The sequence below is a fragment of the Alteromonas sp. S015 genome (assembly GCF_036864485.1).
In the GTDB taxonomy this organism is placed as follows: Bacteria; Pseudomonadota; Gammaproteobacteria; order Enterobacterales; family Alteromonadaceae; genus Alteromonas.
Genome location: NZ_JAZETO010000004.1, coordinates 346,028 through 403,698, shown reverse-complemented (window position 1 = coordinate 403,698; position 57,671 = coordinate 346,028). Strand labels below are relative to the sequence as shown.

Below are 57,671 nucleotides of genomic sequence, written 5' to 3'. Positions count from 1 at the left end.
AAAGCTTTTTTTATCTATCCAACATTAATTGGCTTAGATTATTACTTTGGTCATATAGGTTGAGTAATTTGTTATCTACTGAAGTTGAGCTAATATTTCTTCCCGAACATGTATATACTAGAATATCTCACTAAGATCGAATTAATTCCTTTCTGAACCAAGGGTTTATATTTTTCTGCTAATCTATATGAAGAATGTCGTTCGCCCTATAGGTGACTTTTTCCCTTAAATATTTATCGTGTAGATAGAAAAAGAGAAGGAAATGTAATATTGGTAATAATAATTGGTTGACATTTGGTAAGGCCAAATTGTAGTATGGTTTTGTTTTCTGCTGCTTGTTTGAGCAGAGTGTGGACGAGCTTATCTATACGCCTAAGCAAAATATGGGAAAGTGAAATGGGCTAAATCCAAAAGCATACCTGATTTTTCTTTGGCATTTTAAGGCACAAAATAAAAACAGTGACTCGCTAGAGTACCCTACAAAGTAAACAGGCTTCTTAGAAATAAGAAGCCTGTTTTTTTTGATGAAAGGAAAAACTGATGAGCGTCTATCGCTATTATTGCCTTAAATGAGCAATAGAATAAAGGCCTCTGGTTTCATCTGTTTTACGTTTTATCTCTTCTAAGGCCTTGGCTTCACTAGCGTCAAAAAGCGCATTGATCAGCCGATTGAAATGTTGATGCATAGCTCGTCTAGCACCTGCTGAATCTTTACTTGCTATAGCATCATAGATAAACGTATGTTCTTGCAATCTTTGCTCTTCACCCTGTGAACAGACATCGCTATACGCAGCAATGACCTGAGGCACACTTCTTCTTAGCTCCCACAAATTTTCAACCGAGAGCATAATGGCGTTGTTACGTGTAGCTTGTGAAATAATTTGATGGAAGCGTTGATCTGCTTCATCAGCTTTCTGTGGGTTTTGCATTTCGACAAGGGTTTGTTTAAGCGCCTCTAATTCGTCATTCGAAATGGTAGCGGCGGCAAGTGCAGCAGCTTCGCCTTCAACAAGAGCGCGTGCTTGGGTAAGTTCAAACGCACTAATGGGTTTGGTTACTTGACCTTGTTTTTTTTGATGCAAAACATACACGCCAGAGCCAGTCTTTACTTCCACTCGCTCTCTCACTTCTAACGCAATTATAGCTTCGCGTATAGTCGGGCGGCTAACGTTATAAGTCTCCGCAAGTTCCCTTTCTGCGGGTAAACGGCTACCTTCAGGGTAAATTCCTTGGTCAATTAGCGCTTCAAGTTTTTCAACTATGCTCCAAAAGAGACGACGAGTCTTCATATTTACAGCCCTTGTTTGCCTGCTACTTACCTAAAAAATAAACAATTGGTAAATTAATTCTATCTGACCATTGTATATCGAAACTACTATAAAGCGCAAAGCCCCTCGTGCGCTGCCATGAAAAGCATAAAGGCGATGCTTACTTTTCCGATTGGTAATACATTGGAGGGTTATTGGTAAAATAAATTGGTTGTTTTTGGTCTATTTATTGGTTAGATTCTAAAACAGCCGCTAACAAATAAATAACAGCATAATTGCGTTTTTGCAAAAGAACATTGGCAATGTATGTGCGATTTATGTGATTTGAGCAATATCAGTAGCAATAGCGTTACCAATGGTGCTAACGAAACGGGGAATGTATGAAAGTAGTTAACGTCTTTAAGTCAGCGATGGGGATTATTACTCTCTTTATGTTTAACTCAGCGGTACATGCTGACAACTACTTAGTTGACTCCGAGCAAAGCTACCTAGAAGCACTGACCAAAGTTGCTCCTGGTGACGACGTCGTCCTTAAAAATGGTACATATCAGAATTTTGAAATTAAATTCAAAGCTCAAGGAAATGAACAAGCGCCAATTACGTTAAGAGCAGAAACCAAAGGGGGCGTTGTTCTCTCTGGTCAGTCAAACCTCTCTATTTCGGGAAATCACCTAATTGTATCTGGGCTCGTATTTAAAGGCGGCTTCTCCCCCTCAGGCTCGGTAATTAGTTATCGCACGAGCAAAGACGAACTCGCCAATAACACACGAGTTACCGAAGTCGTTATTGAAGACTATTCTAAACCCGATAAATTCGAAAATGACTATTGGGTCGCATTATATGGAAAGCACAATAGGCTAGATCATTCATACCTGGCAGGAAAACGAAACCGAGGTGTAACCGTTGCAGTGCGGTTAAATAGTGCAGGCAGCATCGAAAACTACCATCAAATAGACAATAACTATTTTGGGTACCGTCCAGAGCTAGGCTCAAATGGTGGCGAGACGTTAAGAATTGGCACCAGTCATTATTCATTAGAAAACTCGTTTACCCGTGTAGAAAATAATGTGTTTGACCGATGTAATGGCGAAGTTGAAATTATTAGCGTTAAGTCAGGTGGCAACGTTCTTAACGGCAATACCTTCATTGAATCTCGCGGTACGCTAACCCTAAGACATGGAAATGGCAATACAATCACTAATAATGTGTTTTTAGGAAATGGCGTTCCCAATACCGGTGGGGTGCGTGTAATTAATGCCGATCAAGAAGTAGCAAATAACGTGTTCAAAGGGCTTACTGGTTACCGTTTTGGTAGCGGTTTTACAGTAATGAACGGCGTGCCCAACTCACCACAAAATCGTTATCACCAAGTGAAAAACGCCAATATTCACCACAATACGTTTATTGATGTTTCTCACATTCAACTTGCTGCAGGGGCGGATGAGGAGCGTTCAGCGCCGCCAATGGACAGTATTTTTAGTAATAATCTTGTAATAGCCGATACGGTACCTACTACGTTTAGCTTTTTTGATGACATAAGCGGCATAGAGTTTACTAATAATGTGGCTAACTACAGTGTAGAAAGTCAAATTGAAAAAGGATTCACTAAGCGAAGCGATATACAAGCCTCTTCATCTCTCAATATTAAGGTAGACGGAATGCAAGTGGGTGCTGACAGCAGTGTTAAAGCGCTCAATAAATCTGACGTTGGACCAAGTTGGTATGAGAAAAAGGTGTATGAAACACCGTTTGGTTCAGGAAATGAAGTTTCTGTTGAGCCCGGCGTAAATACGCTTTTTGAAGCTGTAGCAAAAGCGCAAGATGGAGATACGCTTGTGTTAGCTGACGGCGTATACAGCGAAGAAAAAATTGTAGAAGTAGACAAAACACTTTCAGTCAAAGGAGGGGCTAATGCAAACATCGTCATTCTTCCCCAGCGTTCAGCGCTTTTTGAAATAAGTGATAATGGCTCACTGGAAATTGAAGGAGTAACCCTTTCAGGGGCGGATGCGCCAGATGCTGCCGGAAATACCTTTATTCGTACTAAGAAGTGGGGCATGTTAACTAATTACCGATTCATAATGAACAAGGTAAAAGTAACCGACTTAGACATCAATCATAGTTACCATTTTTTCTCAGCGGGCGCGCGCAGCTTCGCGACCTTGTTATCTATTACTAACAGCCAATTCGATACTATCTCCGGCCACATACTTGCGCTGAATAAAGAGAAAGATGATTTGGGTATTTATAACGTCGAAGTATTGAATCTAGAAAGTAATACTTTTAAAGATGTAGAGGGTGCGCTAGCTCTTATTTATCGCGGTGGTACTGACGAGAGCACCTTTGGGCCGAAGGTCACAATAAGTAAGAATGTGTTAACCAACGTAGGTTTAGGAAAAAGAAATAAGCGTAGAGCGAGTATTTTTCTTCACGGCGTACAAAAAACACAGATACAAAGCAATGAGTTTAACGCCACTTCGCCAGTTGAAATTGAGCACACTGTTGGGGAACCGCAAACATCACACAGCAGAAACACATTTGTTAATACGCACGACATTATTATTACTGACTTTTTAAAAGCAAAAGATGATTGTAGCTGTCTTGAATAAAGCCTGCTCATAGTTGTGTATCAAGTTTTGAAAGAACATAAGTAATTAACGTAATAAATTAAAGACTACGAGTTCGTAGGGTGGATGATATGAGAGTTGGTTTTATTGGCGAGTGCATGGCTGAGCTTAAAAAAGTGGACGGTAATTTAGAAGAAGGCTTTGCTGGTGATACCTTCAATTCTGCCGTTTATTTAACGCGGACATTTCCGCAATTAGAAAGCTATTTTATCAGTGCTGTGGGCAGCGATGCGCTTTCAAAAGAAATGCTCGACTTCGCTCAATGCGAGTCAATTAATACACGCTTTTTGTTTACCCATCCAGACAAGCACATTGGTCTTTATAAAATTTATACCGATGCAGAAGGCGAGCGCTCTTTTACGTACTGGCGAAATGATTCTGCTGCGAAGTGCTTGATGTCACTGCTTGCTGATGGCGATAAAGCGTCGATGACTGCATTAGACTTAGTGCTATTCTCAGGCATTTCACTTGCTATATTAAACAAAGAAGACCTACCTCATTTTTGGCGCTTACTGACAACGTTGAAGGAAAGCGGTACCCAAATTGTCTTTGACATGAACCATCGCCCTGCGCTTTGGAAGGGAAGAGACGATGCAATCGCACTATACGAAAAAGCATTTGAAATTGCAGATATCGCTTTGCCTGGATTAGAGGACTTTAATTTCTTGTACGGCTTCGAAACGATGGAAGAGGTTCTCAAGTTTCTAGCCCCTTTCTCATTTAAGCAACTGGTTATTAAAAATGGCAGTCGCGCTGTGACGCTGGTTGATGAAAAAGGTGAAGTTTCAGTAGTAGGTCTAACCCCCGTTGCTGATGTAGTTGATACTACATCAGCCGGCGACGCATTTAATGGCGTATTTTTGGGTGCCTACCTAACGGGAGAAAGCCCTGAAGCAAGTGTTGAAAAAGCGGCTAAATGTGCGGGTTTCGTAATCCAACACCCTGGCGCCATTGTTGATAAAGCTGCCTATGCTGCACTGGTGTCATCTATCGCTTAGAAAGTAAAATATTCAAATATCGCATAATACTACATAGAACTTCTTAGGGCAGAGTGCCCACCTAATAAAGAGACAACTCATGAAGAAAATATCAGACATTATGGGCGAACAAACCCTGCTTCCAATCATTCAAGCCGATAATGTAGATGATGGTGTGGCAATTGCCAAAGCGATGTCGGCAGCAGGTCTTACTACGGTTGAAGTCGTATTACGTTCTGAAAATTCGGCAAAGTGTATAACGGCTATAAAAGAAGCACTGCCTGACATGATCGTAAGCGCTGGAACTGTTATCGATAGAGCATCTTTAGATGCTGCTATTAACGCAGGTGCAGACTTTATCGTAACGCCTGCGGTGACAGAGCGTCTGCTTACTATGCTAGTCGATTCAGGTTTACCGGTACTTCCTGGTGTGTCTAATGTGTCAGATATTGTGCTGGCGCGGGAATACGGATATAGGGAAATGAAGCTATTTCCAGCGTCTTTATCTGGTGGGGCTGCTTTCCTGAAAGCCGTGGGCGGGCTGTTTAAGGACACAAAATTCTGTCCAACGGGCGGCGTATCGCTAGAAAATTTTGAAGACTATTTGTCTTTAGGTAACGTATTTGCCGCTGGCGGTACTTGGGTAGCGAAACCTCAGTGGGTTGCAGGTAAACAGTGGGGTTTGATTACAGAGGCGTGTTCTCAAGTATAGCGAGCGAAGCATAATCTCGACTAGCTAAATTTAAAAATACTAGATAATTAAGTGATCCTTAATAGTTGGACTATTCAATTACTGGGGTTACTTTATTTTATGCCCTTTATTGTCTATCAATTCTATAGAGATGGTGTTAATAGTTGGTGCCAGCCTTCTGTTAAACGTTATTTGAACAAAAAATGCGCTGGTGGCTTTCTGGTTTTAGTGGTAGACTCCGCGCGCAATTTGTAAGAGTAAACACCTACGTTCTTTTCTTGATGTCAAACACCAATAAGCCAAGTTGGCAATAGCGTATCTCTTTAGGTTTTCCCAGTAATCTATAACCCCCCACGGTTAGCAATAAAGCACTAACGCTTATACCTTTGAGGTATGCAGTTTCTATATAATACCTATGACAGGAGTTTGTTAATGTCATTTACCCAATTAGGGCTCGCTGAACCCTTGTTAAAAGCTATTGAAAAACGAGGATTTAGCACGCCATCACCTATCCAAGAAAAAGCAATACCAGAGGTGTTGCAAGGAAAGGATGTGCTAGCAGCTGCGCAAACGGGAACAGGGAAAACCGCGGGGTTTGGGCTTCCTATTTTACAACGGTTGATGTCGGGAAAGCCTGTGACAGGCAATAATGTTCGCGCGCTTATTCTTACGCCTACCCGAGAGCTTGCCGCTCAAGTTGAAGAAAGCATGCAAGCCTTTAGTGAGTTTTTGCCGTTAAAAACGGCTGTGGTATTTGGTGGCGTAGGCATTAACCCGCAAATGATGAAGCTTCGTAAAGGGGTAGATGTATTAATTGCAACGCCAGGACGACTACTTGACCTTTATCAGCAAAATGCAGTGAAGTTCTCTCAGCTTGAAGTATTGGTGTTAGATGAAGCCGACAGGATGCTTGATATGGGCTTCATACACGATATCAAGAAAGTGTTGAAACTGTTGCCACAAGAGCGTCAAAGCTTACTGTTCTCAGCCACATTTTCCGATGAGATTACTGCATTGGCGAAAACGATCACACGTGATCCGGTAAGTATTTCGACCGCGCCTGCGAATACCACGGTAGAAGCTGTTCAACAGCATTTGGTAACCATTGATAAATCTAAAAAGACGACTGCGCTTATTTGTCTGATTAAACAGCAGAAATGGGAGCAGGTTTTGGTGTTTAGCCGAACTAAACACGGTGCTAACCGTATTGCAGAAAAGCTGACTCGGTCAAAAATTCCAAGTGCTGCAATTCACGGTAACAAAAGCCAAGGTGCAAGAACTAAAGCCCTTGCTGACTTTAAAAGTGGTGCAATCAAAGTATTGGTTGCCACTGATATTGCAGCACGCGGCATCGACATCAGTGAATTACCTATCGTTGTAAACCTAGACTTACCCAATACGGCTGCCGATTATGTTCACCGAATTGGTCGTACAGGGCGTGCAGGCGCTAGCGGACAGGCGTGGTCATTTGTATGTGCCGAAGAGCTGCAAAACCTGAAAGATATTGAAACCCTTATTCAAAAGCTGCTTCCTCGTGAAACGTTGGAAGGTTTCGAGCCTCAGCAAGCCGTGCCTGTTACCACGCTTTCCAAGCCGAAAAAGGCTAAGAAGCCCAAAAAGCCGAAAGCATCACACGGTGACAATGGCAGCGAAGGTAAACGAAGTGGTGAGAACAAAAAATCGGGTCAACACCAAGGTACTCGTAGCAGAGATGGTAACCCGCGAACAAGCAAGTCGGATTCGCGCAACAATAGCGGTGTAAAGCCAGCAGGTCGACGACGTACCGGAAGTGACGGGAATGCCGCTAAACGACCAGCTAAGCGCAGAAGTAATCCGTCAAATAGCACCACTAATAATAGGGTTTTAAATAACGCAAAAGCGTAAATAGTTGAACTGCATTTGATAAAGCTATGTTTATTCGAAAAAGGGCCTTTGTAAAGGCCCTTTTTAATGTTCGGTAGGCGTTAACTATTTTAATTATGTTCCCAAGAAAACGGGTTGTAGTGTCGCAACGCCGGGGTAGTGTTTACGCCGTTACCATTTTCAGAATCTAGCGAAAGCTCTGCACGTTTTATAAGCGTTTTTTGTAGTTCAGTGCGAAACCCTTTGGTTTCTTTCCACAGCTCGTTAAGGCCTTCGGGAGTGTTACCTTGTAAATCTTGCGCTAGCATTGGACCAAGTTTGTCATAGGCGCTTTGCAATCTCAGTGCTTGCTCTTTGTTGTAGATCTCTTCCTCATCTGTCGCTTGCCAGTTAATGAACGGGGCTTTTTGCGCAGTTGTCATTGCGGGAAAGCGAGAGAAATACTGAATATACTCCGATAAGGAAATGCTGTCAGCGCGTCCCCAGATATCCATCGACGTTCTGTTTAACAATGCGCTGGTTTTAGGTTCAACCACCATCACTGTTGGTGTGGCGTAATAAATAGGATAGTCAAAACGCTCGGTTATATTTCTTCTGTCTTCAAGTGTCCCGACATCAACAAATACGGTTTCATAGTGAGCGCGTAAAATAAGATCCATTTCCTTTGTCGCAAATCGCTGGGCTAGGCCAGTACTGTCATGGCACCACTGAGCGCCCAGCACAACTAAAAGTAACTTGCTTTGCTCTTCAGCTCGCTGCTGCGCATCGATTACATCTTGATAAGGTGATGTAGAAGGTGTGTATGTATAAGGATCTTCATTCTGTGTACTTACACATCCATTTAGCGCGGAAAAAGCAGTGATTAAGGTAACGAAAGTTAAACATCGCTTAATAAACGAGGATTGATGAAAAAAGAAAATGTTCTGCATACAATTGTCAAAATAGTAGTTAAATCAACCACAATGTAGCATAAAAAGAGAGAAGAAAAGCGGTAATTAAACGTAGTAAACCCCCGCTTGATCAGGTTGGTTTAAACAGCAACGGGAACTAGTTTCATGTTGATATTCCCAATTCCTTCAAAAGTGACGGTGGATGTGGCACCTGCCACCGTGTCATGAACGCCGGTGATAGCGCCTGAACAAATCATGCAGCCTTTTGGAAGGGCAATGTTACGTGCAGCTGCTTGGTCAATTAGATAAGCTACTGCTGCCATCGGGCCATGTAATACATTATTGGAAGGTGCTGTGTTGATGTGTTTTTCATTAATAAAGACAGAGGTTTGAATTTTCTCAATCACTTTATCCCACGACGCTATAGGGGCACCTACTACCATGCCTTGGTTTACACCAAAATCGCTGATAATGGCTGTAGGTCCATAGCTATTTAAATCGATCACCGGGCTACTAGCTATTTCCACACCAGCATATACGGCTTTGATTAAATGCTTTAAAGATCCTTTGGTATCGATCGAACCAGGAGTAACCTCTTCTCCCAATTCAAACACCAGTTCAGCTTCGACAGCAACCATACCACCTGCGTAGACTTCTAGCTTGACGAATTCATCGTCTGCATGAGGACGGCCAATGAAATGGGTAACTTTTTTAAAAATTGGACCCATTAAGCGCTCAGCCCCCATTTGCTCACGAAGCTCAGGGATGACCATTCCTACTTTCCAGCCGGTAATTTCATCGTTCCACTGTGCAAGTGACATATCCTGAACGTGGTAGGCCGCGTCCAGTGTCGTCGGAACATCGCCCGGAAACGTTTCTAATACACTGGCATGCTTACGCGCATTAACAAGTGTATGTGATAGCGTTTTCAGGACGTCTTCTGTTAGTGGTTTATCAGGAAACATCGGAATGATTAAATCCCTAGTGCCTGTCCGCCACCAATTTGCACGGTCTCTGCGGTAATAAATGATGCATCTTCGCTTACCAAGAATGACACCACAGACGCTACTTCTTCAGGCTGACCAAGGCGACCAAGCATGATGTTGTCTTTCCAAGAAGCGAAAACCTCTGGCTTAGTTGCTTTGATTTGCGCATGAAATGGTGTATCAATTGTGCCCGGAGATACTGCATTCACGCGAATACCTGCTGGTGCTAGCTCTTTAGCAAGCGCTCGAGTTAGCGTATGTACTGCGCCCTTTGAAACACCGTAAATACCTGCGCCAGGGCCACCAGCATTCCAACCGGCGTTAGACGTGTAATTCACTATAGAACCACTGTCGGATTTCTTTAAGTATGGAATGGCAGCTCGAGATACAAAGAACGCACTATCAAGGTTCAGTGCCATAACAAAACGGTAAAATTCCGTTGTCATCTCTTCCATTGGGCTTCGACCGCCAAGACCTCCAGCATTATTGATAACAGCATCAATTTTGCCGTACTTGTCGCCAATAGTTTTTACGTTTTTATTAACCGCTTCGTCACTTGTAACGTCGAAGCCATAGTATTCTGCTTCAATGCCTAAGTCGGTTAGCTCTTTAACACGCTCTGCGCCTTTGTCGTCTTCAATGCCGTTCAAAACTACAGTGAAACCGTCTTGGCCAAGTCTTTTGGCAACTTCAAATCCGATGCCGCCTGTTGCTCCAGTTACCAGTGCTACGTTTTTCGTCATAACAAAAACTCTTTGTGTTGTATTACATTTTGTAAAGCCAATATTAGGTTAATAAATTTAATTGGTCTACCTGTTTTGTATGTTTTTTGTCATTGCTTAATAAATACTGAAGCCCGCAAATAAAAGAATTGACGCCTTTTTTTTCGTTAGTTGATGATTAGTATAGATTTAATTAGGTGGGGCGTAGGCTGAATCAAGAAGGCCTAAGGTTAAATATATAATCTTAAAGCGAATATTATGCTACTTTTGGTAAGACCAATTTGGGCGTGGTAGGAGTCCTCATTCAAGAAAACGCTCGTGTCTGAATACTCGAGCACTTTACACCACTACTTTAAGGTGGCGTCGCTAATTTTTGAGCCCGATAGGACACTATTAATTATCAGTTTTTAACGAATTAAATATAAGTAAAATATCTCGATAAAAGCGGCTTGCCCCCTTTGTTAAAAATGGTGTTAGTGTATAGTTCAAAACTAAGTGATTCCTTCCATTATTCAACACACAGAGAGAACCATGACCGTAAATGTTGACACTCAGTCTTTGATTGCATCTATGCGCGATGTAGTAGGGCAAGCCTATTTGTTAACTGATAAAGCGAAGAAGCAGCCGTATACCAAAGGGTTTCGTTTTGGGGCGGGAGAAGCGCTAGCGGTAGTGCGCCCAGGTACGCTGGTCGAAATTTGGCGTGTTTTAAAGCTGTGTGTTGAAGCTGATGTTGCTGTAATTATGCAGGCGGCAAATACAGGGTTAACCGGCGGCTCTACCCCAGATGGTAAAGATTACGACAGGCCCTTAGTTATTATCAGTACCATGCGTATTGATGGTATTCAGTTGGTTGACGATGGAAAGCAGATTGTTGGTTTAGCGGGGAGCACTTTATTTGGGTTGGAAGAGACGCTCGCGCCTTACGGTCGAGAACCTCACTCTGTAATTGGTTCTTCTTGCATTGGTGCCTCTATTGTAGGCGGAATATGCAACAACTCAGGGGGAGCGTTAGTTAAGCGAGGCCCAGCCTATACGGAATTAGCGCTTTTTGCCCAAATAGACGCCAATGGCAATCTATCTTTGGTAAACAACCTAGGGATTAACCTAGGTAGCGAGCCAGAAGAAATTTTGAATAATCTTGAGAACAAACGTTACAAAGAGGCTGACGTTCAGCACCCTGACGCTCGTGCATCAGACAATGAGTATGATGAGCGAGTTCGAGACGTTGATTCAGATACACCTTCGCGCTTCAACAATGATGGCAGGCGACTTCATGAGGCCTCAGGTTGTGCAGGGAAACTTGCTGTTTTTGCAGTAAGGCTAGACACATTTCCAATTCCTGAAAAGAAACAAGTATTCTACGTAGGCTCTAACGATGCCGCTGTATTTACAAAAGTCCGTCGAGACATTCTTTCTTCCTTTAAGAATTTGCCTGACTCAGGTGAGTACCTTCACCGCGACTGCTACGACGTATCAAAGAAATACGGTAAAGACATGTTTATCGTTATCAGCAAACTCGGTGCGAAGTTCATACCGAAGTTGTTTGCGTTTAAGCGGAAGTTTGACGCATTTACCGACAAGTTAGGTTTTTTACCCAACAAAATGTCAGATCGCGTTATGCAGTACATGAGCTATATTTTTCCAAATCACTTGCCAAAGCGGATGGAAGAGTACAGAGATAAATATCAGCATCACTGGATTTTAGAAATGAGCAACCACGGGGTAGATGAAGCTAAAGCCTACCTAGATGAGTTTTTTAAAACCAACGAAGGTGGCTACTTTGAGTGTACAGAAGAAGAAGCTGACAAAGCGATTTTACATCGTTTTGTTGCAGGTGGCGCGATAGGTCGTTATCACGTGATGCACAGCAACGAAGTGGGCGCCATGATGACCATAGACGTTGCGCTTCGCCGTAACGACCCTCATTGGTTTGAAGTATTGCCTAATGAAATAGATGAGCAGATTGATACCAAACTGTATTACGGTCATCTGTTTTGCCACGTTATGCACCAGAACTATGTATTGAAGAAAGGCGCAGATGCCAAACTGTTGAAAGGTAAGATTCTGGAAACCTTTGACGCAAGGCGTGCTGAGTATCCTGCAGAACATAACGTGGGTCACGAATACTTTGCTAAAGATGCGCTTAAAAACTTTTACCGAGAGTTAGACCCAACTAATAGCTTTAACCCAGGCATAGGTAAAACAACCAAGCTTAAGAACTGGGCTGAGCATGATGGAAGTTGTTGTGGTGGGCATCATTAAAAACTCACTAGATTAAAAATTTAAATAAAAAGGCTTTGTTTGTTGTTGAGCAAATTAAAAGCAAGTAGAGCCTTAATTCCTTTCCGTAAAACTATTATCTACTAATATTATTTCCAGCTAATTCTGAACTCGATGCTCAGGTATCAATGCCAGTTTGACCTGAACCAAACCCAATGCACGCCAGTAGTAAAAGATAGTGTTTAAACTTTCACAGGGCTTAAATTTACCTGTCAGTGAAAAGGGATTTGCTATGAAAGGCCAAGTAAACAACTCAACCATTCTTCTTCCTGTATTTCTCCCCGCCGTTGCTATTATTTTTCTACTAGTTATTGGAACTATCAGCAATCCCGAACTTGCCGGTGAGGCCTTCGACAGTACATTGGTATGGATTACAGAAACCTTTGGTTGGTTTTATATGTTATCGGTGGCTATCTTTTTGGTATTCATTGTATCGATAGCATCTTCTAGCTGGGGGAACATTAAATTGGGGCCCGATCATGCTGAGCCGCAATATAGTTTTCCCGAATGGTTTTCTATGTTGTTCTCAGCAGGCTACGGCGTAGCGCTGCTCTACTTTGGCGTGGCTGAGCCTGTATTGCATTATTCATCGCCACCCGCAGGGGCTGCTGAAACTGTTGATGCGGCAAAGCAGGCGATGCAGATCGCGTTTTTTCACTGGGGTTTTCATATATGGGCGATCTACGGGCTAGTCGGTTTGGTCCTTGCCTATTTCGCATTCCGACACGGTCTTCCGTTATCCATTCGCTCTGCTTTGTATCCGCTGATTGGGGATAAAATTTATGGCCCTATAGGTCATGCGGTAGATGTATTCGCCATTCTCGGTACATTATTTGGTATCGCCACTACGCTTGGGCTATCTGTTACCCAAATCAATGCAGGGCTTAACTACCTTTCCGGCGATATCCCTATCGATATTATGGTGCAGGTCGGCACCATTGCCATTGTGACTATTGCCGCAACAATTTCTGTGATTGCGGGGATGGATAAAGGCATTAAACGGCTATCTATTCTCAATATGGTTCTGGCTGTATCGCTTATGAGTACGGTTTTTGTGTTCGGAGAAACCGTACATATTTTAGAGACTTTCCTGCAAAACACGGGAAGTTACATCAACGGGATCATCGAACGTACCTTTAATCTTCAAGCTTACAGTCGTAGCGATTGGATTGGGAACTGGACGTTGTTTATTTTTGGCTGGACCATCGCTTGGGCGCCGTTTGTGGGCATGTTCATCGCTAAAATAAGTCGAGGCAGAACCATTAGGCAGTTTGTTTTCGGGGTAATGCTAGTGCCTACCATGTTCACTTTCCTTTGGTTTTCTGTGTTTGGCGACACCGCGCTAAATGCCATTATGAACCAAGGTGTTACTACACTCATTAGCGATGTGCAGGAAAACGAAGCGGTTGCGTTGTTCAAGCTTTATGATTTGCTACCTGGCGCGTCAATCATGTCAGGCTTGACCGTGTTATTGATCATTACATTTTTTGTGACGTCATCAGATTCAGGGTCGCTGGTTATCGATTCTCTTGCTTCTGGTGGTAAAGAAGAAAGTCCGGTTTGGCAGCGCATATTTTGGGCGTGTTTGGAAGGCACAGTCGCAGCAGTATTGCTGTTGGCTGGCGGATTGAATGCCCTGCAAACGATGACCATCGCCAGCGCCTTACCTTTTGCCTTTATAATGCTAGCGTCTGCAGCGGGTCTATGGCGTGCGCTTGTCATCGAGGGCTATCGAAATAACAGTTTGACGGCGAATACGCTTAATAGAAACCACAGTCGCTCGACTAGCCTAAAAGGACGACTCGCAGCAATGGTCGATTACCCAAGCCGAAATGAGGTGCATGAGTTTATTGATAAAACGGTGATAGCTGCGATGAAAGACGTGCAGGCTGCACTGAAAGCGCGAGAGTGGGAAGCGTTCGTTAAGCTGGATGACGAAACAGGCAGGGCTACTTTCACTGTGGAACGTCATGATCATATGGACTTTATTTATGACATTCGTATGACTGAGTATTTAGTACCCGGCTTTAGCTATGCAGAATTACGCTCAGAAGACGATAGGTTGGAAAAATATTTTCGCGCTGAAGTTTTCCTTCGCCGCGGAGGGCAAGCCTACGATATTTACGGATACGACAAGGAGAGCATTACTAAGGACATCTTAGATCAGTTCGAAAGTTATCTGCATTTCCTTGATACCAGTCCAGGTGAACTGCCTTGGGAAATGGATGCGTTTGATGACATGCTGACGCAGCCTAGGGAGTAAAAAATCCGCAGGGTTTGAGAGGTTAGGGTTGAAGGGAAAGCGAGGCTGCTTTCCCTTATTCATCCCCTAATTAATTACTTACTTAGAAGTAGTTAGCAATTTGGTTAATAACTGCATTTACCGCGCGATAAGCATTTGACTCGTTTTCAACGCCACAGGCTTGGCCATTACAGCCTGACCAGTAAGGGTCAGAGAAATAGTCTAGCTGTGTGGCACTACCGAATGCCTGAGGATAGGCCATGATAGTTGAGAAGTTATTATTAACGCCGTGACCTATACCGTCGCTATAAACACCCCCGACTGAACCTTGGCGCACAGAGTGACCTAAGCCCATGTTGTGACCGAGTTCATGAACGAAAGTAGATAATCCACAGTCAACGGCGCTGATGCTGTACATACGGCTTTGCGAGCTAGAGTACAATGTACCGTTGTTGCCTTGACCTACCCAGCCAATGCCGCATACATAACCGGCTAGCTGACCGCCTTCATAAATGTTTTCACGATTACCTAAAAGCACAACCATGTCTGCGCCGTTAGAGGTTCGCGCGTTTTGTACACCACTACTATCAGTTAACAAATCTAACGCACTCTCAGTAGGTTGAAGGTCGCTAGATGTAGCCGCAGAAGACTGAGCGCCCACTAAACGCAACTGTAAATCTATCGCATTATTGCGATAAACACGGTTGGCGTGTGAGATGTATTGGTTAATTTTAGTGTCGATATTAGACACATTGTTTGCAGCAGGTTGGGTATAAAGCACCATCACATCGATGGTGGCTGCTGTTGCCGTTGTTGCACAAAGCAGTGAAACTGCCATTGCCGTTAAACACTTAAATGTGTGTTTCATTTTTATTTCCTTCTTGTTGTTTTATTTGAGCTTGTTGAATTTCCTGTGAAGCTCAACAGGCACTAGGGGATTAGTTTTGGCCGAGATCGAAGACTTCTTCAGCGTTGTCGTCGCTAAGCGGGCGTTCGCTGTCAGGTTCACGTTCGATGTGGTTTTGCATCATTGAAGATTTTGGGGCGATCCATGCGTATTTTTCATTGCCTTCAAGCACAAACACGTCGCGAGGCGTGGCTAAGTTTCCGTAGGTGGCATTTTCGCCAATGGTTATCACAGCGGCATAGAGAGAGCCCGCGCCTGGAATGTGCGCCTCTACAGTACGGTCGCCATTTGGATGAGTTACAACGTGATCAACTTCACCGGTGTAACTTCCGCCGAACTGTGGGATGTATAAATCGAGATACTCGCCAACTTTCACCGACATCAGCTCTTCGCGATCAAGCTCAATGTAGGCTTCGTCGGTGACGTCAGCAGGAATATGGCCTTCTGCTTCAAGTACTTTTTTACCTTCTTCTGATGTCGTCCAGACGATGGTGTCTTTCTCTGACTTACCATTAGTATTAGTTGTAGCTTGAGCTTTTAGCTCAGCTTCGTTTTTCGGTTTGAAGTTATCGATACCTGTCGATAGCACCTTGCCGTTTCGTTGCCTTTCAACAGCGCCTTCTTTACCAACTGATTTTGTATTAGTTTTCGCCGTCGCTACCTCATTTTTGTCAGAAGGAGAAGTGTCAATAAAGGCGAAAATACAACCAATAGCTACAATTGCCATCGAAGCGGCAACAATACGCTTTTTCATAGTGTGTTCCTTTTATTTTTACTTAATGAAATTAGGAAATTGAACGTTATAAATTAGCGACACTCGGCTTCTTCAAGCACGCTTCAAACGAGCGAGATATAGAACCAGTGTGTTTAGTAAAATTACGTAGTGAATTAAGTAAGTCATTAAAACGTATAATATTTTAAAGCACATAAACGTATCGATTAGCATAAGGGGGTATAAAGTTTAGCCCCTTAATACAGTGTAAATTCCTTAGCTTAATTACAAGATTGCAAGATGTGGACCGCAAAGGAAACCGGCTCGAATTTATGGAGTTTTAAGAACGAATAATTAATGTAAAAGTAGCCGTGAATGATGAAACGAAAACACCAAATACGAAAGAAATAATCCCATCGGGGTAAAGATTTGGTATAGAAAACAATAATGCTAATGTAAACGGACTGGGCAGACCTAAATAAAAAAGAGCGAGTAAAATCCTTTACTCGCCCAGTAAGAAGGCCGCCTCTTCTGAGGGAAAGCAGCCGTCGGAGAAATGTTGCTTTTTTGTTATGCTAATCGATTGATTATTGAGGAGAAGTCCATACTTGCATTGCCTTCTTCACAATGCATTTCAAACCATTTTGCAGCAAGTTCACCCATAGGTACTTGCGCATCTACCCCCTTTGCGCCTTGCATGGCTAGGCCCAAGTCTTTAAGCATAAGTGCAGAGGCAAAGCCGCCAGCAAAATCGTTATCAGCAGGACTCTGTGGACCAACGCCTTTTACGGGACAGTAGCTGGTCATTGACCACGTTTGACCCGATGCATTTGACGCAATATCGAAGAACACTTGCGCATCTAAGCCAAGTTTTTGTGCCAGCTGGAAGCTTTCACACGTCGCAATCATGGTCGCGCCAAGTAACATATTGTTACAAATCTTCGCTGCTTGCCCCGCTCCATGACCGCCCGCATGAACGATTTTTTTGCCCATTGCACCAAGTACGCCTTGCGCTTTATCGAATGCGTCAGCATCGCCACCTACCATGAAGGTAAGGGTGCCGCCTGCGGCGGCCGCAACGCCACCAGAGACCGGCGCATCGAGCATTTTAAGGCCTTTTCTCTCAGCCAATTCTGATACACTTTTCGCCGTTTCCACGTCAATGGTGGAGCAATCAATAAGCAAGGTGCCTTCTCGGACAGAAGCTAGGATCTGATTTGAATAGATATCTTGTACGTGCTTGCCTGCTGGTAGCATAGTAATAACGATGTCAGCTTCAGAAACAGCTTGCTTGGTACTTTGTGCAATAGTACAGCCCGCTTCTTTAGCTTTTGCTAGCGCCGCTTCGCTTAAGTCAAAAGCCAATACGTTGTAATCGTTTTTAACTAGGTTATCAGCCATCCCTGAGCCCATATTACCTAGGCCAATAAATGCAACTTTGGTCATAATAGTCTCCTCGCTTAGCCCATGGTTGGAATAACAAAGGCGTTGTCGTTCGTATCTGAGCCATCTGGCCAGCGCTGAGTAATAGTTTTAACCTTGGTCCAGAATTTCACCCCTTCCATACCGTGCTGGTTGGTATCGCCAAATGCAGAGCGCTTCCAGCCCCCAAATGTATGGTAGGCAACCGGAACAGGAATAGGCACGTTAATTCCAACCATGCCTACGTTTACACGGTTCGCAAATTCGCGCGCCGCATGGCCGTTACGGGTGTACATAGCAACACCATTGCCGTATTGATGGTCACTTGCTAAGTTAACCGCTTCGTTGAAATCTTTCGCGCGTACCATTTGCAGCACTGGACCAAAAATCTCTTCTTGGTATGAGCGCATGTCTTTGGTCACGTGGTCGAAGAACGTTGGGCCGATAAAATAGCCTTGACAGTCGTCTGGGATCTGGCTGGTTCTACCGTCGTAAACAAGCTCAGCACCTTCTTCTATGCAAAGGTCGATATAGCCTTCAACGCGCTCTTTGTGAGCAGCAGTAACCACAGGGCCATAATGGGCGTTAGGATCTTCACTATGACTTACCATAATGTCTTTAATAGCCGGAATAAGCTTAGCTTTCAGTTTTTCAGCGGTTTCGTCGCCCACCGGAACGACAACCGGTAGAGCCATGCAGCGTTCACCGGCACTGCCGTATGCAGCACCCACTAAGTCGGTTACCACTTGATCCAAGTCTGCATCAGGCATTACGATGCCGTGGTTTTTTGCGCCGCCCATAGCTTGAACGCGCTTCCCAGCACGAGCGCCACGCTCGTAAACGTAGTTAGCAATATCAGAAGAGCCTACAAAGCTCACTGCCTTAATGGTTTGATGATCTAGAATACCATCAACCACTTCTTTATTACCGTGTACTACGTTAAGCACACCTGCAGGAAGGCCAGCTTCAATCATAAGCTTTGCCAATTCAACAGGTACTGACGGATCGCGCTCTGATGGCTTTAGAATAAACGCGTTACCGCAGGCAATTGCCACACCGAACATCCACATCGGGATCATGGCCGGGAAGTTAAATGGCGTAATACCTGCCACTACGCCGAGCGCTTGGCGCATGGAGTACACATCGATACCCGGGCCTGCGCCTTCGGTATATTCACCTTTTTGCGCATGAGGAATACCACAGGCAAACTCGATAACTTCAAGGCCGCGCTGAATATCACCCTGGGCATCAACCAATACTTTTCCGTGCTCGCTTGATAATAACGCGGCTAAGCGATCGCGGTTGGCTTCAACCAGCTCTTTAAACTTGAACATAACACGGGCGCGTCGTTGAGGGTTTGTTGCTGCCCACTCAAGTTGTGCAGCTTGGGCCGTTTCAATTGCATAGGCTAAGGTTGAAGTGTTAGCTAAGCTTACTTCAGCCTGTACTTCACCTGTGTTAGGCGCAAATACCGATGCGGTATTTTCGCTGCTATCCTCAAAATCTTTACCTGCGATAAAGTGAACAATTTTTCTCATGACATAGCTCCAGTAATTTTTAACAATATTGAAACCTTGTGTTTGCAAAGGCAATACATATACTTGCAGTATGGTGCTGTAAAAATGCAGGTGTTTAAGTGAATTGGGACGACATGCGTTTGTTTCTTGGTTTGGCAAGAAATGGTCGTGTAGCTATTGCAGCTAAAGGCTTAAAGGTGGACCCTACGACGTTAATTCGTCGTGTAAAAAAACTGGAAGACTCATTAAATTGCAAGTTGTTCGAGCTAACTAAAAAGGGATATGTGCTTACCACCCATGGTAGTGAGCTGGTTACGTATATTGAAAAAGCAGAGCATTACTTTTTAGAAGCGCAAAATGAGTTGAGCGATGAGCGTTCACACTTGGCTGGTACGATTAGAGTGAGCGTTTCTGAAGGCTTCGGCAGCTGGTTTTTAGCGCCTTTACTACCCGATTTCAAAAAGCAGTACCCGGGAATCAGTATTGAGCTGGTGGCAACCAGCGGCTTTTTAAACCTGAATAAACGAGAAGCCGATATGGCTATCTTGTTAGAAAAGCCCAGTAAAGGTTTGCTAGTTACACAAAAATTAACGGACTATAACCTTTATCTTTATACTCATCGGTCCCTTATCAGCGACAACAAACCACGAACATTAAAAGCGCTTACCGCATTCAATTTAGTGAGCTATGTCCCCGATTTGGTGTATGCACCACAATTGAAGTTCATTGAAGAAACGGCACTATCACAGTTAAGTGCACTTCGCAGCACTAGCATTAATGCGCAGTATCAAATGCTTATTAATGGCGCAGGCGTGGGGATTTTGCCTAAATTTATGGCTGAAACACAACCAGGCTTAATTCGACTCATTGAAAACGAGATTCATATTAAGCGTACATTCTGGCTGGCCACACACAAAGAAACCCATTCTCAAGCACGCTTTCAGGTATTTACACAATGGCTTATAGATAAAGTCACGCAATACCATTCAAAATTTCTCGACTAAAAAATTAGACGTTTATCTACTGTCTTGCGCTGGGTAAATATGTAAAAAATAGCGTAGCAGTGTCGAAAAACTCGCCAGCGCCTTCTGAGTGAGCAATTATCTATGCGAATTGGTATTAATCTGTCATATATTCAAATTATGCCGACATGTCCTAGTTAACAGACATTGTCTAGCGAACCGTTTGCTAAACTTTGTGCACGTCAATCAAATTTCCGTTAAGGCAAGGTTGGTTACTGCCGATATACTGCATATTACAGCATATCTCTGTCAGGGAAGGCCCTATGTTCAACAAACACTTAGTGAAAGAAAATGAAGCGCTCCGGGAGGAGCTGCATATACTCAGACAAGTGCGAGAAGGCTTGCGTGAAGAAATGATCTTCCTCAAACTCAATGAGCGAGGTGAAATTGAAGACGTTAATGAAATGTTCGAGAAAGAGCTAGGTTATTCGCTCTCTCAAGTTAAAGGCCATCGCTTTTTTGAGTTTGTTCCTGATATAGCCAGAAATACCCCTCATTTTAAAAAGCTAAAAGATGCTATCCAGCGCCGTGTACATTATTGTGGGGCAATTGAGTTTCTCCGCAACAACGGAGAAGAAGCATGGCTACGGGGTATTATAGAGCCTGTTTTTGACGGAAAAGGGAATATTTACAAATTCTCAGTTAACCTCAATGATCTTACGCGTACTATTGCTAACTCGAAAGAACATGAAGATTTAGTGGCTGCGTTGCATAAGTCAAATGCAGCAATAGAGTTTGATTTAAACGGAAACATTCAAGACGCAAATGACGCTTTCTTAAAGACCGTTAAGTACAGTCTTAATGACATTAAAGGTCAGCACCATAAAATTTTTTGTGATACTGAGTATGCGAATTCCCGAGAATATAAAACGTTTTGGGAGAGTTTAGCTCAAGGTGAGTTTGTCGCAGGAAGATTCGAGCGCGTCGATGCGCACGGCAATACTATTTGGTTGGAAGCCACCTATAACCCGATTTGTGATTCTCATGGTCGTATGTATAAAGTGGTAAAGCTGGCTACTGATATTACCGAGCAGGTAGCACGAGAAAATGCCGTGTCTAGTGCCGCCGATATTGCGTACCGTTCTTCAAACACCACAGATCAAGTCGCGTCTCGAGGCAAGGAAGTCATCAGCGAGTTACTTTCTGAAATGTCTTCATTGTCGAAGCAAATGGATAGAGCAAAAGAAGGGATTAATGCGTTGGACGCGCAGTCTCAGCAAATTGCCACGATTATTGGAAGTATCAGTGCTATTGCTGAACAGACCAACTTACTTGCACTAAATGCTGCAATTGAAGCGGCGCGTGCAGGCGATCAGGGGCGAGGCTTCGCTGTGGTTGCTGATGAAGTGCGGCAGTTAGCGTCGCGTACTACAGAAGCAACAGAGGAAATCATCAATGTGGTTAAACACAACCAGACATTGACAACCGACGCTGTGAACTTGGTTAATGAAGGTGATGAAAAGGCGCAATCAGGGCTTAACTATGCCAAAGAAGCGGGCGAAGTTATTGCTCAAATTCAAGACGGTGCAAAAGAAGTGGTTGATGCAGTAGGTCAATTCAGCAGTCGACTGGAAAACTAGTAACGCAGAGAAAGAGATCGCTATACAAGCAAAGCCTCATTAGAGGCTTTGTTGCAGCTTATTAAATAAAAGTACTGAAAAGCTTTTTACATATAGAAGTACGGGCCTACCCAACTATAGCTCTCACCGCCTAGGCTAACCTGGTGTTTTGTACCGTTATCATTATTACTCTTAGTAATTATGAATAACTGTGTCTTACCCTTTACATCGGTAATACTTACGCCAGTGTAATCTTCATTGTCCAACACTACCTCAAGTCTCGATATGTTACTTGTAGAGTTAATCGACGATTCACTCACTGGGCTGTATGAACCATGGGGTTCTACTATAGAAACAAACAAGGTATCTTGGGTGTTATTTCGTCTAAGGGTAATAGCTGCGTCGCGACGTAAATTGAAGTCTGGATCGTTTGCGCCAATGCGAGTCAAATACACCTCGTCTTCAGCGTTGGTAACCGTAGTCAGCGTATAATACTTGCCATGCTGAAGCCACTGGAACTTAGTGTTGCCTTCACTTGCGTTACCCTTGCCCTCTACGAATAAATGTTGATAGCCATTGTCTTCACCAAATGGTGATAACGTGGTAGGTGACGCGTGAGTAAAGCTCTTATCAATTATCTGCCCCATGTAATAGAAGGGCAGGTCATATTGATTTTTCTTATCAGAGTCAACGCGTAAAATGTCCAATACAAACGGCTTTTCGAAGTTTTCGTCTTTGATTACCGCCATGGTGCGGTGCATTAACGTACCAGGGTAAGCATTTTCTTCTGTTGCGCTAACCACTTTTACATTGTCATCTTCTGCGTCGAAAGTGAAAAGCTCAGAGTGATGTTGGCTAGCAACCTCGTACTTTCCATCAAAATGCTTTTTGCCATTTATTGATAAGGTATTATGCGCAATAGTTGTCTTAGCCCATGTGGTATTTTCTTTTAAATAGTTACCCCCGCCTTTTTGACTTATATTCACAAAGCGAGCTAGACCATAATCTTGCAGGACTTCCTCACCTTTTTCGTATAAAGAGAACGACAACTTATCATAGTGACCGTGGCTTAAACCTTGTGCGGCATACTTAAACACCAGCGTTAGATCTTCATTGCCATAACGCAAAATGCCAATACCGCCCTGCTGACCATTTATGCCATCACTTAAATTAATTGAACGTTTCACAAAGGGCTTCGCTTTGCCTTCTCTCACTCCAATGGCCGCTTCAAGCCCAGACTCTTGAAGTAATACTTGGTTTTGTTTTTCCACAATACTCAAAAGTTGAGGGTTTTTATCCCCATAAAAATAGGCAAGATCTACTGCGGTTACTAGAGACGCACTGTAATAAGACATGCCTTTTTGACCGTCATTGAGTGGGAAGAATTCACCATTAGCGTCAGACAAATTTAATAGGGCTTGTACGCCTTTAAGGAGTACGTTGTCTTTGTGTTGAAGCACTTTCAAGTCGGGGCGGCTATTCTCCATCGCCAACGCAAAAATAAGGAACGGGTACATCGCATAGCGCTGGTAATAAGGTCCTTCGGTGTAGTATCCGTCAGGAGAGAAGGGCTCTTCTAAGTTAGCAAAAAAGCCTTTGCGCTGTCCTTCTACTTTTATTGTACCACCATCGTTGTCTATACCCCCAACTTGTAAGCCATCATCTTCAATACCATAAAGGGCGCGTTGAATAAGCTCTTCATCGTTCATAACTAGGCCAATCATGCCTACAGCGGCAATGCCCCAGGTACTATGGTTATGAACACGATTAAAAAATTGTGGGTTTTCTAGCGAGATAAAATCAGCAAAGGGGCGGAACAGATTGTCTTCTAACTGTTGGCGTTCATCTGCAGGTAAGTAATCGTAGATAGCATCATAAGCCTGGCTCATGTAAACCAGCCAGTTGCTGTCGTTTAGGCATTGCCAGAAAAGTTTGCCCCGCGAATATGAGCGTTCTTGAGGATGAAGAGGTAAGTCTTTGTACATGGCTTCATATTGAAACAACATGTCGCGAATATATTTGGCGTATTTATCATCTTCTAGAATTTGATAAAGCACGCCTGCTTTTTGTGCAATGAAAAAGTTTTGTTTGTGTCGCTGGTGGGTATAACCACCTGAAAAGTCCTTAGGAATGGGCGTATCGATACCCATTGCAATTTCGGCGTCTACTTCTTGCTTAACGGTTGCCAAGCTTTTATCAAACAGAGGAACTTCACCCAAGCTATCTCTCATTCTTTCTACGCCAGGTTCGGTAAGAATAAGGTTAGGATGACCTTTTGCTTCGCTAGCAAAAGACGACAGGCTGATACCAACAGCTAGCATGGTAAGGCTAAATTTCTTGATGTTCATTGTATTTATTTCCTTGTTATCAAATAGGCATTTCTGAAAACAAATAACAGCGGGTGTAGGGTAAACGTGGTGTTACTTTTGAAATGACTATTGGCAATAAGCACAATAGCAGAAGTTGGAGATTGGTGCAGACCAATTTTATTATTTCGGTAAGAAATACTCTTTAATTGGTAAGGTGGTTTGGGCGTGATACTACTGCACTTTGCATTTCATTGCCTTTTACAACTGTTGGCAGAGAATCAAAGGTTGATGATACTGGGACAAAGATTATTGAATAGCGGCGGCATCACACCAGCTGTAGTTTACTTAATATCCCAAAGGCGAGGGCGGTAATAGGCAAAGATGCTAGTGTGCTCACTGCGATGATACTTGCCGCCAAACGATAATCACCACCTAAGTTTCTAACCATGACATAGCTTGCCGCAGCGGTGGGTGAAATCGCGAGAAGAAGAACAATGCCCAGTTCCATACCTCTAAATCCAAACGCATAGGCAAACGCAACTAATATGGTGGGATAAATCATGCATTTACTGGTTGTGCTAAGCACAATGTTAAACCAGTCACTGGAGAATGAGCGGAACTGTAGGGAAGCACCGGTACAAATAAGTGCAAGTGGCAGCGTTAGCTGAGCAAAGTATTCACCGGTTTTTATCAAGGTGGTGGGCAATTGCCATTCTAAGTAAGAGAAGGGGAGCGCTGCCGCGATAGAAAGAATTAGCGGGTTTTTCGCCATGCCAGTAACTTGACCCATCAGTGAACGCGACGTGCCTTGATAAAAGTTAAGAACAAAGACAGACAACACGTTAAACAATATAGTAACACACCCCATATAAACCGAGGCTATAGCAAGCCCTTCTTGCCCATAGGTATTGGCACAATAAGCTAGGCCAATAATACCCATATTGGCTCTGAAACCACCTTGTACAACCACACCTCGGGCTTTGTACGGATGTACGGTCAGATGAGAGATAATCATCAGAGCGGCAAAAACAATGAGAGTACCCATTATCCCAATGCTTATCAGCGATAGGTTGGCGGCTTTAGAAAAGTCTGCTCGCGCTATCGATAAAAATAACAGAGCAGGGAGCGCAACATTAAATACCAGTTTAGAACCAGCTTCTATAAACCCTTCATTAAGCCATTTAATGCGAAAAAATAGCCATCCCATCAACAGAAGGATCAAAACAGGAATAAGCGTGCTGGTAATAAAGCTAAGCATAAAAAGAACTAACGCCTTTGAGTATATTTGCGAAGAAAAAAGTAGATTGCTGCTTTTTGAATAGTAAGAAAGAGCCATAGTATGCCAAGCTTCTGTGCTTATGCATAAAGTAAATGTGAAATTCCCTAAAGAAAAAGCGACAAATAAGTGAAAGTATCTAGCTAATTTATAAATATAGCATTCTCACGTATGATTCTGCTTTTCGTTTTCTTAGAGTATTCTTTTCATGTATCAAGATTTTCAAGCAGAGTTGGCGTGGGCCAGCCTGCATATGCCGCGCACTCGTAATGCCATCGCATCACTTCCCGATCTGTCGAACGTTAAACTTGCTTGCAACATGCATTTAGATTTGAAAATGGCGCCTTTGGTTGAAGGGCTACTTTCACGAGGATGCGACATTTTTCTTACCACGTGTAACCCCACTACGGTACAAGATGACGTGGTGTCTTACCTTGTTGATAAAGGCGCAACAGCGCATGCATGGCGAGATATGAGCGACGCTGACTGGTCTGAGTCATTCGATAAAGCGCTGGCGTGGCAACCCACCCATTTGTGTGAAATGGGTGCGGATCTGACTACTCGACTCCACGAAAATATAAAAGCGAATAAGCCAGTACCAAGCATTGTATCGGGATTGGAAGCAACGGGCTCTGGCATCAACCGCTTAAACGGTATGACGCCAAACTACCCGATATTTAACTGGGATGACTTACCAGTAAAAGAAGGGCTTCACAACAGACACATGGTGGGCCTAAGTGCATGGCAAACCTTCTTCCAAACTACCCATTTAACCCTGCACGAAAAAGTAGTGGTTGTTATTGGTTATGGTTTGGTGGGGCAGGGCGTTGCTGCGTCGGCAAAAGCGTTTGGGGCACAGGTTCAAGTAGCGGAACTTGACCCAGCAAGAGCGCTTCAGGCGAAATACGACGGCTGGCCAGTGGTCGATTTAAATGAGGCCGTTAGCCAGGCTGATGTTATTGCAACAGCAACTGGCGCGTATGGCGTGGTTAATTCGAATCACCTAGATAGCATGAAAGACGGTGCGTTTATTTTAAATGTAGGCCATGTAGCTCAAGAAATTGATGTGCCATACCTTAAAAACAACGCTACGCACAGTGAGCCAATGCCTTATGTAAACGCTTATAAGCTGGGCGATAAAACACTGTATCTTTTGGCTGATGGTTCTATGTTTAATTTAACCGCGGGCTACGGAGACAGCATTAATGCGTTTGACGTGACGTTAGCGGTTATGGCTGCTGGTATAGGCTTTATCGTCAATGAAGGTGCGAGGAGTGAAAAGGGCCTTTATTTGCTGCCTGAAAAGGCATGGAAAGGCGCGCTTTAAAGTACAAGCTGTGAGGCGTGTAATCTAATTAATACACAAGAACTAAACGAATTATCGGGGGAGCGACTGCTATCTCGACATTATTCTTGAGTGTTGTAAAGTGAGCCCGTTTTTAAATTTCAGACCTAAGGCGGGCTTTGATGAACACTGCTATCGGCACAAAGACAGCGCAACAAGCACTAGATAGTCTTGTCGACATGACAAGCGACCTAACACCCATCCCTCTTTCTGAGTATCAGGCACGAATTGCCAAAGCGCAACATTATATGCAACAGCGGGGCATAGGCGCGCTTTACTTAAATGCGGGCACTAACTTAGCGTATTTTACAGGAATGCAGTGGTACGCCAGTGAGCGTTTAGTGGGGGCGCTTCTGCCCGCAGAGGGGCACGTTGTTTACCTAGCTCCTACGTTTGAAATTGACTCTTTGAACGAACGCAAAGTAGTGGAAGGGGATATTATCGGTTGGCAAGAGCACGAAAGCCCTTACGCACTTGCCATGTCTATTCTGAATACCGTCAATACGGCGGGTGGCATAAAATTAGGTGTTGATGAATCTACCCAATTTTTTATTGTTGATGGGTTTACCAAGGTGCTGAATGAACCTTGGCAAATTGTGAATGGTTCAGAGGTTACCGCGCATTGCCGCATGCACAAGTCAGAAAATGAGCTTGCGCTAATTCAGCGGGCCATGGACATGACCCTTGCTGTGCACAAAGCCACTGCCAGTATGCTTTATGAAGGTATTACCACCACAGAAGTTGAAGCATTTATTAACGATGCGCATAAGAAAGTGGGGGCCAGAGGTAACTATTTTTGCATTGTGCTGTTTGGTAAAGCAACCTCATTTCCCCACGGCGTTAAAGACCCGCAAGTATTAAAGAAAAACGACTTAGTATTGATTGATACTGGCTGTAAAGTACATGGCTACCTCTCTGATATCACTCGAACCTATTGTTTCGGTGAGCCGACAGATAAACAGCGTGCACTATGGGAAAGCGAAAAGCGCGCGCAGCTTGCGGCATTTCACGCTGCAAAAGTCGGTGTTCCTTGTGGCGATGTGGATAAAGCCGCCCGAGACAGCTTAGCAAAAGACGGTTTAGGACCAGACTATAACTTACCGGGTTTGCCCCATCGAACAGGGCATGGCATTGGTATGGATATTCACGAATGGCCGTATTTGGTTAAAGACAATCCTCATCCGTTAGCACCTGGCATGTGTTTTAGTAACGAGCCTATGATAGTGGTGCCAAACGAGTTCGGTATTCGCTTAGAAGATCACTTCTATATGACCGACGAGGGCCCAGTGTGGTTTACTAAACCCAGTTCGGCCATCGACTCGCTGTAAGTAGACTGAGATGCAGCTGCTCTTCGTTACGAAGAGCAGCTGTAATGCGCAACACCGCCTGCACTGAAAAATTCAAGTGGGCGCAGTTGGTAATACTTATTCTCTATCTCTTCTGATTGCTCATCATAAGGCGCGGTGAGGATGTTCTGAAGTTCGTGTATTTGAGTAAAGTCACCTTTCTCTGCGGCTTTATAGGCAGGCACAATAAGCCATTCGCGCCATGTGAACTTAGGGTTAGCTTTGCGCATATTCTCTGCGGTAGCAGCAATAGCGTTTGGCACATCACCTTGTGCTTCGGCGTCCTTTTCAATACGCTCACGCCAGCTTTGTAACCAGGCTTCCCATTCTGTCATCACCTCTGCTTTAGGCGGGTAGTAAAAGCTTTTCGTCAAACCCGTCATATCTTCAGGTATCGACGATAACTCTCGGAAAAACAGATTGTAGTCTACGCCAGTGCGCAGCATTAATTGCAGAAGCTTAATAAGCAAGTCGTGGTCGTAGTTGGCAAAGCCAAGCTTAGTTGCCCACATGCTTTCCATAGCCCGCTCCATAACGCCAGAAAAACCGTCGTTAATATCGTTAAGCTTAGCGAGTTGTTCACTGCTGCCTTCAAGTAGCGTCATCAGTGAGCGACAGAACATATCAAAGTTCTTTTGGGCGGCAATGGGTTGGTTTAAAAACGAGAAGTGACGACCACCGCCTGTCCAAGGTTGGTAGTCTGCTTCAAAAAACTCACAAAAGCCGAATGGCCCGTAATCCAGCGTAAAGCCGCCGGCGGCGCAGTTATCGCTATTAAAATTGCCTTGGCAATAACCAACGCGAACCCAATCGGAAACAAGGCGAGTTAATCGGCCTCTAAATAGTTCGGCCAGCGTTACCACTTGCTCGACAAACGGCGTGGTTGTGTCAATTTCGCTTGCGTATTCTCGCTCGATAAGGTGCTTAACGATGGCTTCTAGTTCGTTTAACGCTTCGCTGTGTTCGTTACAGCGAGCTCGCCTAGCAAAAAGCTCTATTTGCCCTACGCGTAAAAAGGAAGGCGCCACGCGGGTAGATATAGCTGTTATATTTTCTACCATCACTTCAGGTTCATAGGAATGAGAGCCTTCGCGATACCAAGGCCTGTCTACGGTGTCTGATTCAGACATAAACAAACTCAGCGAACGTGAGGTTGGAATGCCAAGTGCGTGCATATGTTCTTGCACTAAAAATTCGCGTACGCTTGAGCGCAATACGGCGCGCCCGTCTGCGCCGCGACAATAAGGCGTGCGACCAGCACCTTTTAACTGCATTTCCCAACGCTTGCCGTTTAATACTGCTTCAACGATAGAAATTGCTCTGCCGTCGCCGTAGCCGTTACCTGTTCTAAACGGGCACTGCTGTGTGTACTCCGTACCGTAAATAGAAAGTGCGTAGCCGGTTGCCCAACCGAAGGGGGTCATTGGTGCAGGTACATCCGACATGTCACCTGAAAACAAGTGGACGAAATCTTTAGATGTTGCCAAGCTATCGTCTAAGCCTAATTCGGCAAACAGCGTTTCGCTGTGCGCAATGTATGTCGGTGCAGTTAATGGGGTCGGAGTAACCGGCACATAGTGGCCAGAAAACACTTGGCGCGGATTGCGATCATCTCCGTCGCTCGTTGACTGAGGGTCTGGTGAGAGTGTGTTCAGCAAAGAGTAATCAACGTGCTTTGCTAATTCATTTAGTGTTTTGATACGTTCTGTCACTTCCATCACCTTTTGTTGCGTAGCCGTGCTTAATGACTCATTTGCAGAGTGCTTAATTATCAAGTTGAGCTCCTGAACGGCTTTGCATTGTGTTGCTGTTTTTCTTCATTATTTGACCAAGAACAAACAATGAGACTAACGCGCATTGTACTCTTATCTATACTTTTATGCAGGCATACAGCGCTTGTTGAATGCATAGTACCGCTTGTTCAGTGTATAGCATTCTAGTTTACAACTTGGTCACCGTTGTGGGGCATAAAATGCCACACCCGCCTAACGAATTCCTATTAGTAGCGAGTGTATTACGGGTTGCTTTTCATAAGCGAGTAACAAATAAAGAAGATGGTAGATGGATAGTATCGTACTGCTTGGCAATATTATTGGTGGTTTAGGGCTTTTCTTGCTAGCCATTGGCATGATGACCGACGGGCTTAAACTAGCGGCAGGAAACGCTTTACGTACGCTACTTGCTAAATGGAGCAAAACGCCATTTAGAGGCGTGGTCTCAGGCGCGGCAATGACCGCATTAGTGCAGTCTTCAAGTGCCGTAACCGTGGCATCTTTAGGCTTTGTTAATGCCGGTTTACTGAGTATGCGCCATGCTCTAGGCATTATTTACGGCGCAAACATCGGCACCACTATGACAGGCTGGCTTGTCGCAATGGTAGGCTTTAAGTTAAATATTCAGGCTGTTGCTTTGCCTATGATAGGCGTAGGCATGATCCTGAAATTGTTAAAACCCAATAGCCGTTTAGCGTCAGTCGGTATCGCCATCGCCGGCTTTGGTCTTTTCTTTGTAGGGATAGACAGTTTAAAAACAGCTTTTGAAGGAATAGTAAGTGCCTTTGATCTCAGTCAGTTTAAAGCTGAAGGTATTGAAGGTTTTCTTATATACCTAGTTATTGGCTTTATTATGACGGTGCTAACCCAGTCATCTAGTGCATCCATCGCGCTTACTCTTACTGCTGCAACGTCTGGCATGGTTGGCATTTATGCCGCTGGTACAATGGTCATTGGTGCAAATATTGGCACGACTTCTACGGCTATGTTTGCGTCAATTGGCGCTACCTCTAGCGCGAAACGCGTTGCCGCTGCACAAGTTGTGTTTAACGTGGCGACCGCCGTTGTGGCTGCGCTTATTTTACCGCTGTTGTTTGGGCTAATCCATTGGATAACGGTGGTGGTAGAAATAGACGCTAACCCAGGAATCACCTTAGCCATTTTCCATACGCTGTTTAATTTATTGGGCGTGGCACTTATCTTTCCTCTGAACGACAAACTTGCAAGCTTTCTTGAGCAGCGCTTTGTGTCACTTCAAGAAGAGGCCTCAAAACCTAAACATCTGGACAAAAATATTGCTCAAACCCCAGACTTGGCAGTAAACGCGCTCATCTTAGAATTGCTGTCAGTATCTGACCGCTTTATACATGTTTACCCTAAACTGTTTTCTCAACAAAGCAGTGAAATAACTGCCGTTGAAAACGACATACATGGTGTTGAGGCCTTATGCCAACACATATCACAATTTATTGTAGACGTAGAGCGTGCAGCTTTAAGTGAAGAAACCACAAAAGCGTTGGCTTCGCTTATGCGAGTAGAGCACTACATGCTATCTAGCGCGCAAAAGGCACTCGCTATTTCTGCAGTGAGCAGGCGTCGGGATGTCCTCACCAAGGCTGAACTGGAAGGTCAACTGCTTAACTATTTATCGGTAACCAACGAGTTCATGCGCATGGTGCGCTGGAGACAATTTGATAGTAGCGATGCGCTAAGCCTTCAGTTTGACTTGCTCGACAAAGAGCACCACAAAGTTAAATCAGCACTTGTGATGGGGGCAACACAAGGTGACATTGCTATTACCCAAATGACAGATGCCACTGAGTGCATGGAATTTTTATTACAGATCGTGCAGATGTGGATCAAAGTGTTTAGCCGCATTCAGCAGGTCGAGGACAGCATTACTACGGCAGATTCAACGCGCGGTGATAGTCAACAAAACGTGAAAGGCGATTAAAGGAGCATACTATGGCATCACTTACCTTTTTAGGCGCAGTTGAAGGAGTGACAGGGTCAATGCATCTGCTTGAAACAGCGCATAGCACCTTATTACTTGATTGCGGGTTATATCAGGGCAGGCGAGATGAAGAGGCGAAAAACCACGAACCTTTGCCAATAGATGTCAGTCAACTAGATGCGGTGATATTGTCTCATGCACACCTCGATCATTCCGGCCGCTTGCCTATTTTATTAAGAGAGGGTTACCGCGGACCAATCTACATGACTCGGCCGACCGCCGATCTTATTGAAGTGTTGTTAAAAGATGCTGCTTCTTTACAGGAGCGGGATGCTGAGTGGGAAAACAAGCGGCGGCAGCGTGCGGGCAAACCGCTCATTGAGCCTTTGTATCGCCAAGAGGAAATAGACGGTGTGATGAAACTATGCATACCAACTCGCTATCACACCAAACGTAAAATCACGCAAGACGTGGAAATTAACTTCGCTGATGCTGGGCACATTCTTGGATCAGCAATAGTGGAAATATTCATTACTGAAAATGGTCAGACTACAAAGCTGGTTTTTTCTGGCGATCTTGGTAATTCGCAGGCTGCGTTACTCCGCGACCCAGACATAGTTACCGATGCTGATATCGTGCTTTTAGAGTCGACCTATGGCGATCGCAACCACCGTTCAATGAAGGAAACGCTTGATGAGTTTGAAGAAGTGATTTTACAAGCCAGTGAAAACGGCGGAAACATTCTTATTCCATCATTTGCAGTAGGGCGCACCCAAGAAATCATATTTCGATTAGGCGAGCTATATCAGCAAGGTAAACTAGCGCAGCAACGGGTGTTTTTAGACAGTCCAATGGCTATAGCGGTAACCGAAATTTATCACCGTTACCAAGATGTTTATAACGAAGAAGACCTCGATGCTATTTCTGATAGTGCCGATCGCGCTCATAGCCAAAATCAAAGCTTACATTCACTGTTGCCTATTTTGAGCTATACCACATCAACAGAAGAATCTATTGCGCTTAACAAGGTGGTTAGCGGTGCCATAATTATTGCGGGCAGCGGTATGTGCAACGGTGGGCGTATTCGACACCATTTAAAACAAAATTTATGGCGTAAGCAGTCCCATGTAGTTTTTGTAGGCTTTCAGGCAATGGGGACACCGGGACGAAAGATTATCGACGGAGCTACACATGTAAAAATGGCGGGTGAGGACATTGCCGTTCGCGCCCAAATTCATACGCTAGGCGGGTTTTCAGCACACGCAAGTCAAGAGCAGCTTATTGACTGGTTGTCACACTTCAATGCACCGCCCAACATTTACCTGATCCACGGAGAGGAAGGCGCTAAGCATACATTGCAAAGTGCTATTAAAGAGAAAGGATGGAATGCGTTTATTCCGCAATACCGAGAGACAATAAGGTTTTAGAGACTAAATGTAAAACAGCGCCCTCAACAAAATGACGGCGCTTCGATAAAACGTTACAAGCAGTACGTGTCTGTTTTGTCTGCTTTTAACTTGGAGGTGGTCATCTTAGAAGTGATAGTCGAAAGTCACTGTCACGTTTCTGCCTTCGCCAGGTAAGCCACCTAAGAACATTGCCTTTGAATAATAGGTTTTATCAAACAGGTTGTTTACATTGACGCGCACTTGCCAATCGTCGGTGGTATAGCCGGCAGCAGCATTCCACACGCTGTAGCTTCCTGCCACAGAAACGGGCAGGCCAAACGATGTTGAGTTTATGGTTCTCTCATCTTCGTAGGTTAGGCCAAGGCTTGCATTGATTTGCCCTTGCAAGTCGAATAAGGTGTCGCGATATTCACCCCATACGCTGGCAAACTTTTCAGGAATACCTTTAACTGGGCCTGATACCGGCGTGTCAGTTCCGCGATTACTATTTCTAATAGTCTCAGCATCTTGATAGGTACCGTTAGCATTCATTGAGAACATTTCGTTAATGTCGAAGTTCAAATCAACTTCCACACCACGGGTTTTGTCTTCGTCATCATAGAAGAATTGCGGCACGTCGATATTGAACTCAGGATCGTCAGGGTTATCGTTAAACAGTGGGTTGCTGTAGCGAAGGTTAGTTCTACTGGTATCAAAAAAGACGACTGATCCAATCAATTCTTCATTCAGTGCGGTAAAACGCACACCAATATCAAACGACTCAGACTCTGAATCAGGGCGATTGTCTTCTTCTGAACTCGAAATGCTATCTAAAATGCTATAAGCCGTGCGCCCTTTAGCAACATTTGCAAACATGGCAAATTGAGGTGTTATGCGGTAGTTGAGCCCGAGGTTGTAGGTAATTCCTTTATCGTCGGTGTCGGCTTCTTCTGTGCGAAGTGGCGAGCGGTCAGTGCCTAAGTGTTGGTATTCTTGCTCAATGCCAGTAAAGGCAGCGCCAAAACGGCCAGTTAGGCTTTCTGTGAAATACACCACCTCTTGCAGGCTTATGCCCATCGAGGTCACTTTTTTATTGTAGTTACTGCGAAGTGATGGTGCGTAGTCGTCAAAGTCACCGGTTGGCCAGTTAGGATTTGTAATATCTAAAATATACGGTATGGCATTGTCGGCACTGGTACCGTCGGCGTCGTAAATAGACCAAGATTTTAAGTGAATATCGCGAGATTCAAGGTTAGCACTAACCAAATGTTCACCGCGCACACCGCCGTAAGACCAGTTTGATTTCAAATCGGCAAAGTACTGAATAGACTGTTCATCGGCATATTGGCGACGGTATTCTTGGCGCCGTGCTGCAAATGGATAAAGCACATCGTCAATAACAAGCGGTGCGCGAGGGTTTGCGTTAATCTCTCCATTTCGGTTCCAATATACATAGTTGTATGCACCTGTTTGACGAACAAATTCAGACTCATAATCGCGATACTGCAATTGCTGTATTAGCAACGTGTCGCTAGATAGCTGCCAATCTGACTTTATTTTGATGCGTGTTTCTTCACCTTCATTAGGTTTGGATAGTGGCGAGATTACCGAGCCACTTCCTAAATCATAAGGGCGTAAGCCATCAGTGTTGGTTATGGTGTTAGCGAGTTCTTGCCGCTGCGTATCAGTTAGCTGAATGCCAAATACACCGTCGCCGTCCGCATCGCTGTCGTTAACAAGTGCGGTCCAATCGGTTTGTGAACCATTAATGCTATCTTCATTTACAATGCGAACAGGGTGGCCCACCGAGTCTATTTGGACACTATCGTCGATGTAGGCACCAAAAAGGGTAAGGGTATGCGATTTGGTGTGCTCAAAACGAAGGGTCGAGTAGACTTCGTTTCTTTCTTGGCCCAGACCTCGGTAGCCATCACTCGACTCGTGGTTTGCAACAAGTCGATAGGCTAAGTGTTCAGACAGTGGCCCTGTTGCATCCAACATAATTTGTTGAGCGTCCCAGCTTCCCGCGCGAGCGCGGACGTGAAAGGCGTCTTCAAACTGCGGTTTTTTCTCAACTAGGTTTAGGACACCGCCAGCGGCACCAATGCCGTAAAGCCCCGTTGCAGGGCCTTTCAACACCTCCACGCTTTCTACGTTGATCATAGAGCGAGTAGGATTAAAACTATTACCTAAGTCACCACCTGCGTACATCCCGTCTAGCGTATAGCTTACACCTAGACCACGAATAACTAAGTTGTCGCCAACGCCGTAATTGTTGCCAGCTTGGTTTAAACCACTAATGTTATTGATGATTTCTTGCAAGTCAGTTTTGCCTTGCTGATCAATAAGATCTTTACCTATCACCACAATAGCCGCTGGAATTTCAATTAGTTCCATGTCTGACTTGGTTGCCGTACCAGAATTTAAAATAAGCTGGTTTTGTTGACCATAAACGCTAATGCGCTCAACTTCTTTCTCGTCGCTATCACTGGCTGCAACAGCGTTCAACGACATAATCGCCAAGGCAATTGGTGATAATTTTAATAACTTCATAAAGCGTGTTTTCCTAAAGTTTGTAAATAGCAAAGCGTCCCTGTACTCAAAGAGACTGAGCGGTTTCCATATTTGATGTAATAAGTAAGTACAGTGAGTGAAAAAGCTCGATTGGAATTATTGATGTGGCTCTAACTGCTTGGGCGTATTATAAGTAGATAAGCAAATAAGTAAATGGTAATAATTCTTAATAGCGTTAGTGTTCAGCTGGGCTGCTTGAATTTAATTACCATGTTTCAACAATATCTTAATCGTATAGAGCTGAGTGGCGTTTTTTGTCACGTCGTCGATTTGGGCTCTATGCAAGAAGCGGCTGTACACTTTGGGGGAGTCTGGCCGCAGTGAGCCAAACAATGAATCAACTAAAAATAGAACTGAAACAATGCTCTTGCATCGCTCAACTTGCAGGATAAATCTTTCTGAGAAGGGGATAAATACTATACGTGGGACAAAAAATGCTCCACGCCGCGAAGCAAGCTAAAGAGATATATTACATTGGCAATAGCGTTAAGGCTTAGCGCTTAATCTTAATTGACCTTCTTCAATGATGAGTTGCATTGGCACTGTTGAAAGTAAGTTTACGGCTTTATTGGTAGCGTCTAGCCGATATACTGGGTTTGAGGACAAATAGCCATTGATGAGCTGCATAAATTCGCCGCTGACAGGTGCTAAGTTACCTTTAAAGCCGCCTGCATCAATAGTGCTGTCAAGCGATGACAGTGAACGCACAAAAATGGCTTTCTCATCACTGTCGTAATAAGGCGTGCCTTCCAGAGCAAGGCTTACTTTTGCGGGGTAGCTCAAACCAAACGCACTAACGCGAGCAGTGGCAATTACGCCTAGCTGCACCACGTCTCTGCCATCTGGGCCTATGGTTGCTGTCATATCTTCCACATCCAAGTAAAGAGGAATACCAGCCAGTGAGGTTTGTTTTTGCAGTTTACTTACTTGGCTATCAAGCACTTGCTCTAACTCGGCATTAGAAATGGTATAAACCGAAAGCTGTGAAAGGGTAGCACAGCCTGCAAGAATAGTAGCGAAGGCAACAGAAAGTAGAATTTTCATAAAAAAGTTTCTCTTAGCAATGAGCTGCTGAATTATACTGCGTGAGCTTTAAATACTGACGCTGTAACAACGAAGTGCGCCTATTGTACGGACAGAAGTAAGGGAAAAACAATGAAACCTTTACCGTGCTGATACCAAAGAGTATACCGTCATAGCCAACAAAAACTTTTGCCATAACGCCTTCAACAAAGCAGTATAAGAACTCTTCTTACTAAAAATAAAAACTTGACAAGGCACTTTCTATGGTTTCACAGAGACTGGTTTCTGGGAAAATGGTAGCTGCGCTTGCTTTTTGCATGAGCGCGCTTTCTAGTTTCTCGCATTCTGCATTCGCACTTGAAGATATCGTTAATCCTGAGCTTTTCGATAAAATGGAGTATCGCTTTATTGGGCCTTATCGCGGTGGGCGTTCGGCAGCGGTTACTGGGGTTGAAGGTAATACCAACCTTTACTTTATGGGCACCGCAGGTGGCGGTGTTTGGAAAACCGAAAACGCGGGTTTATCGTGGACAGCCATATCCGATAAAACATTTAAAGTAGGCAGTATTGGCGCTATCGCCGTTGCGCCTTCAGATTCTAATGTTATTTACGTAGGTACGGGTGAAGGCCCTATTCGAGGTGTAACCACTAGTCACGGCAAAGGCGTTTATAAATCTACAGACGGCGGTGAAACATGGAAGCTGATAGGCTTAGATAAACGCGGTCAAATCCCTAAAATTCGCATACACCCCACTAACCCCGATATAGCTTGGGCGGCGGTACAAGGCAATATTTGGGGGCCTAATGAAGAGCGCGGTATATTCAAAACGATAGACGGCGGTGAAACATGGCAGCATGTATTGAAAGTTAATGCTGATACGGGCGCTGCCGACTTAGCTATCGACCCTACTAACCCCAGAATTCTTTATGCCAGCATGTGGCATCACGGCAGAACACCGTGGTTTATTAAATCAGGCGGCGAGGGCGGCGGCCTTTATAAGTCAACAGATGGCGGTGAAAGCTGGAACAAGTTAGAAAAAGGACTGCCTACGCTTATTGGTAAAGTCGGTGTAGATATTGCCGCGTCTAACCCGAAGCGCCTGTATGCTATTGTCGAGGCTGAAGAAGGCGGCGTGTATCGCAGTGATGATGCGGGTAAGTCGTGGTCGCTAATGAACGGCGACAATATTCTTAAAGCTCGAGCGTGGTACTACAACCACATCAAAGTTGACCCAAACGACGAAAACACCCTTTATGTAATGAATGTTCAGCTGCACAAATCTATTGATGGCGGCAAAACCTTCGAGACGGTTTCGTTACCCCATGGTGATACTCACGATATGTGGATAAACCCTGAAAATAGCTTAAATATGATCAACGCTAATGACGGTGGCGCAACCGTCACCTTCGACGGCGGTGAATCGTGGTCAAGCATTTACAATCAGCCAACGGCGCAGTTTTACCGCGTTATTACCGACAACCTAAACCCTTACTATGTTTATGGCGGACAGCAAGATAACTCGACCATGGCTACGCCCTCTCAAACTTGGGGGGACGGCATGGGAATAGAAGATCAGTTTTCTGTTGGCGGCGGCGAGAGTGCGCATATTGGGTTTAACCCAGACGATCCAACACTGATTTACGCCACTACCATCAATGGAACATTAACAGAGTACAACCGCGATACTGGGCTTACGCGCCCCATAATGCCATACCCTGAATATGTGTTTGGCAGAAACGCACGAGATCAAAAGTATCGCACCAACTGGAATGCCCCAGTGATAGTATCAAAGCATGATCCTGACACAGTATATTACGGCACGCAGATGATCTTAAAAACCACAGATCGCGGTGTAAACTGGCAAGAAATTAGCCCAGACTTAACCCGTAACGAGCCTGAAAAGCAAGGCTTGAACGGCGGACCCATTACCAATGAGCAAGCTGGGGCTGAATATTATAATACGGTTTTCTATATTGCCGAGTCGGCGGTTAACAAAGGTGAACTTTGGGTGGGAGCCGATGACGGTAAGCTGCATATAACCCGTGATGAGGGCAAAAACTGGAAAGATATCACCCCTCATAAAAAAGAAGCGCAGGTCAATGCCATAGAACTTAGCCCTCACGCACAAGGCAGAGCTTACGTTGCGGTAGCAGGCTATAAATTAAATGACTACACGCCTTACATTTACAAAACCGACAACTACGGCAAGCGCTGGAAGCGTATTGACGAAGGTCTACCTGAGGACGCCTTTGTCCGCGTAGTACGCGAAGATACAGAGCGCGAAGGTATGCTGTTCGCAGGTACAGAGAGCGGCATGTTTATTAGCTTCGACAACGGTAAACACTGGCAAGAGCTGGACTTAAACCTTCCGCCTGTGGCGATTACCGATATGCAGGTGAAAGGCGATGACTTAGTTGTTGCAACCCAAGGCCGAGGCTTCTGGATTTTAGACGACATAGCACCGTTACGCGAAGTGCATAAGTCGCTAGATGGCGAAGCGCTGTTTCAGTTTGAACCCGTAGATGGCATTCGCTTGTTATCTGGCGGTGGCATGACCGACCAGCCACAAGCGAAAAACCCGCCGCGTGGCGCAACGTTGCGTTACTACCTGAAAGACGCATTAGACGAAGAGCAAACGCTACGCATTGATATATTTAATGCCGATAACGGGCTGGTTCGTACACTGTCATCTGCACCTAGTGCATTTGAGAAGTGCGCGAAAGGTAATGAAGACGTTCGCAGCCCTATTAAATTTAAACACCCTTCAACAAAAGCGGGTTACAACGAATTTGTATGGGATCTTCGACGTGAGCCACTAAACTGCATCGAGAACGTAAAACTGTTTGGCGGTTGGAACGGCGCCCGTGTTATGCCTGGCGACTATAAGGCGAAAATCACTGTGGGTGAGCAGGCACAAACCCGCGCGTTTAAAGTGCTTCCAGATCCAAGAGAAGAAGCAGATAAAGCGCAGCTTCAAGTGGTTGAAAAGAGCATTCAGGCTACAGAAACTTTACTAAATGATTTGTTTGCTCACCTGCAAAAAGCCCGTAATGTGCGCGCGCAGTTAAGTGGTGTTTCTGTGGAAAACGTCATGCTGGCAAGCGATGTGTCGGCTTCAATCGAGCGCATTGTTAGTGCAATCGACGACTGGGAAGCCTTGGTTATTCAGCCTAAACATCAAACTTTTGAAGACGACATTAACTGGCCGAATATGCTCGACAGACAAGTTCGTTTCTTAATGGATAACTTCGATAGAACCGGCGCGCCTGCACAAGCTGGTGCACTAAAACGCTTGGAAGATTTAGAGGCAAAGTGGCAGCAGTATAAAGTGCAGCTAGAAACCTTGTTTGGTGAAGAAGTGAAACCATTAAACGAAAAGCTCTCAAAGCAAGGCGCATTTGATTTAGAGAGTTTGTAGGCTATCGGTCTACAATTCTTAGCTGAAATTTGCAAATAAAAAAGGCCAGAAGATAGTATCTTTCTGGCACTTTTTTGTATAACACCCATGTACAAGAGTGTGTAACGCGGTTTCAGCTGCGCATTAAAACTGATACTTTACGCTCACCGTATAGTTAGTCGGTGAGCCCGGCATGGTCCAAAGCTGATGGTATGAGTTTTCAAAGTAATCTCTGTCGAACAGGTTGTTAACGTCAAATCTCATAGAAAGCGCATCGCTGATATTCACAGACCCTGCTAAGTTCACAAGGGTATAAGACGGCAAGATGAATGTTGGATCTGTGGTTTGCCCTAAGCGGTCGCCCACGTAACGCATGGTCACACCAAAGAACGCTTCTTTTTCAAATACGCTGGTGAAGTGATTAAGCGAGATATACCCCGAATGTTTTGCAATATTAATTAAGCGCGATCCTTTAGGAATAGGCACGCCCCAATCTAAGTTATTGACTTCGTTCGCGGTTTTAGCATCTATGTACGCGTACGCCATATCGAGGCGAATGTCTGAAGTAAGGTCAGTCGTTAACTGAAATTCTACCCCTTGGCTTTCAACTTCACCGAGCGTAGCTGAAAAGCCAGTGTTAGGTTCAGCGGTAAGCATGTTGGTCTTTTCAGCATCAAAAATAGCGATGCTACCAGAAAACATATCAGCAATGTTTTCCCACTTAGCGCCTACCTCAAAAGAGGTGGTTTCTTCTGGGTCAAACGCGTTGCGATCTGAATCAAGCCCCGGGTTAGGTCTGAATCCTTCAGCATAGCTGGTGTATAGGCTAACGCTATTATTGAGTTCATACACAAAGCCAAAGCGCGGCGTCACTTCCGTTTGGTCTTGTTCTTGCCCTTCATTGCTTAACTTATTAAGAATGTCTTGCTCGAATTTGTCCACGCGAAAGCCAACTAAAAGCTTGGTAGCTTCGCTAAGCTCGATAACATCTTGTGCGTAGAAACCTAACCCTTTTTGCTTTTCAGCCGTGAGTGTAGTGGGCGTAACGTCAGGTCTGAAAATAGTGTAGTCTGGATTTTCAGGGTTGATGCTGTAAGTGGTATCACCAGCGCCCCACGCTGTGCGCCAACGACGATAGTCTGTATCGATGTGGTAGTTGTAATAGTCCAAACCAAACAAGACGTTATTTACCAAGCCTGCCACGTCTACCACACCACTTAATTCAAAGCGTAGTGATAAGTCTTGTGCTTGATAGTCGCGGATTCTACGTTGCCTTGAAAGTACAGATGGGTCGGTATACAAAAGCTGACGGCCTTCAGATAGCTCAGTATCTGAAGACTGCCCTTCAAAAGAAGAGTCTCTGTAGGCGAAGCCACTGAGTAAATGCCAGTTGTGGCTCAACTCGTGATTTAACACTAGCTGATGCCCAAAAGCTTTTACTTCATGGGCTCCGTCTCTAACATCACCATAAAAGTCTTCGGCATCTGCGGCGTCGAAGTCGTTATTCAATATGGACACACCGCGGTCAAGCGGCTTTTCCTGATCCAATATTTCCATCTGGTAGCTTAGGCTTGTGTGATCAGAAATGTTCCAAATGAATGAAGGATTAAGGTTCAAATTCTTGAAAAACACGTTGTCGCGGTACGTATCAGAGTCCTCGTACGAACCGTTAATACGATAAGCCATGTCTGTATTGATACCGTTCGTATAATCGAACTCTACTTGTTTCTTATCGAAATTACCGACGGTGCCTTGTATATAACCTTGTTCTTCAAACTGAGGCTTTTTGGTAATAACGTTAATGGTACCGCCAGGCTCCCCCTGACCATATAAGGCTGAGCCCGGCCCCTTCATTACTTCAATAGTTTGAACGTTGACCGTACTTCTATTACCGCTGTAGCCACGCACATTGAAGCCGTTTATTAAATAACCCGACGGGTTATTTTCATCGCCAGAAAAGCCTCGGATTGCAAAGCTATCGAACATGCCGCCGGAGTTGTTTTGTCTAACAATGGTGGGCGCAAAATCTAAGGCATCGATGAAGCGCGTGATCCCTTCATTCGCTAAGGTATCGGCAGTTATTCTGTCGATTGCCTGAGGGGTGTCGATTAGCGGTACGTTACCACGATATGGCTGAAAGTGTCTTTTTACCTCAATGTGCTCAAGTTCATTATGAGCATCTTGAAGGGAACTTTCATCAGTTTGCGCAGCGGCGCTTACCGATAGTGCAATTAAAGAAAATATAAACGGTGTTTTAAGGTTACGCATAAGTAAGGTATAACGTGTCTTCGGCTGGTTTCAGAAGGTCGCAAATGTTATGTTATCTCGTTTCTTTTCGCAAGGAGGATAAGGGAAATAGGCGAAATGGATAATTGTGAAATGGGAAGTACTCATAGTTTGGTTACGTTGAGAAACGGAATTACACAGAGCTTTAAGTAAAAAAACACTTATAGGTCGAAACTCACCTGCCCAGCGTTTTCCTCTGCCAACTAATACTATACACTTCGCGTTTTTATTACTCTTGCCTGCAGGCTGAACCTAAATTTCTAACTAGGACACTGAATGCGTCACACAATCCTATCTTTGCTCTTTTGTACTGTACCTTTTGCCGCCATGGCCGCTGAAAGTGTTGATTCATCAAATGTTAACGATAACGCTGGCGTGAACAGCAACGAAAAAGGCGTAGAAAAAATTACGATTGAAGGGGCGGCGACGGCGAATAACAAGCCGGTAGGCACGTTTAATTCACCTATATCTAACCTAGGGTACGATCCGCGTGTTGATTTGCAATCAAGGAATATGGCAGAAGCACAGGCTGACGTTACTATTCGCGGCGGCATATTCGAAAACACTGGCTTTCGCGTAGGAAGCGCTGCGCTTATCGACCCGCAAACGGGGCACTATTTCGCTGAAATTCCCATTGCGCCAGAAATGTTGACGAAACCGAGTATTTTCACGGGTGTCGATAACGCGCTTTACGGCGTAAATAGCTCTGTAGGTACGGTGTCTTATGGCTGGCGTCCCATCCAAACAGCTGGCAGTGTGTCACTGGGAGTGGGCAATAATAACTTCAATCTGCAGCGTTTACACGGTGCAGTAAAGCACGCGATCGATGATCTACCCGGTTGGTTTGTTGGAGTTGAAGGAGAGTATTCTCGCTCTGAAAGTGATGGCACTATTGCTAATGGCGATCATAATTTCGAACGCGCGTCGGGACGTATTCAGCTGGCAAGTGACGACTCACAAACAGACGTATTTTATGGCTTTCAGCAAAAGTTCTTTGGCTGGCCAAACTTGTACACACCTTTTAACGTAAACGAAACGGAAGATATTCAAACCCGTTTGGTCATGCTAAATCACAAACAGCGCTACGGCGAAGACGGCATGGAAAATACCTTTGAGCTTTCAGCTTACTACAGAGAGAATGACGACCATTACGTATTCTCACGTGAAAACCCTGAAGCGTTTCAGGCGTTTCACGAAACCCAAGTGAAGTCATTGGCGTTTTCTGGCACTCATAATGTATCGCAAGAATTCGGTATCAACTACGCAGCACAGCTTACTACAGACGACATCACATCAACCACGCTAGAGAACAACTTCACCTCTCGCGATTACTACAAAATAAGCGTAGTGCCCGAGTATCGAACGAAGTTGAACAGCAATGAATCGCTTACCGTTCGTTTAGGCGGGGCGTTTGACGATACGAATCGCGACGACGACCGACTGTCTTTCGTGGGCGATATTAGTTGGCTTACCCAAATGGGGACAAATGCCTCGCGTACACTTTATCTATCGTATGCAGAGGCGACCCAGGTGGCTGGCTACACAGCTGTAGGCGGCAGTACCACAAGCGGTCTGTTTAGAAGTAACAACCAGTTACAGCGAGAAGTCAGCAAAAACCTAGAGTTTGGGGCGTCGTTTGATAAATCGTCTTTCAAAGTTGATACCGCCGTATTCTATCGCTGGGATAACGAACTGACGGATTGGACGTATAGCTTCGACGCTACTTCAGCTCGCAGTGCAAACCCGGTTGATATAGAAACCCTAGGTGTCGAGGTGATTGCCATTAAACGCTTTGATAGCGCGGATGTGGTTGCTAGCTATACCTATTTAGATAAGTCTGAAGATTATCGAATTGATGAGGTAGACGCTAGCTTTTACGCGCTTAACTATCCGCCGCATCGCGCAACCCTTGGATTGGTGTGGTTTGCAACCGATACGGTTGAAGTTCGCATTGACAACGAGTGGCGACAACAAGAAACCAATGCGCTTAGAAGCGGCAGTGACTCAGCATTCTTCTCGCATGTTACCCTTACGTATTCACCGGCCCAGATTGAAGGGTTAAACCTAGTATTGGCCGTGGATAATTTGTGGGATGAGCGCTTTGAAGAAATTCCTGGTACGCCGGGTCGCGGCGACCAATACTCTGCCACCGCCACCTACTTCTGGTAAAGGAAAGCAATGATAGAAAACCTTCCTTATACCCTAGAGGACTTTGTTGGAAGATGGACGCTATCGCGCAAAATTATCCAGCGAAACGGCGATGTTTTTACCTTTTCTGGCGAGGCTGAATTTAGCTGGCTTGAAGGGCGCTTAAAAGGCGAAAGTAGCACCTTAGCGTATTACGAAAAAGGCGAAGTAACCGCACCTACTGGCAGTATAATACTAGCTGAACGTCGGTATTTCTGGCAGCAGCCTCAAACCGGTTTGTTTGAGGTGTTGTTTGACGATAAGCGCTATTTTCATACATTTAGTGCAACTAAACCAAACGCTGAACATTTATGCGGCGATGATAATTACGTGGTGCGCTATAATTTCTCTGCTTGGCCTGTGTGGCGCTCTACATGGCAGGTCATTGGACCCCGCAAAGACTACACCATGGTGAGTGAGTATAGTCCTGCGTAGCTTTGGCTTTTTTGAGGCTTATAGCTGTTTCTGCTTCTTGGCGTATTGATGAGACATCCATAGCGCAATCGCAATAATGGTGCCACCAAGAAACAAGCGAGTAAAATCAGTGTCTTTTTGCCAAAGCAGTAGGTTAACCACAAGCCCTGCCGGTATAAGCGCGTTATTCATGATGGCTAACGTACCGCCAGAAACCTCAAGCGCGCCTTGATTCCAAAAATAATACCCAAGCCCCGACGCCACAATACCCAGCCACAATAGCACTCCCCATTGCTCGGTATTCTGCGGTAGTTGGCTTGTGTTGCCGAATAGGAAAAACGCAGGTAAGGCAACAGCCAGTGCGCCTAAATAAAACCATGCGAATACGTTGTGATAGGACACATGGGTTTCAAATGTCGAGGTCAGCTTTTTATAACCTACTTGTCCTAGCGCGAAGGAAAGGTTAGCACCTTGAACAATGGCGAAACCAAGCCAGTAGCTATCAGTAATGCCATCAAAGCGGATTATGGCTGCACCTGAGGTGGCGATAAGTGCACACAACAAATAAAAGGGGGTAAACCGCCTAAATAACGCGTCGTTTAAAATGGCGACATACAGCGGCGTGAAAATGGTGAAAAGCAGAACCTCTGGCACGGTTAAAAATAAAAATGCGTGGTAGAAAAAAATGTACATTAACCCTAACTGTACAGCACCTAAACTCGCCAGAATCGCTTTTTGCTTTGCGCTTAGTAAAGATATTTTGAGAAACGGAAGAAACACTGCTGCAGCGAGAGTAATACGGGTTAATACTGCAAAGTAGCTATCTACCTCCCCCGCCAAAAATTCGCCAATGAGCGAAAAGGAAAATGCCCATAGGACAGTAACTGCAACAAGATAAAGCACGCGATCCTCTTCTTCTATTCCATTCAAGTAATACGCGCGCTAAAATATTTCAATGTACCGCTTTAATCAACCTTTGGTTGAGAGGTTCGCAAATACCTTTAGTGAACAGTGTTAGATAATACTGACGTACGTGCAGGCTTTGCCTTTCGGCCATCTTTATGACCTTCCTTAAATTCACCAGCCTCTTCAACCAGTGCTGACATGGCGTTAATAATATCAAAGAAACTGGATAGCTGTTCAGGCGTCAGGCCATTAGACAAATCTTCGATTTTATTGATAAGTTGTTCAGTAGGTAAGCGCATAGTGTCAAAATCTCGTTGTTTACGTGTTTAAAATTCACTTCTTTAAGTTGTCTATCAAATTGCTTGCCAACATGTAAAACTGCGCTAAACAAGTGTGAACGCGAACGTTAACAGGTTCTTATTGCTTCAATTTGAATCCAATGTCATTGTAGAAACATCAACATTTTCAACCGTTATGACAACAAGGAAGCAAGTGATGGCAGATACCAAAAGACGACAATTTTTAGCAACCGCAGGCGCGCTTGCTTCGCTATCTACATTGCCCGCAATGGCGCAATCAACACGTACTACAAGCGCTGAACTGCCACCTATTCTTCACATGGTTTACTTCTGGCTGAAAGACCCAACGTCAGCAGAAGACAAGCAAAAACTCATTGCCGGTTTACAGTCGTTGCGCGCAATCCCACAAGTACATTCGCTACATATTGGTGTTCCTGCCAATACGCTAAAACGTGACGTGATAGATAACTCATTTGACGTGTCTGAACTTATGCTATTTGAAAGTGTTGAAGCGCAAGATGAGTACCAACGTCATCCTATTCACAAAAAGTTTGTGGAAGAGTGTTCTCATTTATGGCGTGAAGTCGTGGTAAGGGATTCCGTGTCGATTCAAAGTTGATTGGTTGTGAGAAAGTTCTACTTTCACATCGAGTAGCCTTGCATTCTTCGGTGTTAAAAACGAATCACTCAGTTTAGACGCTTTTAAAGCATGGTATGATGCAGCTCAGACAATGTCGTGACATAAACTTAAGCGCTATTAAGGAACAAAAAATGCCGCACATCCGTGTAAGAGGTATCGAACAAGCAGCGTTAGAAGAGGTTGCAGGTTCTATCGTTGAACAGTTTGCTAAACTCACCGACACCCCTAATGACCATTTCACAGTAGAGCACATTGCGAGCCAGTTCGTTGTGGCTGGTGGAGCCTCGTCGGCTTATCCGTTTATAGAAGTGTTGTGGTTTGATCGCGGGCAGGATGTCAAAACTGCAGTGGCTCACGTTATCGATACTGCGCTTCGCCCCTTTGTAGGAGAGGATAAGGACATCACCGTTTTATTTGAAGATCTCAACGGTAACAATTATTACGAGAATCGCGAACATTTCTAACTTGAGTGCTTCTTATGATACTCAAGGGATTATTGTGTAGAAGGGGAAGAGTCAAACTATTTTGACTCGAGAAGTCTTATCCAGTGGCCAAATACGCCCAAATTTTCAAGAATAATCTTAATACACATCAAAATAGGCACGGCGAGTAAAACGCCTACCACGCCCCACAGCCAGCCCGTTATCGCTATCCAAACTATGATTATAAGAGGGTTAAGTTGCATGCTTCTCCCTAAAACCGCTGGCGTGATTAGTTGTGACTCAATGATATTCAATACTAAAAACAAACCTGCGGGCAGAAACGCATTACTGGTAAGCCCAAATTGCACAAGCCCAACTACCAGCAATACAACGCAACTCGCGACACCACCCAAGTAGGGGACAAAGTTCATCAGTGCCACCAGGGCTCCCCAAAGTAATGCGTCTTCTATGTCCAGATAGTAAAACATGCCTGCTGTAGCTAACCCTAAGCAAGAGTTTATGATGCTGATTGTGACGATATACGAAGAAAGTTCCCGTTGAATTTGATCGACTAAAACGAGTGTTTGCCGTTTATTAGTGACAATAGGGAAATCTTTTACAAAAACACTAAACAGGTTGGGCCCGAAAACCAACAGGAAAAAAATTAAAACAATACAGGCAAGTACTTGTGCCAGTAAAAAAGGCGCGTTGCTGAAAAGTGATAACCCAATATCTATGCCGCTTTGTTTGATTTTGTCCGTCACCGAGTTTGTTTTGTCTTGCGGTAAAGAAGGTTCAGGGGACTTTTCATCGTCACTAAACCAGCTAAAAAATGAACGCTCTTTTTCGACGGGCTCGGAAGGTGGCGCCGCATAGGCGTCGATGTTACTGCTTATTTCTTCAATTTCTTTGGATATCTCGGCAGCAACTTTAGGGAGGGAATGCATCCAGCGTTCTGCGGGCTCGGCAAGCTCGATACCTAAAAATGTGAAAGGCGCGACCAGCAAAATAATGAGTGCTCCTGCTGATAGTGTGCGAGGTATGAATAACTTACGAGCAAATGCAACAAGTGGGCTTAAAAGCAAAGCAACAAAGCCAGAAAAGAAAAGCGGAACGAGCAGGGATTTGGCGAGATACAACGTATAAATAACAGCAAAAATTACAAGAATATTCAGCAATCTGGTCTGTTTGGCTATTTTAGGAAACTTTCCAGCATACATTGTATTTCCTTCATTTTGATTCGAGCCAGAGTGATCCATGTCTTAGCCTTGGTAGAAAGTGATCTTGGTAGAACTTTTACTAGTAACAGCGTAAGTGTTACGAAAATTTAATCATTTAAGTTCACTAACCGCACCGCTAGAAAAGTCGCTTTGTACTGCTTAACGTAAATCGTTAGCTAAATAGTGATTTCTACTTTAGTATAATTTTTTCTGCATTATTTGAGCGAATTATGTCTGAGCCAATAAGTAAGGCTTCATCTTCTTTTACCGACGACATCCCCTTTCAAGCTCTTATAGAAAATATAACTGATGCGGTGATATTTACCGATGTTAAAGGCAACGTTATTTACGCTAACCATCAGGCCCGTTCCATCTGTGGATTAGACAAATCTGATCTCTTTGACAGCTCGGTGTTTAGTTTGTTTCCTCAGTCGCAAGTACCGAATATTACTCAGCAGTTTGAACTGGCAATAAAACAGGAATCCGGTAAAACAACGGAAATTCGGTTTGGTATTGACCACGCCTGGTTCAAGCTCACCATTTTCCCCGTTGCGGAAGGTATAGTGGGGTTTTCGTTTCATGATTTCTCAATGAAACGCAGACTACAAATCATTTCTCAGTCTCAAAGGGATGCAATGAGACTCGCGTTATCTGGCGCTACGTTAGAAGATGTGTTGACCGTTTTGGTCAATGCAGTGGAAAAGGTGACAGATTTTCAAGCTGTCAGTGGAATATCCTTGGTATCTGAAGATGGGTTATCACTCATTAGTGTAGCTGCACCGTCAATGCCTGAAGAAACTAGGCGATACTTCAAGAACATTGTTATCGATGAACTAACGCCGTTAGGCAAATGTTGTCAAACGCGTGATGTGGTGAATGTTCATATCAATGCCCAAACTGATTCGAGCGATTTTAGTCGCTCCACTCAGGCATTAGGGCTTCAATCATTTTGGTGTCGTCCCATTTTATCTGCTGAAAGTCGCACGGTATTGGGCACCTTCTGTTTATTTCATCGCGAGCGATTTACTCCATTGCCCGATGACATCGACGTCATTAATGCACTGTCTAAAACCGCTGCAATCATTATTGAGCGCAACAACGAAAATCGCGCTCGACGGGTGGCGGAGTCTGCGTTATTAGAGAATATTGAGTCATTTAATAAACAGCGCAGGCTTTATGAAACAGCGTTGTCGAATACGCCGGACTTGCTTTATATCTTCGACCTTGAAGGGCATTTTACGTATGCCAACGACGCATTACTGCAAATGTGGGGGCTGAGTTGGGACGAAGCGATCGGCAAAACATGTTTAGAGCTTGGGTACGAACCTTGGCATGCAGATATGCACATGAAGGAGATTCGTCAGGTAATTGAAACAAAGCAACCAATTCGTAGTGATGTTCCTTTTACCGGTACTCACGGTCGCCGTATATATGACTACATATTTGTTCCTGTTATTGGTGAAGACGGAAATGTTGAAGCCATTGCTGGTTCGACGCGAGATGTTACTGAGCGTAAACACGCTGAAGAAATGGCTAAGCGAGCAGAGTCTCGCAGACGCTTAGCACTGGAAGCATCACACAGCTTTGGTATTTGGGATTGGGATATTAAGCAAAACTTGTTCACCGCAGATGAACGTTTGGGAGAACTCTTTAACCTCAGTAGCGATGAGGCTGAAAACGGTGTAGCCATTGAAGTGCCTAAACAATATATCCACCCAGACGATTTAGCAGCGTGTGAAGCTGCTATTTGTGAAAGTATTAATAACCGCACCCCATTTGATGAAGAATACCGTATTTTACAAAAAGACAGCACTGTCCGCTGGGCTTCATTTAGAGGACGAGTCATTTATAACAGCTCTGGTGAGCCGGAACGTTTACCGGGAGTAGGTGTAGACACCACGAGAGAACGAAATGCGATAGACGCGCTTCAAGAGGCCGATCGCCGTAAAGATGAGTTCCTTGCTACGTTGGCACATGAATTACGTAATCCGCTTGCACCAATTCGCAACGCTTTAGAAATTCTACAGTCAGACGGTTACAGCCAAAATCAGAAGAGTGAGGCGTTCGGTCGAGTCGAACGACAAGTAACGCAAATGATACGGCTTGTTGATGACCTTATGGATGTGTCACGAATTACCCGAGGGAAAATCCGGATACATCGTAAACCTGTGAACGTGTGTGAAATACTGGGCACAGCGGTTGAGACTATTCAGCCTCTGATTGATGAAAAACGGCACACATTGCTGGTGGAAAAAGTAGCAGAGCCTGTTTGGGTAAACGGAGACCTTATCCGGTTGTCACAGGTTTTCTCGAATATTATCAACAATGCCGCGAAGTATACTCCACCTGGTGGCAATATTGAGGTTCGCATTAGTACTTGCGACGGCAAGGTAACCATTGCAGTTAAGGACAATGGACAGGGCATTCCTGCAGACAAATTAAAATCGGTTTTCGATATGTTTACTCAGGTAGATGATGCCCTTGAGCGTTCTCAAGGCGGGTTGGGTATTGGCCTTACTCTAGTGAAAAAACTCACTGAATTACACGATGGAACTGTGTGTGTGCAAAGCGATGGCGTTGATAAAGGCACAACGTTCATCGTTACCTTACCCGTTTTAAGTAAAGTACCCCAATCAGCCAGTAAACCGGAAAAGACTAATGACGTGATAGGTGCTACCACAGAAAAGCTCAACGTTTTAATTGCCGATGATAATCAAGATGCAGCTATTACCATGGGATGGATATTGGAGGCAAAAGGGTGTCAGGTCCAAGTGGTGGAAGATGGGCCATCCGCTTTAAAGGCTGTCGCGTCTTTTACACCCGATTTAGTGTTGTTGGATATCGGCATGCCGGGGATGAATGGCTATGATTTATGTACGGCACTTCGAAAAAATCGCGCCTTAGCAGATGCCATATTTGTCGCGCAGACAGGGTGGGGACAACCATCGCACATTCAGCGTTCTAAAGAAGTTGGCTTTAACCATCACCTTGTTAAGCCTTTGGATTTGAACGACCTTGAACCAATTGTAGCAGAAGCTTGGCGGGCAAAGCGCAAACAGAGAAAACGGTAGCGTTATAAGGCGCTTTTGCGCGAATACGCTACCGGACAGTGAGTGCCATTTGTTCACTTTACGACTGGGTCTAGCAGACTTTTGTGTCTTAGCTACAATTCATCGAGAAGGTTAATTAGCGCATCCAAGTCCTTTTTGTCAGCTAATTCACTAAACCATTGGGATATTTCCGTCGCCTGAATTAGCCCCATTATGGCCCCCAATACAAAACCGCGGTGCACGTTGTCGCCCCCCACGTTGGTGTTCGCAATCAACGCCTTTTTAGGCGTATCAGCATAACGGTAAGCGAGGTACAAAACGGCGGGCCACGCGTCTGAGATATAACACGCTGGCGAATACATACGCCCAACAATTTCTATATTGCTTTTGTTTTTTGCCGCTATCGCAGCCAAATTCATGTGCCCAGATTTACGGGCAATATCTTCTAAAATGGCCTTGGGTGATTCACCTTCGCGATGCACTAATTTGTAGATTAACTCAACATAGAAATCGCACACCGATGCTAAAGACTCATCTGGGTGAGTTAAATAAAGGTGACTACGACACAGGCGTTTGATGTCCTCAAGGGCTGTGCTTTTGCTTGCTTCTACTACCGCCAGAGGTGTAACCGACACAAAAGCGCCTATTGAAGCTGTATCATGTGTAACCGCCCCACATTGGTGTGCTGGTGTACCTTGTTCTAAGTTCGCAAAAAAACCTCTGTGATAAGACTCAGCATATGTGTCAGGGTGTTTGGGTTCATCAGCGCGCATAAAGCTAATATATTGAGTTAAAAACTCGTTTACGTCATACCCTTTAAGTGCGCACGATAAAACGATACGCGCGCAATGGGCGTTAAGTGTATTTTCCCCCGCTTTCATACCATGATGGTAATGAATGTTGTCCTTACCCCAATACAGCCTTTTACCTTTGAGAATAACGTCGCCCACTATCTCTTTTTGATTTGCAGATGCCTTATTCGCGCGCCCACCGTGCTGCGTGGAATGTAGCGACATTATTGAAGACGGATGAAATGATGGCGCATCCTCAAATTGCTCTACCCCTAGCGGAAACGCCTTATATATATCTGCCGGGTTGTAATACCAATGTACCGGCATAGCCAACGCGTCGCCGATAAACGCGTTCTTAAGCGCCGCTTTTGCTCGTTTGATTGACAGTGAAGACATTTCTTTAAGCCTACCTCTTATGCAGTACTGTGCGGGATTGAATAATCAAGTACCTTTAAATTACGCACTGTAGGTCGAAAATGATCGTTCTAATGCTCATCGAAAAGCGACTTGTTGCGGATATATTTTCGCATGTAGTGATAAGTAATTGGGCGTAACAACCAGCTGTGAAGCGACATCAAAAAACGTTTGTGGGTAGGCGTGTTTTCGTAAATTTTATCGTCGTGTAGCCATAGCATTTTACCTACGTGCCAGAAGTAAAAGGGGAAGGGCGGCATAAAGGTAATTACGTCTAGGTCACAGCAAATGCGATATGTTCTGTGGTGTAGGGTATAGTGCTTATACCAAGAGCGCGTGCCCACTGCAGGCTGTCCGAAAGTTACCACCCTTTTAACTGACTTAGGGAACCGCCTTTCGAAGTAATCGGCCATTAACACGGCGACTGCACCACCGGATGAATGACCGATAAACGAGAACCGTTTGCCTTGTGCGCGAAGTGGCTCTAATACTTTTACGAGTAATTCTCTAAGTGGTAACGCGTCATCAGAGGTTTTCGTACTTGAATACATGGGTTGCGCAAGCAATCTGGCAAATCCCCAGTGAACAAAGAAACTTCGGTTCAACTGACGCAATCTATAGGGTACGAAAAACAGGTTAGCAAACCAATCTTTGAAGCCCAACGAACCACGAAAAACGATAATGACTTCTTTTTTATTCTCGACCCACAAGATTCTTACGCTCATTCTGCCGTACTTATCAACAAGATGGCGTTCATAAAAAGGATCTAAGATTTTTTGATATTGCTCGTCGGCATCAGGGTAGGCGAGTTGGCAAAGAATGGCATATCTTTCATATTGATAGCGTTTCAATTTCTTCATGAAAACTCATACCGGAGCATTTAGCGTTTTTAAAGCTGAGCCGTGGAAGACTCATTCACCGAATTTTCCACGCTACAGGGAGTTTATTTCAGTGTTATGACGGGAGAGTGTCATTGAACGACTTACCTAACCTAGAGTGGCCTTCGGAGCTTCGCATTAAACATAAATAAACGTGCTGCTTGTTCGTTAATGTTCAATTATGATGCCGAGTATAGTAGTTTTGAGCGTTAAAATGCTGCTGGCTACAATAGGCTACCGAAGTTATCCCGCTTTATCTTTACTCGAATAGATATCTCAACTTGATAACTATTTTATGGTTCAAGGGGGTTAGATAAGGATAACAGTTGTGACTTTATCTCGCGTCTCAAATGTGTTGGAGCATCGACTAGCACTTCCTCAATAAAATTGGGTGAGTTATAAAGATCAATCAACTTATCGTTAACTTTCGCCAACCATTCTCGGCTTTCTTTTGTTCGGTTGCATAAAATGTGGCTACTCGTATAGCCTTCATTCCCTTCAATTTCATAAGCTCGAAGCTTTGAAATATTCTCATTTCGCAATGCAGAAGAAAACATCAACGCGTAGTCAACTTTTCTGTGGCTAAATATATCGAAAACAGGATTGTCGGCTCCACCTAGTGCAACTCTATATATTTGATTTTTCTCTACTTTTCTTATTTCTTTATCCAGGAAGTCGCCATAACTGATTCCACTTGCTAGCAACAATGAAGATTTTTCATCTAACGCCATCAGCTTTTCTAAACTTGGAATTTTTCCACTTTCATTGAGCACAGATTTATCCAAAATTTTATCTGAACGCTTCTGGTACAAAGAAACAGAGGGGAGTATTGCGATAGGCAAAGAGAACAAGTACTCGTCCACTCTTTCATTGTTTTTTCTTGCAAATAGTAGGCATGATGCTTCTTTACGAGTTTTCATATATTTCATTGCACGTGCGAACGGCAGTATTTCTAATTCATAGGTATTAAACATCGATCGCAGCAGGCTTTGATAGCTATCCCTACTAAATGAATTGCTCAGAAGATCTGTTTTGTAATGGGAGTCACTCGAATACACATTAACCTTTGAATATACTGTTGAACAGTAGAAGTAGAGTATTAATACAAGATAACCTAATAACCTTAACAACGAATTACCCCTTCGAAAAACTACAAAATCATATTTTTCTTTAAAGTATAATTTAAACAAAGTCTATGGACTATACCTGATATTAGACAGGTTCCAGCATTCTTTACTTTATTAGGAAAATCAATCGTTCACCTTTTTGGTATTACTTTGTCAGGATTACGCATTACGGGCGGGGCCTAGTACGATCGCTACTGCGATGAATTACTCAGCAGCAGGTTGGCAGTATATTGTGGTGACCATACTGGCCTTTGCGAGTTTATGTGCGATTACTTTTATATGCTTTATTTCTTCTTCTCGTACTATTAGGTTAATTGGTGACAGCGGTTTAAGTATAGTAACTCGCCTGATGGGACTAATATTAGCGGTGATTGGTGTACAAACGGCAATTGCTGAAGTATCCAGTGTGGTCACAAGTTTCTTATCTTAATGCACTTTGTTATGGGGGAATTTCTGTAGCGCAGCATCGACAGTGTTAATGACAGCTGCGTCACAGAGTTTTCGTGTTTTCCAAACGAGCACTTCGTCTTTTTCGCAAGTGCTCCTATTTGTGCATACCGCGAATAGGGTAGTTGTTATCAGGATTACGGATCCAGCCCAAACCACTTACTAATGTCTCTAACTCAGGTCTAACAAATGGGTTGTTAGAAATATCAGCGACGTGCACATTACCTTCATTGTTCACAACAAACAGCGCTGGCTCAGAAAACGGGTGATCAGTTTCTTGAGGAGATCTTGGATCAGAGATATATACGCCTAATTCTTCCATCTGCTCCACCGTTAAGCCGTACGCAATTGGAAAGTTAATGTCCAACCTAGGCAGGTGACTTTCCAGCTGCGCTTTACTGTCGCCAGACACTGCTATAAGGTCTACGCCAGTTTCGGCAAGATAACCCCTAAAACTTTCGAGTTGATTGAGGTATCGAGTGCAAAGTGGGCAATGTTGCCCTCGGTAAACCACTACCATTTTCCAATCAAGACCGTTCTCAGGTGTCGCTAACTTTTTAGTGTCGCCATTTAACAGCTTTGCTGAAACATCTGGAAAGGCAGAACCTGCATGTAACTTATTGGTGTATTCAGTACTCATGATAATTCCTTAAAAATGCTTGTTTATATGAGCTTCAAAACGTTTAAAGTCGTTTTCCACATCGGCGTTTTTCATCACGTCAAAGCTGGCGAAAGTTTCCATTGGCTTCATGCCAAAGAACTTGAAGTTCATATGCATTGGAAACAGTAAATCGTCTACAGATTTACCTTCGAAAAACTCTTCGCTGTCGTTAAATGACTCTTCTGGAGCATTGAAGGTTAAAGACATCATGTATTTAACGTTAGTAAGCGTACCGCCTGTGCCGTAGTTTTTCTTCGGCGCTTCGGCAACGCGGCCATCGCCGGCACATAGGGCGCCGCCCATACCTGCAGTGTATATTTCATCCATGTACTTTTTGAATGACCATGGCACACCCATCCAATTAATTGGTGCCTGTAGAAGAACGATGTCAGCCCACTGGTGATGGGCCAGCTGTTCTTCAACGTTGTGCGCTTCGGCCATTGTCACTACGCGAGTGTTATAGCCTTTAGCTTCAAGCAGCGTTACCGCTTTATCGACGAAAGACGCGTTTAACTTGCCTTCTGAAAAAGGGTAATACTGGTGTGCATTGATAATTAGTACATTGCCTGTCTTTGTGGTGGTCATCTCAAAACTCCCAAAAAAATTGAATAAAGCTTATTGCTTACTGGTGGTTTATTTTAGTTACCTTTAAACTTTAAGCAACTAGTGGTGTTTTGGTAACTATGTTGGGGACTAACGGAATATTGTATAAATTGACTTTGAATCAATTGGTTAAGTGATTAAAAAAGTGAGTTTTTGAGCGAAGTTTACTGCTATCTTCAACCGTCTACTTTACTGAGACTTATAGTTTTCACTTTTCGCTAAAAAGTAAAAATTTCAACTTTGTCATTTAGATAACACTTGGTGTATCTCACTTCTTAGCCACCTTCTCATTGGGTCCTGATGCGTGCGTCCGTGCCATATTTGGCTAATGTTTACCTTTGGTAAGTCAATCGGACACTCGTGTATGGTTAATCTGTCGAAGGTGAAAGCATACATTTTTGCGATAGACTCTAAACACACTAAAATGCAGTTTGTATCTTTTGCAATAAGCGGGGGCGTTAAAAAACTTGAAACGCCAGCAACTACATTTCTAGTTAAGTTTAGATTGCGTAGTGCTTTATCTACTATTCCGTCAAGATCTCCGGTTAGTGTGGTGACGATATGCCTAGCGTCTAAAAAAGTGTTTAGGTCTAGTTGCGCTGTTGGGGCAAGCTTTGCGCTACTACTTAAAACAACAAAAGACTCGTCCCTCAGTTTTTGTTGATAAAAAGTATCGGGCAAATCATTGTAAAAGCCTGCAATAGCTAAATCACATTCGCCTGTTTCCAACTCTTTTTTGGGCACTTTGCCTAAGGTATTGTGGCAGACTATCTTAAGGTTTGGTGCTTTCGTTTCTATTCGCGTTAACAGGTCTGGCAATAACAATTGCTCAATAAAGTCTGTCGTATATATGTGAACAATATCTTCGTTAAGTAAAAAATTTTGAGATTCGAGTTGATGATACAAGCCTTCAATAGATTGAACGGCTTGTAATACGAGCGGAGCAATTTGTTCAGCCAATGGGGTTATGGTTAACCCTCTAGCTGCCCTTACAAAAAGCGCGTCATCGAATTCATTTCTTAACTTATTTAGCTTATGGCTAAGTGCAGGCTGGCTGAGTGCCATGCGTTTAGCTGCATTGGATAAGTTCCTCTCTTCAAATAAAACTTTGAACACATAAAGCAAGTTTACGTCTTTGGTTGAGATATTCATAAATTGGATTAGTGTTATAAAAGCTATTCATTTCTGGTGATTGTAGTTTCTCCTTAAACTGCTCGTCAATTAATCACTGGAGATAAGTATGAATAAGTTAC

At 44.2% G+C, this 57,671-nt stretch carries 43 protein-coding genes (1 of these 43 cut by a window edge); 20 read left to right on the top strand and 23 right to left on the bottom strand.

Annotated elements, in window-relative coordinates:
* Nucleotides 1–557: 557 nt before the first annotated feature.
* Entirely contained in the window at nt 558–1,289 is a 732-nt protein-coding gene (locus V7R42_RS10410; protein WP_334020115.1) for a FadR/GntR family transcriptional regulator, read from the bottom strand.
* Between the two features lie 389 nt (nt 1,290–1,678).
* Here V7R42_RS10410 and V7R42_RS10405 point away from each other — a divergent pair, with 389 nt between their 5' ends.
* The 4 genes from V7R42_RS10405 to V7R42_RS10390 all read left to right on the top strand — a co-directional run bounded on the left by V7R42_RS10405 (nt 1,679) and on the right by V7R42_RS10390 (nt 7,447).
* A complete protein-coding gene (locus V7R42_RS10405; protein WP_438823651.1) occupies nt 1,679–3,877 on the top strand; it encodes a chondroitinase-B domain-containing protein in 2,199 nt (732 codons plus the stop codon).
* A gap of 89 nt (nt 3,878–3,966) precedes the next feature.
* Nucleotides 3,967–4,893, top strand: a complete 927-nt coding sequence (locus tag V7R42_RS10400) for a sugar kinase (protein WP_334020112.1) — start codon at nt 3,967–3,969, stop codon at nt 4,891–4,893.
* 79 nt (nt 4,894–4,972) lie between these two features.
* Nucleotides 4,973–5,584 carry a bifunctional 4-hydroxy-2-oxoglutarate aldolase/2-dehydro-3-deoxy-phosphogluconate aldolase gene (eda, locus tag V7R42_RS10395; RefSeq protein ID WP_334020111.1) on the top strand — a complete coding sequence of 204 codons (612 nt, stop codon included), beginning with the start codon at nt 4,973–4,975 and terminating at the stop codon, nt 5,582–5,584.
* A gap of 411 nt (nt 5,585–5,995) precedes the next feature.
* Entirely contained in the window at nt 5,996–7,447 is a 1,452-nt protein-coding gene (locus V7R42_RS10390; protein ID WP_334020109.1) for a DEAD/DEAH box helicase, read from the top strand.
* Nucleotides 7,448–7,536: 89 nt separating this feature from the next.
* Here the strand turns inward: V7R42_RS10390 and V7R42_RS10385 are convergent, their stop codons facing one another.
* The 3 genes from V7R42_RS10385 to V7R42_RS10375 all read right to left on the bottom strand — a co-directional run bounded on the left by V7R42_RS10385 (nt 7,537) and on the right by V7R42_RS10375 (nt 10,045).
* Nucleotides 7,537–8,355: a thioredoxin family protein gene (locus V7R42_RS10385; RefSeq protein ID WP_334020108.1), complete on the bottom strand. Its 819-nt coding sequence runs from the start codon at nt 8,353–8,355 to the stop codon at nt 7,537–7,539.
* A gap of 101 nt (nt 8,356–8,456) precedes the next feature.
* The gene (locus tag V7R42_RS10380; protein ID WP_334020107.1) at nt 8,457–9,281 is read right to left on the bottom strand and encodes a 2-keto-4-pentenoate hydratase; all 825 of its coding nucleotides are present in this window, start codon (nt 9,279–9,281) and stop codon (nt 8,457–8,459) included.
* A gap of 8 nt (nt 9,282–9,289) precedes the next feature.
* A complete protein-coding gene (locus tag V7R42_RS10375; RefSeq protein WP_334020106.1) occupies nt 9,290–10,045 on the bottom strand; it encodes an SDR family NAD(P)-dependent oxidoreductase in 756 nt (251 codons plus the stop codon).
* Between the two features lie 510 nt (nt 10,046–10,555).
* On the opposite strand from V7R42_RS10375, the gene dld reads away from it, so the two are divergent.
* Complete coding sequence (gene dld / locus V7R42_RS10370) at nt 10,556–12,289, top strand: D-lactate dehydrogenase (RefSeq protein WP_334020105.1); 1,734 nt, start codon at nt 10,556–10,558, stop codon at nt 12,287–12,289.
* A gap of 250 nt (nt 12,290–12,539) precedes the next feature.
* Nucleotides 12,540–14,570: a BCCT family transporter gene (locus V7R42_RS10365; RefSeq protein ID WP_334020104.1), complete on the top strand. Its 2,031-nt coding sequence runs from the start codon at nt 12,540–12,542 to the stop codon at nt 14,568–14,570.
* Between the two features lie 82 nt (nt 14,571–14,652).
* On the opposite strand, the gene V7R42_RS10360 is transcribed toward V7R42_RS10365, so the two are convergent.
* The 4 genes from V7R42_RS10360 to V7R42_RS10345 form a co-directional block, all read right to left on the bottom strand.
* Nucleotides 14,653–15,417 carry a zinc-dependent metalloprotease family protein gene (locus tag V7R42_RS10360; RefSeq protein ID WP_334020103.1) on the bottom strand — a complete coding sequence of 255 codons (765 nt, stop codon included), beginning with the start codon at nt 15,415–15,417 and terminating at the stop codon, nt 14,653–14,655.
* 70 nt (nt 15,418–15,487) lie between these two features.
* A complete protein-coding gene (locus tag V7R42_RS10355; protein WP_334020102.1) occupies nt 15,488–16,210 on the bottom strand; it encodes a hypothetical protein in 723 nt (240 codons plus the stop codon).
* A 528-nt stretch (nt 16,211–16,738) separates the two neighbouring features.
* Nucleotides 16,739–17,614, bottom strand: a complete 876-nt coding sequence (mmsB, locus tag V7R42_RS10350; protein WP_334020101.1) for a 3-hydroxyisobutyrate dehydrogenase — start codon at nt 17,612–17,614, stop codon at nt 16,739–16,741.
* 14 nt (nt 17,615–17,628) lie between these two features.
* Nucleotides 17,629–19,128, bottom strand: coding sequence for a CoA-acylating methylmalonate-semialdehyde dehydrogenase (locus V7R42_RS10345; RefSeq protein ID WP_334020100.1), 1,500 nt, complete (start codon nt 19,126–19,128; stop codon nt 17,629–17,631).
* Nucleotides 19,129–19,226: 98 nt separating this feature from the next.
* Here V7R42_RS10345 and V7R42_RS10340 point away from each other — a divergent pair, with 98 nt between their 5' ends.
* Complete coding sequence (locus V7R42_RS10340; protein WP_334020099.1) at nt 19,227–20,111, top strand: LysR family transcriptional regulator; 885 nt, start codon at nt 19,227–19,229, stop codon at nt 20,109–20,111.
* Nucleotides 20,112–20,392: 281 nt separating this feature from the next.
* Nucleotides 20,393–21,709: a methyl-accepting chemotaxis protein gene (locus tag V7R42_RS10335; RefSeq protein ID WP_334020098.1), complete on the top strand. Its 1,317-nt coding sequence runs from the start codon at nt 20,393–20,395 to the stop codon at nt 21,707–21,709.
* Between the two features lie 86 nt (nt 21,710–21,795).
* Here V7R42_RS10335 and V7R42_RS10330 read toward each other — a convergent pair whose 3' ends face one another.
* Nucleotides 21,796–24,036 carry an alginate lyase family protein gene (locus V7R42_RS10330; protein WP_334020097.1) on the bottom strand — a complete coding sequence of 747 codons (2,241 nt, stop codon included), beginning with the start codon at nt 24,034–24,036 and terminating at the stop codon, nt 21,796–21,798.
* A 286-nt stretch (nt 24,037–24,322) separates the two neighbouring features.
* Nucleotides 24,323–25,255 (bottom strand): AEC family transporter, encoded by a 933-nt coding sequence (locus V7R42_RS10325; protein ID WP_334020096.1) that lies wholly within the window; start codon nt 25,253–25,255, stop codon nt 24,323–24,325.
* A 226-nt stretch (nt 25,256–25,481) separates the two neighbouring features.
* Here V7R42_RS10325 and V7R42_RS10320 point away from each other — a divergent pair, with 226 nt between their 5' ends.
* The gene (locus tag V7R42_RS10320) at nt 25,482–26,600 is read left to right on the top strand and encodes an adenosylhomocysteinase (protein ID WP_334020095.1); all 1,119 of its coding nucleotides are present in this window, start codon (nt 25,482–25,484) and stop codon (nt 26,598–26,600) included.
* Between the two features lie 140 nt (nt 26,601–26,740).
* Entirely contained in the window at nt 26,741–27,946 is a 1,206-nt protein-coding gene (locus V7R42_RS10315) for a M24 family metallopeptidase (protein ID WP_334020094.1), read from the top strand.
* 26 nt (nt 27,947–27,972) lie between these two features.
* On the opposite strand, the gene V7R42_RS10310 is transcribed toward V7R42_RS10315, so the two are convergent.
* Complete coding sequence (locus V7R42_RS10310; protein ID WP_438823650.1) at nt 27,973–29,682, bottom strand: protein adenylyltransferase SelO; 1,710 nt, start codon at nt 29,680–29,682, stop codon at nt 27,973–27,975.
* Nucleotides 29,683–30,025: 343 nt separating this feature from the next.
* On the opposite strand from V7R42_RS10310, the gene V7R42_RS10305 reads away from it, so the two are divergent.
* Together V7R42_RS10305 and V7R42_RS10300 are read left to right on the top strand one after the other, a co-directional pair.
* Entirely contained in the window at nt 30,026–31,690 is a 1,665-nt protein-coding gene (locus tag V7R42_RS10305) for a Na/Pi cotransporter family protein (protein WP_334020093.1), read from the top strand.
* 11 nt (nt 31,691–31,701) lie between these two features.
* Complete coding sequence (locus tag V7R42_RS10300; RefSeq protein ID WP_334020091.1) at nt 31,702–33,117, top strand: MBL fold metallo-hydrolase; 1,416 nt, start codon at nt 31,702–31,704, stop codon at nt 33,115–33,117.
* Between the two features lie 105 nt (nt 33,118–33,222).
* On the opposite strand, the gene V7R42_RS10295 is transcribed toward V7R42_RS10300, so the two are convergent.
* The gene (locus tag V7R42_RS10295; protein WP_334020090.1) at nt 33,223–35,631 is read right to left on the bottom strand and encodes a TonB-dependent receptor; all 2,409 of its coding nucleotides are present in this window, start codon (nt 35,629–35,631) and stop codon (nt 33,223–33,225) included.
* Nucleotides 35,632–36,138: 507 nt separating this feature from the next.
* Nucleotides 36,139–36,696: a DUF1439 domain-containing protein gene (locus tag V7R42_RS10290; protein WP_334020089.1), complete on the bottom strand. Its 558-nt coding sequence runs from the start codon at nt 36,694–36,696 to the stop codon at nt 36,139–36,141.
* Nucleotides 36,697–36,938: 242 nt separating this feature from the next.
* On the opposite strand from V7R42_RS10290, the gene V7R42_RS10285 reads away from it, so the two are divergent.
* The gene (locus tag V7R42_RS10285; protein WP_334020088.1) at nt 36,939–40,094 is read left to right on the top strand and encodes a WD40/YVTN/BNR-like repeat-containing protein; all 3,156 of its coding nucleotides are present in this window, start codon (nt 36,939–36,941) and stop codon (nt 40,092–40,094) included.
* Nucleotides 40,095–40,217: 123 nt separating this feature from the next.
* On the opposite strand, the gene V7R42_RS10280 is transcribed toward V7R42_RS10285, so the two are convergent.
* On the bottom strand, nt 40,218–42,341 hold the full coding sequence (locus V7R42_RS10280; protein WP_334020087.1) for a TonB-dependent siderophore receptor: 2,124 nt from the start codon (nt 42,339–42,341) through the stop codon (nt 40,218–40,220).
* 294 nt (nt 42,342–42,635) lie between these two features.
* Between V7R42_RS10280 and V7R42_RS10275 the strand changes: the two genes are divergently transcribed.
* Nucleotides 42,636–44,528 carry a TonB-dependent receptor domain-containing protein gene (locus V7R42_RS10275; protein WP_334020086.1) on the top strand — a complete coding sequence of 631 codons (1,893 nt, stop codon included), beginning with the start codon at nt 42,636–42,638 and terminating at the stop codon, nt 44,526–44,528.
* A gap of 9 nt (nt 44,529–44,537) precedes the next feature.
* Nucleotides 44,538–44,981 carry a DUF6314 family protein gene (locus V7R42_RS10270; protein WP_334020085.1) on the top strand — a complete coding sequence of 148 codons (444 nt, stop codon included), beginning with the start codon at nt 44,538–44,540 and terminating at the stop codon, nt 44,979–44,981.
* A gap of 18 nt (nt 44,982–44,999) precedes the next feature.
* On the opposite strand, the gene V7R42_RS10265 is transcribed toward V7R42_RS10270, so the two are convergent.
* Both V7R42_RS10265 and V7R42_RS10260 read right to left on the bottom strand, forming a co-directional pair.
* Nucleotides 45,000–45,863, bottom strand: a complete 864-nt coding sequence (locus tag V7R42_RS10265) for an EamA family transporter (RefSeq protein WP_334020084.1) — start codon at nt 45,861–45,863, stop codon at nt 45,000–45,002.
* 98 nt (nt 45,864–45,961) lie between these two features.
* Nucleotides 45,962–46,165, bottom strand: a complete 204-nt coding sequence (locus V7R42_RS10260; protein WP_334020083.1) for a hypothetical protein — start codon at nt 46,163–46,165, stop codon at nt 45,962–45,964.
* 196 nt (nt 46,166–46,361) lie between these two features.
* On the opposite strand from V7R42_RS10260, the gene V7R42_RS10255 reads away from it, so the two are divergent.
* Together V7R42_RS10255 and V7R42_RS10250 are read left to right on the top strand one after the other, a co-directional pair.
* Nucleotides 46,362–46,784, top strand: coding sequence for a Dabb family protein (locus V7R42_RS10255; protein WP_334020082.1), 423 nt, complete (start codon nt 46,362–46,364; stop codon nt 46,782–46,784).
* A gap of 152 nt (nt 46,785–46,936) precedes the next feature.
* Nucleotides 46,937–47,269 carry a DUF1904 family protein gene (locus V7R42_RS10250; protein WP_334020081.1) on the top strand — a complete coding sequence of 111 codons (333 nt, stop codon included), beginning with the start codon at nt 46,937–46,939 and terminating at the stop codon, nt 47,267–47,269.
* 56 nt (nt 47,270–47,325) lie between these two features.
* Here V7R42_RS10250 and V7R42_RS10245 read toward each other — a convergent pair whose 3' ends face one another.
* Complete coding sequence (locus V7R42_RS10245) at nt 47,326–48,486, bottom strand: AI-2E family transporter (RefSeq protein WP_334020080.1); 1,161 nt, start codon at nt 48,484–48,486, stop codon at nt 47,326–47,328.
* A gap of 191 nt (nt 48,487–48,677) precedes the next feature.
* Between V7R42_RS10245 and V7R42_RS10240 the strand changes: the two genes are divergently transcribed.
* Nucleotides 48,678–51,518 (top strand): PAS domain S-box protein, encoded by a 2,841-nt coding sequence (locus V7R42_RS10240; protein WP_334020079.1) that lies wholly within the window; start codon nt 48,678–48,680, stop codon nt 51,516–51,518.
* Between the two features lie 92 nt (nt 51,519–51,610).
* On the opposite strand, the gene V7R42_RS10235 is transcribed toward V7R42_RS10240, so the two are convergent.
* The 3 genes from V7R42_RS10235 to V7R42_RS10225 all read right to left on the bottom strand — a co-directional run bounded on the left by V7R42_RS10235 (nt 51,611) and on the right by V7R42_RS10225 (nt 54,500).
* The gene (locus V7R42_RS10235; RefSeq protein ID WP_334020078.1) at nt 51,611–52,684 is read right to left on the bottom strand and encodes an ADP-ribosylglycohydrolase family protein; all 1,074 of its coding nucleotides are present in this window, start codon (nt 52,682–52,684) and stop codon (nt 51,611–51,613) included.
* A gap of 89 nt (nt 52,685–52,773) precedes the next feature.
* Nucleotides 52,774–53,562, bottom strand: coding sequence for a lipase family protein (locus tag V7R42_RS10230; RefSeq protein ID WP_334020077.1), 789 nt, complete (start codon nt 53,560–53,562; stop codon nt 52,774–52,776).
* A 311-nt stretch (nt 53,563–53,873) separates the two neighbouring features.
* The gene (locus V7R42_RS10225) at nt 53,874–54,500 is read right to left on the bottom strand and encodes a hypothetical protein (RefSeq protein WP_334020076.1); all 627 of its coding nucleotides are present in this window, start codon (nt 54,498–54,500) and stop codon (nt 53,874–53,876) included.
* A gap of 406 nt (nt 54,501–54,906) precedes the next feature.
* On the opposite strand from V7R42_RS10225, the gene V7R42_RS10220 reads away from it, so the two are divergent.
* The gene (locus V7R42_RS10220) at nt 54,907–55,137 is read left to right on the top strand and encodes a MarC family protein (RefSeq protein WP_334020075.1); all 231 of its coding nucleotides are present in this window, start codon (nt 54,907–54,909) and stop codon (nt 55,135–55,137) included.
* Nucleotides 55,138–55,251: 114 nt separating this feature from the next.
* Here V7R42_RS10220 and V7R42_RS10215 read toward each other — a convergent pair whose 3' ends face one another.
* The 3 genes from V7R42_RS10215 to V7R42_RS10205 form a co-directional block, all read right to left on the bottom strand.
* A complete protein-coding gene (locus V7R42_RS10215; RefSeq protein WP_334020074.1) occupies nt 55,252–55,794 on the bottom strand; it encodes a redoxin domain-containing protein in 543 nt (180 codons plus the stop codon).
* Between the two features lie 9 nt (nt 55,795–55,803).
* Nucleotides 55,804–56,400, bottom strand: a complete 597-nt coding sequence (locus V7R42_RS10210) for an NAD(P)H-dependent oxidoreductase (RefSeq protein WP_334020073.1) — start codon at nt 56,398–56,400, stop codon at nt 55,804–55,806.
* Between the two features lie 261 nt (nt 56,401–56,661).
* The gene (locus V7R42_RS10205) at nt 56,662–57,570 is read right to left on the bottom strand and encodes a LysR family transcriptional regulator (protein ID WP_334020072.1); all 909 of its coding nucleotides are present in this window, start codon (nt 57,568–57,570) and stop codon (nt 56,662–56,664) included.
* 88 nt (nt 57,571–57,658) lie between these two features.
* Here V7R42_RS10205 and V7R42_RS10200 point away from each other — a divergent pair, with 88 nt between their 5' ends.
* Nucleotides 57,659–57,671: the beginning of a Gfo/Idh/MocA family protein gene (locus V7R42_RS10200; RefSeq protein WP_334020071.1), read on the top strand. Its footprint extends 1,004 nt past the window's final position; the window shows 13 of its 1,017 coding nt (coding positions 1–13); its start codon is at nt 57,659–57,661; its stop codon lies off the right edge, out of view.

Bases quoted from the DNA above. Each gene is read 5' to 3' on its own strand.
- V7R42_RS10250 (WP_334020081.1), top strand. From the start codon at position 46,937: ATGCCGCACATCCGTGTAAGAGGTATCGAACAAGCAGCGTTAGAAGAG.
- V7R42_RS10365 (WP_334020104.1), top strand. From the start codon at position 12,540: ATGAAAGGCCAAGTAAACAACTCAACCATTCTTCTTCCTGTATTTCTC.
- dld (WP_334020105.1), top strand. From the start codon at position 10,556: ATGACCGTAAATGTTGACACTCAGTCTTTGATTGCATCTATGCGCGAT.
- V7R42_RS10315 (WP_334020094.1), top strand. From the start codon at position 26,741: ATGAACACTGCTATCGGCACAAAGACAGCGCAACAAGCACTAGATAGT.
- V7R42_RS10215 (WP_334020074.1), bottom strand. From the start codon at position 55,794: ATGAGTACTGAATACACCAATAAGTTACATGCAGGTTCTGCCTTTCCA.
- V7R42_RS10235 (WP_334020078.1), bottom strand. From the start codon at position 52,684: ATGTCTTCACTGTCAATCAAACGAGCAAAAGCGGCGCTTAAGAACGCG.
- eda (WP_334020111.1), top strand. From the start codon at position 4,973: ATGAAGAAAATATCAGACATTATGGGCGAACAAACCCTGCTTCCAATC.
- V7R42_RS10400 (WP_334020112.1), top strand. From the start codon at position 3,967: ATGAGAGTTGGTTTTATTGGCGAGTGCATGGCTGAGCTTAAAAAAGTG.
- V7R42_RS10285 (WP_334020088.1), top strand. From the start codon at position 36,939: ATGGTTTCACAGAGACTGGTTTCTGGGAAAATGGTAGCTGCGCTTGCT.
- V7R42_RS10410 (WP_334020115.1), bottom strand. From the start codon at position 1,289: ATGAAGACTCGTCGTCTCTTTTGGAGCATAGTTGAAAAACTTGAAGCG.
- V7R42_RS10295 (WP_334020090.1), bottom strand. From the start codon at position 35,631: ATGAAGTTATTAAAATTATCACCAATTGCCTTGGCGATTATGTCGTTG.
- mmsB (WP_334020101.1), bottom strand. From the start codon at position 17,614: ATGACCAAAGTTGCATTTATTGGCCTAGGTAATATGGGCTCAGGGATG.
- V7R42_RS10225 (WP_334020076.1), bottom strand. From the start codon at position 54,500: ATGAAAACTCGTAAAGAAGCATCATGCCTACTATTTGCAAGAAAAAAC.
- V7R42_RS10290 (WP_334020089.1), bottom strand. From the start codon at position 36,696: ATGAAAATTCTACTTTCTGTTGCCTTCGCTACTATTCTTGCAGGCTGT.
- V7R42_RS10345 (WP_334020100.1), bottom strand. From the start codon at position 19,128: ATGAGAAAAATTGTTCACTTTATCGCAGGTAAAGATTTTGAGGATAGC.
- V7R42_RS10230 (WP_334020077.1), bottom strand. From the start codon at position 53,562: ATGAAGAAATTGAAACGCTATCAATATGAAAGATATGCCATTCTTTGC.
- V7R42_RS10240 (WP_334020079.1), top strand. From the start codon at position 48,678: ATGTCTGAGCCAATAAGTAAGGCTTCATCTTCTTTTACCGACGACATC.
- V7R42_RS10255 (WP_334020082.1), top strand. From the start codon at position 46,362: ATGGCAGATACCAAAAGACGACAATTTTTAGCAACCGCAGGCGCGCTT.
- V7R42_RS10380 (WP_334020107.1), bottom strand. From the start codon at position 9,281: ATGTTTCCTGATAAACCACTAACAGAAGACGTCCTGAAAACGCTATCA.
- V7R42_RS10330 (WP_334020097.1), bottom strand. From the start codon at position 24,036: ATGAACATCAAGAAATTTAGCCTTACCATGCTAGCTGTTGGTATCAGC.
- V7R42_RS10300 (WP_334020091.1), top strand. From the start codon at position 31,702: ATGGCATCACTTACCTTTTTAGGCGCAGTTGAAGGAGTGACAGGGTCA.
- V7R42_RS10205 (WP_334020072.1), bottom strand. From the start codon at position 57,570: ATGAATATCTCAACCAAAGACGTAAACTTGCTTTATGTGTTCAAAGTT.
- V7R42_RS10275 (WP_334020086.1), top strand. From the start codon at position 42,636: ATGCGTCACACAATCCTATCTTTGCTCTTTTGTACTGTACCTTTTGCC.
- V7R42_RS10245 (WP_334020080.1), bottom strand. From the start codon at position 48,486: ATGGATCACTCTGGCTCGAATCAAAATGAAGGAAATACAATGTATGCT.
- V7R42_RS10390 (WP_334020109.1), top strand. From the start codon at position 5,996: ATGTCATTTACCCAATTAGGGCTCGCTGAACCCTTGTTAAAAGCTATT.
- V7R42_RS10355 (WP_334020102.1), bottom strand. From the start codon at position 16,210: ATGAAAAAGCGTATTGTTGCCGCTTCGATGGCAATTGTAGCTATTGGT.
- V7R42_RS10320 (WP_334020095.1), top strand. From the start codon at position 25,482: ATGTATCAAGATTTTCAAGCAGAGTTGGCGTGGGCCAGCCTGCATATG.
- V7R42_RS10385 (WP_334020108.1), bottom strand. From the start codon at position 8,355: ATGCAGAACATTTTCTTTTTTCATCAATCCTCGTTTATTAAGCGATGT.
- V7R42_RS10210 (WP_334020073.1), bottom strand. From the start codon at position 56,400: ATGACCACCACAAAGACAGGCAATGTACTAATTATCAATGCACACCAG.
- V7R42_RS10360 (WP_334020103.1), bottom strand. From the start codon at position 15,417: ATGAAACACACATTTAAGTGTTTAACGGCAATGGCAGTTTCACTGCTT.
- V7R42_RS10305 (WP_334020093.1), top strand. From the start codon at position 30,026: ATGGATAGTATCGTACTGCTTGGCAATATTATTGGTGGTTTAGGGCTT.
- V7R42_RS10260 (WP_334020083.1), bottom strand. From the start codon at position 46,165: ATGCGCTTACCTACTGAACAACTTATCAATAAAATCGAAGATTTGTCT.
- V7R42_RS10280 (WP_334020087.1), bottom strand. From the start codon at position 42,341: ATGCGTAACCTTAAAACACCGTTTATATTTTCTTTAATTGCACTATCG.
- V7R42_RS10310 (WP_438823650.1), bottom strand. From the start codon at position 29,682: ATGGAAGTGACAGAACGTATCAAAACACTAAATGAATTAGCAAAGCAC.
- V7R42_RS10405 (WP_438823651.1), top strand. From the start codon at position 1,679: ATGGGGATTATTACTCTCTTTATGTTTAACTCAGCGGTACATGCTGAC.
- V7R42_RS10325 (WP_334020096.1), bottom strand. From the start codon at position 25,255: ATGCTTAGCTTTATTACCAGCACGCTTATTCCTGTTTTGATCCTTCTG.
- V7R42_RS10375 (WP_334020106.1), bottom strand. From the start codon at position 10,045: ATGACGAAAAACGTAGCACTGGTAACTGGAGCAACAGGCGGCATCGGA.
- V7R42_RS10220 (WP_334020075.1), top strand. From the start codon at position 54,907: ATGAATTACTCAGCAGCAGGTTGGCAGTATATTGTGGTGACCATACTG.
- V7R42_RS10270 (WP_334020085.1), top strand. From the start codon at position 44,538: ATGATAGAAAACCTTCCTTATACCCTAGAGGACTTTGTTGGAAGATGG.
- V7R42_RS10335 (WP_334020098.1), top strand. From the start codon at position 20,393: ATGTTCAACAAACACTTAGTGAAAGAAAATGAAGCGCTCCGGGAGGAG.